Annotated in this window: 55 protein-coding genes, 1 pseudogene and 1 riboswitch; of the genes and pseudogenes, 12 read left to right on the top strand and 44 right to left on the bottom strand. The window is 37.6% G+C overall.

The features are described 5' to 3' along the window. The first annotated feature begins 632 nt into the window (after positions 1 to 632). On the top strand, positions 633 to 1,517 hold the full coding sequence (locus BT797_RS03480) for an AraC family transcriptional regulator (protein WP_075471081.1): 885 nt from the start codon (positions 633 to 635) through the stop codon (positions 1,515 to 1,517). Positions 1,518 to 1,605: 88 nt separating this feature from the next. Here the strand turns inward: BT797_RS03480 and BT797_RS24180 are convergent. After that, positions 1,606 to 2,166: pseudogene (locus tag BT797_RS24180) on the bottom strand (ISNCY family transposase); the annotation flags it as partial. A gap of 423 nt (positions 2,167 to 2,589) precedes the next feature. On the opposite strand from BT797_RS24180, the gene BT797_RS23550 reads away from it, so the two are divergent. Beyond that, positions 2,590 to 2,811: a hypothetical protein gene (locus BT797_RS23550; protein ID WP_139291629.1), complete on the top strand. Its 222-nt coding sequence runs from the start codon at positions 2,590 to 2,592 to the stop codon at positions 2,809 to 2,811. A 525-nt stretch (positions 2,812 to 3,336) separates the two neighbouring features. On the opposite strand, the gene BT797_RS03465 is transcribed toward BT797_RS23550, so the two are convergent. The 7 genes from BT797_RS03465 to BT797_RS03430 form a co-directional block, all read right to left on the bottom strand. Then, on the bottom strand, positions 3,337 to 4,632 hold the full coding sequence (locus BT797_RS03465; RefSeq protein WP_075471078.1) for a hypothetical protein: 1,296 nt from the start codon (positions 4,630 to 4,632) through the stop codon (positions 3,337 to 3,339). 291 nt (positions 4,633 to 4,923) lie between these two features. Beyond that, positions 4,924 to 5,559: a hypothetical protein gene (locus BT797_RS03455; protein WP_075471077.1), complete on the bottom strand. Its 636-nt coding sequence runs from the start codon at positions 5,557 to 5,559 to the stop codon at positions 4,924 to 4,926. A 44-nt stretch (positions 5,560 to 5,603) separates the two neighbouring features. Further along, positions 5,604 to 5,999 (bottom strand): DUF3859 domain-containing protein, encoded by a 396-nt coding sequence (locus BT797_RS03450; protein WP_045109369.1) that lies wholly within the window; start codon positions 5,997 to 5,999, stop codon positions 5,604 to 5,606. A gap of 94 nt (positions 6,000 to 6,093) precedes the next feature. Beyond that, positions 6,094 to 7,998: an ATP-binding protein gene (locus BT797_RS03445; RefSeq protein ID WP_075471076.1), complete on the bottom strand. Its 1,905-nt coding sequence runs from the start codon at positions 7,996 to 7,998 to the stop codon at positions 6,094 to 6,096. Then, the gene (locus BT797_RS03440) at positions 7,988 to 8,281 is read right to left on the bottom strand and encodes a hypothetical protein (protein ID WP_052678257.1); all 294 of its coding nucleotides are present in this window, start codon (positions 8,279 to 8,281) and stop codon (positions 7,988 to 7,990) included. Before BT797_RS03440 ends, BT797_RS03445 begins: the two co-directional genes overlap by 11 nt. Continuing rightward, positions 8,271 to 9,473, bottom strand: coding sequence for an EAL domain-containing response regulator (locus BT797_RS03435; protein ID WP_075471075.1), 1,203 nt, complete (start codon positions 9,471 to 9,473; stop codon positions 8,271 to 8,273). Before BT797_RS03435 ends, BT797_RS03440 begins: the two co-directional genes overlap by 11 nt. A 10-nt stretch (positions 9,474 to 9,483) precedes the next feature. Then, a complete protein-coding gene (locus BT797_RS03430; RefSeq protein ID WP_244534114.1) occupies positions 9,484 to 10,365 on the bottom strand; it encodes a helix-turn-helix transcriptional regulator in 882 nt (293 codons plus the stop codon). A gap of 537 nt (positions 10,366 to 10,902) precedes the next feature. On the opposite strand from BT797_RS03430, the gene BT797_RS03425 reads away from it, so the two are divergent. Next, complete coding sequence (locus BT797_RS03425; protein WP_075471074.1) at positions 10,903 to 11,421, top strand: cytochrome b; 519 nt, start codon at positions 10,903 to 10,905, stop codon at positions 11,419 to 11,421. An 89-nt stretch (positions 11,422 to 11,510) separates the two neighbouring features. Here the strand turns inward: BT797_RS03425 and BT797_RS03420 are convergent, their stop codons facing one another. The 8 genes from BT797_RS03420 to BT797_RS03385 form a co-directional block, all read right to left on the bottom strand. Continuing rightward, entirely contained in the window at positions 11,511 to 12,092 is a 582-nt protein-coding gene (locus BT797_RS03420; RefSeq protein WP_045109363.1) for an Lcl C-terminal domain-containing protein, read from the bottom strand. 2 nt (positions 12,093 to 12,094) lie between these two features. Then, positions 12,095 to 13,591 carry an Lcl domain-containing protein gene (locus tag BT797_RS03415; RefSeq protein WP_075471073.1) on the bottom strand — a complete coding sequence of 499 codons (1,497 nt, stop codon included), beginning with the start codon at positions 13,589 to 13,591 and terminating at the stop codon, positions 12,095 to 12,097. Positions 13,592 to 13,596: 5 nt separating this feature from the next. Next, positions 13,597 to 15,897, bottom strand: a complete 2,301-nt coding sequence (locus BT797_RS03410; RefSeq protein ID WP_075471072.1) for a proprotein convertase P-domain-containing protein — start codon at positions 15,895 to 15,897, stop codon at positions 13,597 to 13,599. A gap of 9 nt (positions 15,898 to 15,906) precedes the next feature. Further along, complete coding sequence (locus BT797_RS03405; protein ID WP_075471071.1) at positions 15,907 to 18,042, bottom strand: TonB-dependent hemoglobin/transferrin/lactoferrin family receptor; 2,136 nt, start codon at positions 18,040 to 18,042, stop codon at positions 15,907 to 15,909. Next, on the bottom strand, positions 18,043 to 20,058 hold the full coding sequence (locus tag BT797_RS03400) for a prolyl oligopeptidase family serine peptidase (RefSeq protein ID WP_075471070.1): 2,016 nt from the start codon (positions 20,056 to 20,058) through the stop codon (positions 18,043 to 18,045). A gap of 369 nt (positions 20,059 to 20,427) precedes the next feature. Further along, positions 20,428 to 20,751, bottom strand: coding sequence for an ArsR/SmtB family transcription factor (locus BT797_RS03395; RefSeq protein WP_045109360.1), 324 nt, complete (start codon positions 20,749 to 20,751; stop codon positions 20,428 to 20,430). Between the two features lie 95 nt (positions 20,752 to 20,846). After that, the gene (locus BT797_RS03390; protein ID WP_075471069.1) at positions 20,847 to 21,815 is read right to left on the bottom strand and encodes a VirK/YbjX family protein; all 969 of its coding nucleotides are present in this window, start codon (positions 21,813 to 21,815) and stop codon (positions 20,847 to 20,849) included. Positions 21,816 to 22,082: 267 nt separating this feature from the next. Further along, positions 22,083 to 22,460, bottom strand: coding sequence for a DUF2237 family protein (locus BT797_RS03385; protein ID WP_075471068.1), 378 nt, complete (start codon positions 22,458 to 22,460; stop codon positions 22,083 to 22,085). Positions 22,461 to 22,646: 186 nt separating this feature from the next. Between BT797_RS03385 and BT797_RS03380 the strand changes: the two genes are divergently transcribed. Next, positions 22,647 to 23,294, top strand: a complete 648-nt coding sequence (locus BT797_RS03380; RefSeq protein ID WP_075471067.1) for an alpha/beta family hydrolase — start codon at positions 22,647 to 22,649, stop codon at positions 23,292 to 23,294. Positions 23,295 to 23,307: 13 nt separating this feature from the next. Here the strand turns inward: BT797_RS03380 and BT797_RS03375 are convergent, their stop codons facing one another. Then, a complete protein-coding gene (locus BT797_RS03375; RefSeq protein WP_075471066.1) occupies positions 23,308 to 23,772 on the bottom strand; it encodes an Lrp/AsnC family transcriptional regulator in 465 nt (154 codons plus the stop codon). A gap of 132 nt (positions 23,773 to 23,904) precedes the next feature. Here BT797_RS03375 and BT797_RS03370 point away from each other — a divergent pair, with 132 nt between their 5' ends. Then, the gene (locus BT797_RS03370) at positions 23,905 to 24,846 is read left to right on the top strand and encodes a hypothetical protein (RefSeq protein WP_075471065.1); all 942 of its coding nucleotides are present in this window, start codon (positions 23,905 to 23,907) and stop codon (positions 24,844 to 24,846) included. 17 nt (positions 24,847 to 24,863) lie between these two features. Here the strand turns inward: BT797_RS03370 and BT797_RS03365 are convergent, their stop codons facing one another. Both BT797_RS03365 and BT797_RS03360 read right to left on the bottom strand, forming a co-directional pair. Further along, positions 24,864 to 25,892: a ChaN family lipoprotein gene (locus BT797_RS03365; protein WP_075471064.1), complete on the bottom strand. Its 1,029-nt coding sequence runs from the start codon at positions 25,890 to 25,892 to the stop codon at positions 24,864 to 24,866. 111 nt (positions 25,893 to 26,003) lie between these two features. Then, complete coding sequence (locus tag BT797_RS03360; RefSeq protein WP_045109354.1) at positions 26,004 to 26,699, bottom strand: pseudouridine synthase; 696 nt, start codon at positions 26,697 to 26,699, stop codon at positions 26,004 to 26,006. A gap of 372 nt (positions 26,700 to 27,071) precedes the next feature. On the opposite strand from BT797_RS03360, the gene BT797_RS03355 reads away from it, so the two are divergent. Continuing rightward, complete coding sequence (locus BT797_RS03355; RefSeq protein WP_045109353.1) at positions 27,072 to 27,893, top strand: lectin OAA family protein; 822 nt, start codon at positions 27,072 to 27,074, stop codon at positions 27,891 to 27,893. A gap of 73 nt (positions 27,894 to 27,966) precedes the next feature. On the opposite strand, the gene BT797_RS03350 is transcribed toward BT797_RS03355, so the two are convergent. After that, positions 27,967 to 28,647: an energy-coupling factor ABC transporter permease gene (locus tag BT797_RS03350; protein ID WP_045109352.1), complete on the bottom strand. Its 681-nt coding sequence runs from the start codon at positions 28,645 to 28,647 to the stop codon at positions 27,967 to 27,969. Between the two features lie 161 nt (positions 28,648 to 28,808). Next, positions 28,809 to 28,948, bottom strand: a riboswitch (cobalamin riboswitch). Between the two features lie 306 nt (positions 28,949 to 29,254). Here BT797_RS03350 and BT797_RS24680 point away from each other — a divergent pair. Then, entirely contained in the window at positions 29,255 to 29,353 is a 99-nt protein-coding gene (locus tag BT797_RS24680; RefSeq protein WP_075471091.1) for a zinc-binding dehydrogenase, read from the top strand. Here BT797_RS24680 and yqfB read toward each other — a convergent pair. From yqfB to BT797_RS24500, 3 genes are all read right to left on the bottom strand, one after another. Then, positions 29,336 to 29,674 (bottom strand): N(4)-acetylcytidine aminohydrolase, encoded by a 339-nt coding sequence (gene yqfB, locus BT797_RS03340; RefSeq protein ID WP_045109351.1) that lies wholly within the window; start codon positions 29,672 to 29,674, stop codon positions 29,336 to 29,338. The two genes, BT797_RS24680 and yqfB, sit on opposite strands and share 18 nt — an antisense overlap. Before the next feature lie 100 nt (positions 29,675 to 29,774). Then, positions 29,775 to 30,941 carry a cystathionine gamma-synthase gene (gene metB, locus BT797_RS03335; RefSeq protein ID WP_045109350.1) on the bottom strand — a complete coding sequence of 389 codons (1,167 nt, stop codon included), beginning with the start codon at positions 30,939 to 30,941 and terminating at the stop codon, positions 29,775 to 29,777. Between the two features lie 283 nt (positions 30,942 to 31,224). Beyond that, on the bottom strand, positions 31,225 to 31,347 hold the full coding sequence (locus BT797_RS24500; RefSeq protein WP_280173702.1) for a chlorhexidine efflux transporter: 123 nt from the start codon (positions 31,345 to 31,347) through the stop codon (positions 31,225 to 31,227). A gap of 306 nt (positions 31,348 to 31,653) precedes the next feature. Between BT797_RS24500 and BT797_RS03325 the strand changes: the two genes are divergently transcribed. Further along, positions 31,654 to 32,592 carry a VirK/YbjX family protein gene (locus tag BT797_RS03325; RefSeq protein ID WP_045109349.1) on the top strand — a complete coding sequence of 313 codons (939 nt, stop codon included), beginning with the start codon at positions 31,654 to 31,656 and terminating at the stop codon, positions 32,590 to 32,592. 35 nt (positions 32,593 to 32,627) lie between these two features. Here the strand turns inward: BT797_RS03325 and BT797_RS03320 are convergent, their stop codons facing one another. The 5 genes from BT797_RS03320 to BT797_RS03300 all read right to left on the bottom strand — a co-directional run bounded on the left by BT797_RS03320 (position 32,628) and on the right by BT797_RS03300 (position 36,144). Continuing rightward, positions 32,628 to 33,149, bottom strand: coding sequence for a GNAT family N-acetyltransferase (locus BT797_RS03320; RefSeq protein WP_045109348.1), 522 nt, complete (start codon positions 33,147 to 33,149; stop codon positions 32,628 to 32,630). A 98-nt stretch (positions 33,150 to 33,247) separates the two neighbouring features. Continuing rightward, on the bottom strand, positions 33,248 to 33,571 hold the full coding sequence (locus BT797_RS03315; protein ID WP_244534112.1) for an AzlD domain-containing protein: 324 nt from the start codon (positions 33,569 to 33,571) through the stop codon (positions 33,248 to 33,250). Position 33,572: 1 nt separating this feature from the next. Further along, positions 33,573 to 34,301 carry an AzlC family ABC transporter permease gene (locus BT797_RS03310; protein ID WP_075471063.1) on the bottom strand — a complete coding sequence of 243 codons (729 nt, stop codon included), beginning with the start codon at positions 34,299 to 34,301 and terminating at the stop codon, positions 33,573 to 33,575. Between the two features lie 44 nt (positions 34,302 to 34,345). Then, positions 34,346 to 35,191 (bottom strand): AraC family transcriptional regulator, encoded by an 846-nt coding sequence (locus BT797_RS03305; RefSeq protein ID WP_045109347.1) that lies wholly within the window; start codon positions 35,189 to 35,191, stop codon positions 34,346 to 34,348. Positions 35,192 to 35,265: 74 nt separating this feature from the next. After that, on the bottom strand, positions 35,266 to 36,144 hold the full coding sequence (locus BT797_RS03300; RefSeq protein WP_045109346.1) for a LysR family transcriptional regulator: 879 nt from the start codon (positions 36,142 to 36,144) through the stop codon (positions 35,266 to 35,268). A gap of 139 nt (positions 36,145 to 36,283) precedes the next feature. Here BT797_RS03300 and BT797_RS03295 point away from each other — a divergent pair, with 139 nt between their 5' ends. After that, complete coding sequence (locus BT797_RS03295) at positions 36,284 to 37,504, top strand: MFS transporter (RefSeq protein WP_075471062.1); 1,221 nt, start codon at positions 36,284 to 36,286, stop codon at positions 37,502 to 37,504. An 18-nt stretch (positions 37,505 to 37,522) separates the two neighbouring features. On the opposite strand, the gene BT797_RS03290 is transcribed toward BT797_RS03295, so the two are convergent. Beyond that, complete coding sequence (locus BT797_RS03290; RefSeq protein WP_045109344.1) at positions 37,523 to 38,131, bottom strand: LysE family translocator; 609 nt, start codon at positions 38,129 to 38,131, stop codon at positions 37,523 to 37,525. Between the two features lie 99 nt (positions 38,132 to 38,230). Beyond that, positions 38,231 to 39,184, bottom strand: a complete 954-nt coding sequence (locus BT797_RS03285; RefSeq protein WP_139291628.1) for a LysR family transcriptional regulator — start codon at positions 39,182 to 39,184, stop codon at positions 38,231 to 38,233. A gap of 193 nt (positions 39,185 to 39,377) precedes the next feature. Between BT797_RS03285 and BT797_RS03280 the strand changes: the two genes are divergently transcribed. Continuing rightward, a complete protein-coding gene (locus BT797_RS03280) occupies positions 39,378 to 39,899 on the top strand; it encodes a peptide-methionine (S)-S-oxide reductase (protein WP_045109343.1) in 522 nt (173 codons plus the stop codon). 535 nt (positions 39,900 to 40,434) lie between these two features. Next, positions 40,435 to 40,998: a YceI family protein gene (locus BT797_RS03275; RefSeq protein ID WP_045109342.1), complete on the top strand. Its 564-nt coding sequence runs from the start codon at positions 40,435 to 40,437 to the stop codon at positions 40,996 to 40,998. Between the two features lie 109 nt (positions 40,999 to 41,107). On the opposite strand, the gene BT797_RS03270 is transcribed toward BT797_RS03275, so the two are convergent. Continuing rightward, complete coding sequence (locus BT797_RS03270) at positions 41,108 to 41,794, bottom strand: AraC family transcriptional regulator (RefSeq protein ID WP_075471089.1); 687 nt, start codon at positions 41,792 to 41,794, stop codon at positions 41,108 to 41,110. Positions 41,795 to 41,985: 191 nt separating this feature from the next. Here BT797_RS03270 and BT797_RS03265 point away from each other — a divergent pair, with 191 nt between their 5' ends. After that, positions 41,986 to 43,233 (top strand): CynX/NimT family MFS transporter, encoded by a 1,248-nt coding sequence (locus BT797_RS03265; RefSeq protein WP_075471061.1) that lies wholly within the window; start codon positions 41,986 to 41,988, stop codon positions 43,231 to 43,233. A gap of 90 nt (positions 43,234 to 43,323) precedes the next feature. On the opposite strand, the gene BT797_RS03260 is transcribed toward BT797_RS03265, so the two are convergent. The 13 genes from BT797_RS03260 to BT797_RS03200 all read right to left on the bottom strand — a co-directional run. After that, positions 43,324 to 43,848 carry a type II secretion system protein gene (locus BT797_RS03260; RefSeq protein ID WP_045109340.1) on the bottom strand — a complete coding sequence of 175 codons (525 nt, stop codon included), beginning with the start codon at positions 43,846 to 43,848 and terminating at the stop codon, positions 43,324 to 43,326. Positions 43,849 to 43,924: 76 nt separating this feature from the next. Further along, positions 43,925 to 44,854 carry a permease gene (locus tag BT797_RS03255; RefSeq protein ID WP_045109339.1) on the bottom strand — a complete coding sequence of 310 codons (930 nt, stop codon included), beginning with the start codon at positions 44,852 to 44,854 and terminating at the stop codon, positions 43,925 to 43,927. Positions 44,855 to 45,051: 197 nt separating this feature from the next. Beyond that, positions 45,052 to 46,998 (bottom strand): GGDEF domain-containing protein, encoded by a 1,947-nt coding sequence (locus BT797_RS03250; RefSeq protein ID WP_075471060.1) that lies wholly within the window; start codon positions 46,996 to 46,998, stop codon positions 45,052 to 45,054. A 79-nt stretch (positions 46,999 to 47,077) separates the two neighbouring features. After that, positions 47,078 to 49,825, bottom strand: coding sequence for an EAL domain-containing protein (locus tag BT797_RS03245; protein WP_075471059.1), 2,748 nt, complete (start codon positions 49,823 to 49,825; stop codon positions 47,078 to 47,080). Between the two features lie 177 nt (positions 49,826 to 50,002). Next, positions 50,003 to 50,647, bottom strand: coding sequence for an OmpA family protein (locus BT797_RS03240; protein ID WP_075471058.1), 645 nt, complete (start codon positions 50,645 to 50,647; stop codon positions 50,003 to 50,005). A gap of 20 nt (positions 50,648 to 50,667) precedes the next feature. Then, complete coding sequence (locus tag BT797_RS03235; RefSeq protein WP_244534111.1) at positions 50,668 to 51,885, bottom strand: vWA domain-containing protein; 1,218 nt, start codon at positions 51,883 to 51,885, stop codon at positions 50,668 to 50,670. Next, positions 51,885 to 52,421, bottom strand: coding sequence for a tight adherence pilus pseudopilin TadF (tadF, locus tag BT797_RS03230; RefSeq protein ID WP_075471057.1), 537 nt, complete (start codon positions 52,419 to 52,421; stop codon positions 51,885 to 51,887). The genes BT797_RS03235 and tadF overlap by 1 nt, the downstream gene beginning before the upstream one ends. Further along, the gene (locus tag BT797_RS03225) at positions 52,405 to 52,896 is read right to left on the bottom strand and encodes a TadE family protein (RefSeq protein ID WP_075471056.1); all 492 of its coding nucleotides are present in this window, start codon (positions 52,894 to 52,896) and stop codon (positions 52,405 to 52,407) included. Before BT797_RS03225 ends, tadF begins: the two co-directional genes overlap by 17 nt. Positions 52,897 to 52,905: 9 nt before the next feature. Continuing rightward, positions 52,906 to 53,604, bottom strand: a complete 699-nt coding sequence (locus tag BT797_RS03220; RefSeq protein WP_075471087.1) for a tetratricopeptide repeat protein — start codon at positions 53,602 to 53,604, stop codon at positions 52,906 to 52,908. Positions 53,605 to 53,608: 4 nt separating this feature from the next. Continuing rightward, positions 53,609 to 54,490, bottom strand: a complete 882-nt coding sequence (locus BT797_RS03215) for a type II secretion system F family protein (protein ID WP_045109334.1) — start codon at positions 54,488 to 54,490, stop codon at positions 53,609 to 53,611. After that, positions 54,490 to 55,410, bottom strand: a complete 921-nt coding sequence (locus BT797_RS03210; protein WP_075471055.1) for a type II secretion system F family protein — start codon at positions 55,408 to 55,410, stop codon at positions 54,490 to 54,492. Before BT797_RS03210 ends, BT797_RS03215 begins: the two co-directional genes overlap by 1 nt. After that, complete coding sequence (locus BT797_RS03205; protein ID WP_045109332.1) at positions 55,407 to 56,705, bottom strand: TadA family conjugal transfer-associated ATPase; 1,299 nt, start codon at positions 56,703 to 56,705, stop codon at positions 55,407 to 55,409. The genes BT797_RS03210 and BT797_RS03205 overlap by 4 nt, the downstream gene beginning before the upstream one ends. After that, positions 56,705 to 57,671: CpaE/TadZ family protein (locus BT797_RS03200; RefSeq protein WP_075471054.1), on the bottom strand; the 967-nt coding region annotated here is incomplete at its 5' end. The genes BT797_RS03205 and BT797_RS03200, both read right to left, overlap by 1 nt.

Here is a 57,671-nt window from a genome sequence, read left to right as displayed (position 1 = left end):
GCAGGGAAATATGGAGAAAATGAGGAGATTAGGGTCAGCAAGTGTAAAGTTTGTCAGGATTTTAAAATACACCTGTCGGTATTGATTAATTTCAGCGATACCGACCAGTTGTCCTTACTTCTTAACTGTATTCACGAAAATTGTCATATCAGGCACTTTATTATTCAGCTCACACGAATACTGTTTTCACATTTAAGGCATAGAAAAATAAAAATAATAACCTACAATCACAGCTATAATGGGACATTAAAACCAGAAAGGGTGACGAAAGTAGATTTAGATACCAAAACAATACAAATTTAAAGTTAAAGAAACTGCAAGTGATTGATATTTGAAAATGTACTCATAATTAAAAATCAGCAGTACATCCAGTTACAATAAACCCAAAATAAAACACAACATACTGACGTGTACCCAAAATACCGCATTATTAATCCATAAATCATCAAATAACATGACAATAAACTACGATTTACATAAATAACACGACAATATGGTCATGTTTATAGTTTTATTTTTCCTTATGCGTTTATATGTCGCCATGTATTACGCATAACTTGTTTCGAAACATAAAATAAAAAGACAATACGTTGTCTTTTTAAATATTTGGTAAAACCGGGATAGCTATACTTATGCATAAGATTATTTCAACACAGCAGTGCCAGTTAGTCGATGAATGGAATGAGTTTTTATCTACTAATTTTAGCTTATTCAGTGCTACGAAATTGACCGATAAATTTCAGTGCACAGCTGATCTCGTTCATTATGATACAGGCGTTAAATTTACAAAAGTTACAGCGTCTCCAAGAATAATGACCACTATTAAAAGTTCTTCTAACGCGTACTTTTTTCTTATTTTGTCAAAAGGGCCAATTAAATGGATAAATGGCAGTAGATGGGGTGAATTAAAACAGGGAGGAATGGTTGTCTTCGACCTCAGCAAAACAGTTCGGTATGAGTTACGTCAGCATTGCGATGTAACTACATTATTACTACCTTACGACCACTATATAGATGATGCAACAGTTGAAAGTATTAGACATCATTGCTCACCTTTATTTAACGATGCTATTTATGAAATTCTTCAAGGGATGACGAGTAGTGACGACAATCTTTACCAAAAAATAATGGCTGTATCCAGCTTGTTACCGCTAACAATCTGTAGCAGAAAAAACGAGAAAAAAGCAGATAAAATCTTTGATCTAGCAAGAAAATATATCAGGGAAAATGCGCATGATTCCTCATTTAATTTGCATAAGCTAGCCGCAAAATTGTACATGACGGAGAGAGCCATTCAGCGCCTATTAGTTGCTAATGGGACGACTTACTCTCAATTAATTAAGGTTGCTAGAATTAGCTTACTTACAAGCAAGTTGAAAAAAAGTACAACAAAAACAATTTCTCAAATGTGCTACGAGAGTGGCTTTAACTCATATGCAAATGCGTACATGCAATTTAAATCAGTTCACGGACAGACAATAGGTGAACTTAAATTACAGCTTAAGTTACCGCTGTAAGTACATTATTCAACTGCAAAATTCTGTCACTCTGAGATTAAAAGTTTAAAGGACTTTTGTTCTGTAACTGGTCGGAGCCTGTTTTTGGCGTAAAGCGGGGATTAAAGTCCGCTATAAATTTCGGTAACCATATATGGTTTCTTCGATATTATTGGTTCCATCCAGGCGCATTTCTTTAATCAATCGGTCCTGTAATGTTTACACGCTCAACACGGCCTTTAGCTTGAGAGCTATTAGCACAGAACAACTCTATATTCAGGTCTTTCAGAGCCCGTCCAAATTGCGTTGTTTTAGCCATTTTAGCATCCCGATCATTCACTTTAAATACGCTATGCTTGTCTGAATGAAACGCGGTTGTATTACCATATTACATGATATATTCACGCGTTATGGCCATATAATCGAGCGTTGTTTCTGCATTAGTAAATCTTAAACTCATAATCTGACTGGTAGCATCATAGGTAGAAATGATCAGGCAACATTTATCGCTGCGACCTTCAAACCAGTCATGATGAGAGCCATCAATTTGTATGAGTTCACCGAAGCAATCACGACGATAGCGAGGCTGATATACCTTAGGTTTACGCTTGGCGTGTGGTCGCCAAAGACCGTCGGAAATCATCCATTGACGCAGTGTTTCAACGCCCACAGTCATAGTGAATAACATCAGTAGATCCAGAGCGTAGAATTGATGCTCAGAAGATAGTTCAACATGACATTTATAGCGGTGACAAACCTGACATCTCTAACTGGGACTTACAAACGGCTGTTATGGCAAGTTTAAAATGTCACCTGTATATTTACAACCTTGTGTGCTGTTCAAAAAAACATCTCGTAGAATATATTAACCACATTACTATGATATAACTCACACCTTTACCCCCAAAAAAATAAGAATACAAAATTTTAATTAATAATAAGTCTCATTATCAAAAACGAAGTTTAAACATGAGGAATTTATTATTAATATTTATAATTTTAAATTCTTTTAATACAGCTCAAGCATCCAGTTCACTTTTCAAGGGGTTGGAAAGACAGCAAAAACCTTATAGAAGCAGGGTATGAGTACTGCTTGAAATCTACATTCGGTATAAAAGTTATTAACCTCACTCAAGATACAATTTTTATTTCAAATAAAAGAGGCAAGATATTTGAAGTTGATCCGGAGAGTTTTTTTAACCGTTTTCCAAGCACAGAGAAAAGTGTGTGGGGTGTAATAATAATTGGTGTGTCATCAAAGACAGGTACAAGTAGTTATTGCGGAGAGAGTTCGGGTGGAAATAATCATTTTTAACATTATATTAGCATTTACAATCAGCTTGTTACAATTTTTTTATATAAAATCAAATAAGTTAATAAATAGTCCGTTTGTAGCTCATGGATATATATTTATAATATTTACTTCAATGTTATTTATTGAAACAATCCCTTTATTTAAAATATTATTTTTGGTTATTTTATGGCTTCTTACTGAATATAAACCTCTAATTTATATCTTCAATATTGATAAATCGGCACGGTTTTTTCTCGTTGTTTTTTCTACACTGACTATATTAATAAATGCTCTTATTTAAATAACAAGACCGTTCATAAATGACACTTAGAGTAGTAAAATGGTTTTGTTCGAAATCTGGACCTACAAATGACTCTGTACATAATCATCTTTATGTTCACTACCCGTACAGGGACGATTTTAGCCCTAGATCTAAAAAGCCTCCAATTAGGAGGCTAATTTCAATGAACCACTACAGTTTTCAACCAAAATTTAATCTGACAGACAGCGCATAAAAAATGGATAACGGTCAGATTTGTCCTGAAATTAGTGTTTAAAATCTGCCTGTGCAGAACCTAACCACGCAATTTTCCCCGGCTTGTAACTTAATTGGTGTGCTAACACCTGTTGGGCGGATGAATCGCTTACTTCAAGTATTAACTGATTAATCGTATCGGTAACAAATATGTTTCCATTACGTTTGTCTTTAATTATTTGTACGGGGAGGTCATCCCCAGTAATTTCACCGAATTCAGGAACGGATTTCCACAGATCTATGCTGTAGCTTAATTCAAAATTATTACTAGCATCAAAAATTCGCATTTTACCCTGAGATGTCACGACAATAAGCCCGTCTTCTGTTGCAGTGAAACCTAATATATTATCATCTGAATTTTCTTTCCAAGGTAACTCAACAAGTTCGTTATCTTTTAAAAAAAACATCTGATAATCATCTGTTATTGCTAATATTGTATTGGCGAGTTTTAATCCAATAAGATGCTTAATCCTCGAATCTACCCCAAATTCAGCTGGGTAATTTAACTTGCGGCTGCTAAAATTGCTCTGTTCAATAGCCACGATACCATCACTGCACGCAAAAAATACTTGACTTTCTATTTGAGCGCTGCTGTTCAAATCAGGACACGTTTCATCAACAGCACCGTGGGGATGAAAATGATTGCCATGACGTTCCATCAATAAAACGCTATCAGGAAGGTTACCTTCTACCTGATCCCAAACAAAACTAGTTAAGAGCATATCTCCTAATATTTGAGAAGTTCCATGCATCGAAAAACCAAATTTCTGTCGTGCAATAATGTCTCCGGTACCAATGGAAGCTTCATTTAAAATTCGAAACTCGGCTCCTTCCCCACTGGCTCCATTTCCGTCAAAAAATACGGATACCTCCCCATTAGACAAATCATAATTAGCAGGCTTAATACCGCTATACTGGACTGACAAGAGATTAGGATCTTCAGTCGTTATATGCACATGATCCCCATGGGTTTCTGAAATTACACCACTGTCGATTATTTCAATTAGATTTTCCTCTCTTTGAAAAGCAAGTACATATCGACCTAACGGGCTGGTTTTTAGCGCCGATGGCACATTTTGTAAAGCCATTTGACCAATTGGGTCCATATTTTCTGCATTGACGATATAGACCATATTCTTTTCGGCCTCTTGTATCGCTAAACGAGAAAAATCACTAATAGATAATTCTGCTTTGGTTGTAGAGGTTTTTGTTGCAGATGAATTTTCGTTGTTACATCCAGATAAAATGAGAGTAGACATTATGATAGAGAGCATTGTTAGTTTCACTGTCATCGAAGAAGATTGCATTCGTGTTCCTTGTGTTTGTAAGATGATTTTACTTATCTACATAACACATTTTATTACCTAAATAGATTGAATCTTTACCTATAACGAGGATACGTTCGCTAAATCATCGGTCTAAGGGACACATCCTAAGATAATTGTATTTTCAATTGCGGGTGAACAAGAGTTCGCAGATAAAAAAGGGGCCGTACATCCCCGTGTATCGGTTGATTTTGGCAAAGAGTTCAACTGCTTATTACGCGTTTATTTAACTCAGTTACCAACATAATACACCGTGATTTTTAAACATGAGATTTAACAGTAAAGCGCATCCAGCTCGCCGTTTTTAATACGCATATTCACACGTAATAGAGCATGTTGAGCAATATTTAGTACGTCTTTCATGCTCTCATAACAATCCTGTTCATTCTTGCCGTAAGCAAAAAAGTTTAGCGTCACTTGATGACCCATACCACCAGTATCTGGTTTATCTCCGAGTGCTAAATAACATGTTGGTGATTGCGATAAACCAATCGCGCCAGTGTTAAAGCTCGGTTTCATCGACGATGCCATTGATTGAATATTATTCATTAACCAATTAATGCTTTTTTCCTGACAGTTTTCGGGAATATCTCGAAATAAGATCATTAACCGAGCACTACACTTTTTAGCATACGGATATTGTTGATCAATATTATCCTCTACCGCATTAAACACACAATCGTTACTTTCCAATAGCGAGCTTGAACCATTTACCCACTCAATTAAGCTATAAAACTGTTCAACAAAGTCCCATGTATTAAATGGCAGCAGATCTTCTAATGTACTACGGATCAACTTAGGCTGTCGTTTAAAGTCCATGTATACACTCGACTCATCCGATACCATATTCGTCCACGGATGAGATCTTAACGCTGAGTCATCAATTTTTTTGGAAATAAAAACGTCCACAGTTACTGCCTTTGTTGATTATACATAATAATGAAGGTTGAATTTTAACAGTGTTCCAGCGATATATTAAAAGTTTTATCAGCTAAAATTTTCATATCGAGTTCAATCGTCATCCGCCAGTCACCACATTTATCTGCAATCGGTTGCCACACAGTATCACCTAAATAAAAATTCCAATCGTTATTTGTCACATGAACCTCCCCAGTAAATGGCGCACGCTCATTGCCCTCTGCATCTAAAATACCTGGATGGTCAATACAAAAACGGATCTTGGCTCCACGGGCTTTTTTAATATTAACGATAAAGCCAAACTCAATATCAATTTCGGCTGGAATATTTGTCGTAAACTGCTGAATACTCGGTAAGTCTTTTGATTTACTCAGCCATTGAGAATGAATGCCATATGTTTGCATTTTAGTGACGGGTTTATATTTAGCCATTATTTCACCTCGGTGACGATCATAAATGAATGCTATCAATAATACCGATGACGAGCGCTTGTGGGAAGGTGTAAACACCTACCACAAGGACGAACTAGTTATTTTGTCCCAAGCAACTTAAGAATATAGCGGTATTAAACGGTTTTTTCATAAAGTAAATATCGGGATGACATGCACTATCAACTATCTCATTTTTATCATTAGCCGATAAAATAAAATATTGGGTTTGCGCATTCCCTTGAATACATTTCATTTTGGCAATTAATTCCAATCCATTCACCTCACCTAACTGATAATCAACAATCACAACATCTGGTTCTGCATTCACAAATTGAGTTAACGCAACTTTAGAGTTATTCGCGCAAACAGTATTAAACTGTTTTTCTGCCAGCATCGCCTCACATACTTCCAGATTAAAGCTGTTATCGTCTACAATTAAAATATGTACATCACTGTAATTTATCGGATTTAATCGTTGTGATAATCTTGATGAATCCAACTGACATGGAAAGTGCAGCATGATTTTAGTACCCTCATTTTTAACACTGTGCAGCCTTAGCTTGCCGCCGACCTGAGCTAATAATTGGTTACAAGTATAAAGCCCCAACCCAATACTCGAGACATGTTTTAGTTTTGATTCAGTATCCACTGTGAAAGGATTAATAAGTAACTCTTTGGTTGATTTTGACATGCCAAGTCCAGAATCTTGGATCAAAATACGCACATAATAACCACGAATTATTGACTCCTCGTTAAAACCTACACGCTGACAAATATCAATATGACAACGTACAGCCTTACCCGTACTATATTTCAATGCATTATTAATCATGTTGGTGATAACTTGAAATAATTTAGAACTATCAACACTGATTACTGCAGGTAACTTCTCACTGACATGAAAACATAATGTTTTACCTGCTGGAATACTCAGCTTGTTATAATAATCTTGGATATTACCTATGCATTGCATGGTATTGACCGGAACATTGTTTAATACTAAAGCCCCTAAAGTTGACTTGCTGTAATTCAAGGTGCTTTCAGCCACTGAAGACAGTAAATTAGCCGACCACTGTACCTTTTCAATAAGAGCACTATGTTCATCACTGATTTCAGGCATATCCCTTAGCATCTGGCTATAACCTAATAACGCATTAATCGGCGTTCGAATTTCATGATTAATACTTGATACCATCGCGACATTTAGTTTATTTTCCCTCGTAATACGTTTAAATAAACGCTTATTCTCTAATTTAAAATACAGCAACACAAAAATAAGCGAACAAATAAATATTAAGGATAATAGTACACAAACAAACTCAATGATCATTGATGGTGACGCCCGCGAGCCGATACTTAGCGTATAATCAAAGTTATACTCTGGGAGGCTAATTTTCAGTTTGGTATTATGACTAAAAAACTCAGGTATGATGCTTGTTGATCGCATCATACAATTTTTATTTTTAACTGATAGTTGTGATGAAGAATATTGAAAACAAGTATTTTTCAATTTATTGATGTTAAATAACAGGCGTTTTATTGGTGTAGCATAAAATAAATATGGCATATGAGGATCATTTATATCAACACCGATCAACTCATAGTTATCAAGTTTCCCCCTAAGATTGCCATGTTCATCTAAAATGGTTTTTAACTGTTCCAATTTAGGTGCAAACTTTTCATCCGAAATATAACCTAGCCTCATTTCAGGTGTTAAGGTAAAAATTAGCGCTTCTCTTGCCCCCAACAACTCTCGGGTAAAAGTAGAAAACTCATTTTCATTTACCTTTACTGAAGATTTAAAAAAAGATTTAATCGCATTAATAATAAGTTTATGTTGTAAATTCTTTTCTTGACTAAACGCCATTAGCGTTGCCACTTTGTTATCGTGGTTATTTTTAGATTCATCTAAACTATAACTGACAAATGAAGTAACAAGGACGGCCGTAAATAAAACACAAACACAAATATAACTGTGAATATTAAATTTATAATTCATCTTCAATCGCTGCAACTTGCCCGTAAATGTTATCAGTAAGACAATGTAACTGCCCAAGAGTAGCCATCATATTTATCTGTTCATCAAGAGCAAGAGATAGATAGCGGCATATTCCCTTAAGCTGATGCTTTAGAGCATTCAGCTTTTCATCATTATCAACTAACGCAGTTTGCTGGTGAATATTAACTAACTCTTCGACCAATGCTCGGTATAAAGGCAAGCGTCTTTCTTCACTATACCTCCCAAAAAAGTGACGTAGACTGTCACTAATATCAATGTTCATTAATAGCAGCATCCTTATGCACGTAACGATTAACCCAAGCTTTTAAGTAACGCCCTTCAATTGGTGGGCTATATAGATAGCCTTGTCCAATATCACAACCAAGCTCATCTAAAATATTAAATACACTTTCAGTTTCAATGCCTTCAGCAACAACGCTAACAGACATTTTTTTAGCCAAGGCGATCGTGGACTCAACAATAAGAAGATGCTGTTTGTTGGTATCAATATCACACACAAAAGAGCGATCAATTTTAATTTCATTAAAAGGGATGATATCTAAACGTTCATAAGTAGAATAACTTTTACCAAAATCATCTAATGAAATACCGATATCATTAATAATCAATCGCGCGATAGAGTTTAATACGCAGGCTTGATTAATCACTTTTTGTGATTCAGTAAGCTCTAAGATTAAGTTAATGTGAGAGTGAGTTTTCTTATAACTAATGATGTAATCAATCAAGCTATCACAAATCAAATCTTCAGCAGTGACATTAATCGATAACCTATAGTTAGTAAAGTTCGTTTCACTCTCCCAGTATTTGAATGCTGTAGCGATAATCATCTTCGAAAATTCGACATTAAGCCCAGCCTTATCAATCAAAGGTAAAAACGTATCGGGATAAATATAACCATTCTCATCGTACATTCTGGCTAACACTTCAAATCCTATAATACATTTACTTTTCATATCCACTTGAGGTTGAAAACAAAGTAATATTTGTTCATCCTCAAGCAGCTTATCTATATCATAATCAGATGCACTCTCGGGTGATTTCACTCGGATTTCATTATCATACTGGCTTTGTAAGCGTGTCGCTTGCGCTAAAATAAAGCCCACATTAATCGGTTTTTCAAAAACTCCAACTAAATTCAATTTCAAGCTGCTAACAATACTACCGACTAACCCAAGAGTCCGTTTATCCGAAGAGCTAATAACCGCAAGTGGTATGTTTGAATAACATGGGTGCACAGATAAGAAGTTAATCACCTCCATTCCGTCGCTGTTATTCATTTTTAAATCCAAGATCAGTAAATCAATATTGCCTTCGGTAGCAACAATAGTTTCAATACCTTGATTTGCATCTTCAGCTTCAAACATCTGAAAATCATGCTCGAAACGAGTCTCGACAAGATCGGATTTAATCGCTTCTCGGACAAATTTTTGGTCATCGACAATCAAAATATTCATAATTACTCCGCTATATACCGACGTTCGTAGGTTGTATTTTTCGTGTTGGTATAACTGAAAGCATCAGCATATTTCGGTTTGCCATAACTTCAGAACGACTCATAATAAACGAATAATTCTGAATGATTTTAGATTTGTGTTCAATTGGTTTGACTTTAAACATGGGGATTTTCATCTGCATTAATTTTTGTTTCAATTTGCTATCACAAGTACTAAAACTTAAATATTCCATCGTTTTATCTGTCGCTAGCTGATTAAGGTAGACAGACATCATATGATTATCAATTTGTGGGGATACACCAAAAGAAGAGAGTACGACCAATACATTCGCTCGGTCTTGTTTCTCAATATTCAGTAATTCCAAAATACCTATGCTGCTATTCATAAATTCAAATAATGCTTTCGTGGTTACCTTGCAAAATAAGCAATGTCCAACGAGTTGGTTCAAACTACAAAAAGCAGATACTAAAGTGAGTGGTTTTAGCGACTCTGTAGTCGTAATTTTTTGACGTGTTGGAAATAAACGGGGATTCCCCTCATACATCAAACAAAGCTCTAACATCGATTCAAAATTAGCATCATCAGGTAGCATTGATTGAGTATAGTATTGCTCATTTTTATAATAAGGGTGAGTAACTTTATCATTCTTGACGCAAGACGAAAGTTGAATAAAAGATAAACTTTCTTCTACAAAATCAGCATTTGAACTATAGATATTAAACAGATCATCACCAAAAATTTCCGCTATTTCGGACTGTTTGGTTAAAGACGGTGTGTTAATACCACGTTCCCAACGGCTGATCGAGATTGTATCTAAGCTATTAAAAGAATGGCTCCTCTCATTTAATAAAGCGCGTAAGTCCTCTTGAGAAAGGTCATGTTCTGTGCGCATTTTTCTTAAAAAACTTGAAAACACCCTCATTATTACAGTTTTTTGATAAGAGTATATTTTATATACCATCTTCACTTCCAATTATATCGAATGCCGTTATAACAAACCTAATTACTTTCATTATCCAACGTCACCAAGTAAAAAATAAAAATGCCACCAAACAATAGATTTATAAATATATGCTTATGCATGCATTAATTCCACAGTAATAATTTTAATTTTATTTTAATAAATGCCTACATGCGAAGCATGCATAAACATTGACATCTCAACTAGGCATATGTTTATACATATATGTAAAATATTACTCTGGTGGTAGATATAACGGCTCGTTATGCTACATCACGCAACAAATTCTCTATACCTGATACACAGTATTCAGGCTGGTATTAGTCGTTCTGTGTGCATAGCACCACGTTAACCCTTGTGAATAAGTCCTCATACACAAGTTGTTAAAACATGTCCTTTAAAAAAGATAAACTTGAAAAACAGCACAAATCATATTCCGCTTTTTTTTGTGTCAAAAAAGGAAAGTAAATGAGTAAATTCATCCAGAAATTTGATATAATCGCGAAATATCTTCATTGGATCTCCGCTCTCGTTATCTTGTGGGCAAGTATATCCGGGTTATACATCGCTTTTTTCGAGCTAGAAACGCAGATCAAATCCCAAATTTTAAGTTTCAACGTATCGATAACAACGGTATTTATTCCACTATTCTGCTGGCGTATTTACCACCAAATAAAACAAGGTACACCCCAAGCACATCCCGCGATGTCTACATTAGAAGTCAAACTCGCCCACCTCGGACATACCTTGCTCTACATACTCGTTTCATTGGTGCTAATCAGTGGGGTATTGATGATGGATCATGATGTGACTATATTTCAGCTATTTACTATTCCACAACTACTGCAACAGCAAAGCGGTATTCATTTTTTTGAAACCATGCATTTGTATACCTGTCGATTATTAGTTGTATTAGTCGTGTGTCATTTAGCTGCATTAATAAAACATGAAGTGATGGGCAGACGTATTTTGAAAAGAATGATTTAGCGATTAATAAAAACGGTGAGATAAACACCGCTTTTTGCTCTTTATTCTTAAAAGGAAATCATTTAATTTCCTTTATTTACTTATTTTCCTTACTCCCCAACTAATAAAACACCAAACTCATACCTCCCTGGTAATCGAGGGTAAATTTCGCCATTCATAGTTGAATAAGTCATTATTTTTTTACCATCAGCAGAGTCACTAGGATCTACTGTATTACCTGCAGGTGTATTACTCCATAGATCTGCAGACAGATCCCCAACTTCCTGTTTGAAAGAACTAGCAAACGTTTTTGTATTCATTGCTGGTCCATAGCAGGCAACCTCTGTTAATGAATCTAATTCTTTAATATTAGGTAAACGCCACTGCTTTATACCAGAAAACTGATGCAGTGCATGGTTACCATTAGGATCATTAATAGTTTCAACAGTAGTCAGCGCACTTTGCCAGTAAAAACCCTGTGGTGTGCCATCACATGTTTTATCAACCCTATTCCAAGTTTGTCCAAGTCGACAGCGCATCCAAGTTAAACCTGTTAGCTGGTCTTTTACAGAACCTTCATTGTTAAGGACAAAGCGTGTATCAGGCGCTGAACGAGAAATATTAATAGAGCATTCCTGTGCGATAACAGAGGTAGAAGCAAGAACAAGTAGAGAAATAATAAAGTGTTTCATGGTTATTTACCTCCAGTAGAAACTAAACGAGCAGGGAATAGGTATGAATAAGAAATATAAGGATTATCAGGATTATCAGGATCTACGCGATCAGTATAAATCTCCAAGAAACTAGCCTCACCTCTACTATTACCAAGCGTGCCTATTGTTCTAATACTGATTGCGCCTTTAATATTCTGAGCATCAGTGTTTGGGTAACTCACAGTCTGAGTCCAAATACTACCGGCAGAAGTATCACTCCCCCCCTTGCTTTGATTTGGGAAATATTTAACGGCAAGTCCATAAATACTGTTATCTTCATTCACCTTAGTTTCACCAAAGTCGATTAAATTATAAAATTCATACCCCATTGGTAATCGCCAATCACTTTTACCACATAATTGTATTTTATTTAAATACTCAGCATAATCTTGTGTCGAACAGATTTTATCTCCGCTTGTTTGACAGGTAGCTTCCGCTAAATCCTCCACGTAAGGAGTGACTTGACCCGGGATCTCAACTGCAAACAAACGATCTTTGTCTTGAATCGAAGAATCAGAATCTTTTTTTGACTCCCAAATAAGGCCACTACGTTTATCTGTAATACACACCCATTCATCTGCGTCATCACTCAGCTCTACACCCTTAGCATCTAGCTTAACGAATTTAAATCCTTTGCCAGAATTGTTATCGCGATCCACTTTATCAAAACCAAAATCTGCATCTTGACCAGGATAGTCTTTCTGTGGTGACGTCGAACTTTGAGTCTCATCTGTATCTGAGTAATAGAGCGTTGCACCAGTATCATTTAGCCCTATTTTATTTGCAGCTACTTTTTCTAACGTAAGAATAAGTGCTGTAGACTGCTGGTCTGTTAATACATCAGATAGTAGGTTACTTGCATCATATTGCAGACGTGAACTCATAAGAGCCACGAAATTCATTCGTTTTTTATCATTGACTTGTTTCATCAGTAAAACGATATTTTGATCTAGAACAGCCAGTGATGAATCATCAAGGTGATCAATCAAGCTACCCTTGATATCCACACCTTGCTTAGAAATTTGTTGCTCCAAGTACGCTAACGCGCCTACATCAGTCATGCCATCAGCCATTAGCCCTGCAACAAGTGAACTTACGCCATTAATGACATTACCTGAAGTTTTTTTCAGCCCAGGAGCAATGAGATAATATTTTGGTTCTGAAGCTGAAGCTGAAAGTAATTTTTGCTCTGAATCTAAAGATGCAAGTAAAGGTCTATTTAGAATATCCTTACTGGTATGTGTGATTGTAAATTCACCATTCTTATTTGCCTGTACTACTGGTTCACTACTATCACACGTGAAGTTTTGGTTTAAGTCTGAACATACTTTGCCATCCAATGCAATATTTTGCGCCGAAATAGTACCTGATACTGAGTATGTAGGGGCTGATGTATCTGTATCTGTATTTGCATCCCCAGAACCGTTACATCCAGCAAGTGCCAATGATATAGCAAGAATTGTTAATTTAGGTTTCATTAGTATTATTTTCTCAAAGTTGTGAATAACGTTTTTCGCACAGTCGATAGGCGACCAGCTAATAACGTCAAGAGTAAAGCCAATAATGATAGCGATGTACTACCACCTGAGCTCTGGTTATTGTTATTGTTATTGTTATTGTTATTGTTATTGTTATTTTCTTCTGCGCACAAATAACTATCTATAGGTCCTATAGCCCATGATTTTAATCTCCCACTGTTTTCAGTTGCATAATCGATGATTTCCAGACGCCAAGTTCCCCAGCTAAGTTGACTTTTAAATACCGACATGACGTCATCGTGTTCGGTGGTAAAGTAACCCGTAAACCCAGATGTGCTTGATCTTTTATGCTCGAGTAAATTCACCTTAGTGCCATGTGGAGAAGTAAGAGAGACTTTAAGGTCAGATAGCTTGTCATGTTCAATATCAAGGAAGACGGCAAATTGTTCACCAACCTTTGCATTACGATCTGCGAGTGTGAAGTTAAATGTTTTAACTCCAGCATTACCACCTTTTGCATCGGGAATAATGCTATCGACATATTTAATATCTGTGCTCAACTTAGGCGTGCCATATACCAAAGTTTGACTATTATTCCATTCTTGAGTTGCTAAATTTTCTTCAAATTTATAGGCTAAATTTGTGTCCAATTGCATCGATTTACCGCATATTTGACTTTGTGGAAGAGGAAGTGATACTTCTAGTGCTGTAAACTTATTATGTTGGAATGCATGTTTTTTCATCCCAGATAAAATCATCTCACCTTGGATCGAAGCTTGACGACCTGTCGGTGATAGCTTCATTATGAGTGCTTTATTAGGATCTACGTATTTTGATGAGGTCTCTATATTAAATGCTGATTTTAGTAATCCGTGCTCGTTGAAGTTACGCTGTAAAATATCTGCATAAGCTTTCCCTGGATACATGACTTTAGCTACATACACCATATTTTGTGCCATATCGTGCATTTTAAGACCTCGGCCTAAACCATACATAGATTCTAATACCAAGGCATCAAATTCAGTGAACGCTTCGGCTTGATATAAGCTCACTGAATCTTTTAAAGATTGGAATAATGGCGTTGACCAAAGCTCATCCCCTAATTCGCCGGCAACATACTCATGCGCTCGATATTCAGCATTTTCAAAATAGCGTGCATCTTGATTCGCCAGACTTCGGGTGCCTTTTTTATGACCAAAATAACCATCCCAATTAAAAACAGTGTCAATTTCAAAGGCTTGACCAGAAGAAGTTGCTTCTTCAAATTGGGTGCGATAGCTATAACTTCCAGCCCAGTAATCACCAAACCCTTCACCTATAGCACCGGTATGCCCATAGGCCCAATCTGGGACTATTTGATAATGAATACCATGTCCGAGTTCATGCAGTACAATATCTGCATCCAACGCATCTGCAGAACCACCTCCAATACCAAATATCGCAGCTTTAGAGCCGTAATAATATGTAGAGTTATTAGCTGACAGCCCACGCGCATCGAAATCAATAGGATGATTAAAAATATTAAACCCTAAGGACTCGATATAACGAAGAGATAAATCAAGGTGATAAAATGCCATTAGTTGAGCAAAGGAATCATCGGTGTAAGATAATTGCCTAAGGTCTTCTTCTGAAGAGAAAGACATCAATTCATTTTCAGATAAAAACATACTGTTATCAGCAGTTTTCTTACCTGTAACAGGATCGACACTAACCAGCGCCTTTGCATCAACTTGAGTCACCCGTGAATTCGAGAGGTAATATTTCCCTCCCGATTTAAGTACCTCAGTATTTTTTAAAAGGTACTGAGGTACATTCGGATACTCAGTAATATCTGCCCACGGTGAATCAGGTGCTGGTTGGCGATCCATCGTTCTTAAATCAGGAGTAAATAAACGGGCTGAAACAGATTCAACCTGCCCCTTAGATAGCACAGGCGGTCTTATTGCTTCAAGCTCCCTTGGCGCCTCTAATTCAGCAGCAACGGTTGGCTGACCGTTTCTAACAACCGTATTTTCTAAACTCTTAAAAACTCGACTAACAAAGAAGTCTTTATTGGTACTAACGACAATAGCTTTCTGTGGTTGATATTCACCATTAATCAAAACATTAAAGTTGTAGTGATGCCCAAGCTTAGATTCGGTTTGATAACGTAATTGGTAGTCTCCAAATTCTGGATACGCTTGCTGTAGAAACGTCAGCGCTTCCTCTGCACTGCTGACTGTACTTTGAACATTCGGGTAATCCCACTCCCCAGCAATCACTGATGCGGAACAAACCATAAGCCCAATACATAATAATTTTTTCATACTTATGTCCTAAAAAATGTATTTTGCATTAAGAGTGAAATAACGGCCTGGTTCAGTTGAATATTTAGTCGCATTGCTGCTGATACCAGCAACACCTTGGTAGCGAATATATTTACGATCGAATAAATTAACCACATTCGCACTAATTTCTAACCCTGAGCTAAAGTAATAACTCGCGCCCATATCCACTACGCCCCAACCAGATGTCGTTGCACAGTCAGTTTTTAAACCAATATCAGTGGCACAAGAAGGGATTCGATTCATACTGTCAGCCCAGTCAAATACGCTATATACAGTTAAGTTTTCTAACTCATAAGTTAACTGAACATTACCTTCCCACGGCGTAATACTGCGGACATAATCACCATCTTTATCCTTACCATCGACATAACCCGCTTTAAAACCAGTCGACCAATTTTCATCAAGACGATGTGCAACGCTAAGCTCCATACCATAGGTTTCAACACCATCTACATTTTGATATTGTTTAAGGTAGTTACCTGTCGATGAGTCATAACCAATTTGTTTTACATCGATAAAATTTTGGAATTTTTGATAGAAGATCGCACCATATATTTTCGTTCTACCGTTATCATATTTACTACCTAGTTCGAATGAATCACTTGTTTCTGCTTCAAGATCCATATTAGGAATAATGACAAATGGGGTAAGGGGAATGAAGTCATGTGATACATAGCCATAAGCTTTATCGTAGCTAGGAGCACGATAACCGTGGTTATAAGACAAGTAAGTAGTCAATTCATCAGTAAATTGATACGCAAGTGATAAACTCGGCGAGAATTCACTACTATCTATATCTTTAACTGGGAAACCACCAATATCACTCCCTGAATCAGGTGTTAATCGATGCATATCAAAGCGCGCCCCCCCCGTGATAGTCCAATCATCTATTTCAATAACATCACGGATATAAGCACCAACGTTATACGATGCTGCAGGCGCAAAAGGTTTATCAGCTTCAACTTTATGACCATTCCAATCAAGCGTGGTTTTATTTTTTAGGCGTTCATAGCTATTTACAGTCATGCTTAAGCCGTAAGCAACTTGATGATTAAGACTGCCGCTATCCAGCGTTGAAACAAAATCACTTCCGATACCAATCAATTCATCATTAAATAGCTGTTTTTTAATTTCACGGCGACGTTCTTCGATACCGTTATGTTTACGCTTCATTAAACGATTTGTATTACTGTTATTTTCTGTTTTTCGCCAATATATTTTCGTGTCCATCTCATCAAACCACGAATCATATGGTGTAATTACCATTCCGACATTAACGCCAAAGCCATCCATCGTTGTCTGTTCATTAAAGGATGCAATCTTCATAATTCCGTCTTTTTGGGTTGATGCAATCCCCTCTAAACGACTTAAGTTATCGGTAAAATAGTCAACCTTAGCATTGAACATGACGCTTTCATTCACAAAGTGATTAACACTATAGGCCATGCTATAACCATCAACATCACGGTTATAAAGGTCTTGATTGAAATTACGTGTTTCCTCGCCAACCCAATAAGCCATATTAATTAAACTTTCAGTATCTCCTGTACGAAAGGCAAGATTACTAGCAACTTTATATTTATTACTGATCCCAGTGTAAGTACCAGAGACATCGAGATATAAATCGTCATATTTAAGATAATCTGATGCATCTTTAGTAGTAATAATGACAGCACCACCAATAGCACCTGAACCATGAATAGACGAACTGGCTCCTTTTACCACCTCAATAGATTTCACATTAGATAAGTCAAAAGAGTTCATACCGACCTTATCATTGAGATCTAAAGCACCATAACCATCGGATGTTTTAATACCATCTTTAGTGATTGCAATACGATTTCCTGACATACCACGGATCGTAATACTCTGTGGTCGCCCAGCACCTCCAGAAACACTCACACCAGGTTCATTATTTAGTGCATCATAAAGTTCTGTTACCCCCTTCTTTTCGATTTCATCGCCACCTAATACAGAAATAGAACCAGCCACTTTAGAAAGAGGTTGTTCAATGATATTCGCCGTTACAATTGTTTCTCCATACGGGGTCGACTCCGAGTTAGCAAGTGCAGCATTATTAATTAATACACTCAATACAGCTGTTGAGAGGATAGAAAACTTCATTTATGGTTCCGCTTTAGTTAATTTGTCTAAGGTAAGTAAAAAACTATATTCTCTCGCCTGGTTAGCAAGTGACTGTCTTCTATCACTGGCATGTCCCGCTTTAAAATCGGTATAGAGTAAATAAGGTCCTGAGCTTTGACTCATTTGTGATAACTTGGCAATGTACTTAGCCCCTTCCCAATAAGGAACCCGGCGATCTTGTAACCCAACCCTTGTTAATACTGGCGGGTAATCTTGTATTTTTAAGTTTCGGATCGGGTCATAAGCACGCATAATTGATAATTGACTAGTTAAATGAGGGTTTCCCCATTCATCATATTGTTGTGCAGTAAGGGGTAAACTGGTGTCAGACATACTTGCAACGACATCGACAAAAGGTACTTGTAATACCGCACCTGAAAATAGATCGGGGCGTTTATTTAATGACGCAGAAACTAAGGTCCCCCCCGCACTACCGCCGATAGCAAAGATTGGGTGCAGACCATTTTTATACCCTTTCATGGACTCTGCAACTTGAGTGAAGTCTGATATAGAAACAGCTTTATTGATGCCCGCACCAGCATGATGCCACTCTTCACCTTTATAGCCGCCGCCACGAACATGAGCGATGGCATAAACGATCCCACGATCCATTAAGCTTGTTATTTGTGGCATAAAATAAGGCTTCATCGTCATGCCGTAAGCGCCGTAGCCATACAAGAATATGGCGGATTCTGAGTTAAACTTATCTTTGCGATAGGCAAGCGTCACAGGAATTTTTTCAGTACCTGATTGAATATAAACTTGCTCTGTATGATATAAAGCAGAGTCAAAGGTCGGATAATTATCTTGAGATAACAATGTACGCTGTAATGTTCTAGTATTTAAACGGTCCCATTTAGGTGGGGTAATCATAGACATAGTACGTATATGTAATTGATTACTGTTGTAATCCCCGCTACGGCTTAACCATTCAACACTACCTTTAGTGCCAAGTTCAGTACTGAAGCGAACACGTCCACTTTTTGATAACACATTGATTTTTTTAATCTGATCCGCTTGCGTAATGACGACAGGGCCGGCACTAAACAAATAGAAATTATTTATCTGAGCACCTAACTTTGGTTGATAGAAAATAGACCACTTTGAAGGTTCGCTTAATGAACTGCGATAAAGTTTAAATGCACCATCGAGGTTACTATTTAAATACAGCGTCTCTTCATCCACATCAGCATAGTATTCAACATCCGTTTTACGTGGACGTATTGGTACGCTCAAGTTACCCGACTTTAATGACAAAAATCTTTGCTCACTACTCGACTCATTATTTGATTGAACCAATGCATAATCTTTATTTCCGCTCGAATAGAAAGACAGCAACCAATCCTTAGACGTTTCTTCTAATAGAAACTCAGCTGGTTTAGAGTTAGCCACATAAAATCGATGAAGTGTATTGGGTCTTTGTGTGTTTTTTTCTAATCCAATTAAGTAAAGTGACTTACTATCTTGACCCCAAATAATATTAGCGGCATAGCCTTCTGCAATGACAACTTCTTTTTGAGTGAATAAATCGACGACTGTGATCGTATATTGCTCTGATCCATCATAATCTTCGGCGAGTGCAACATAATGAAGATCTGAGCTTATAGTCCAAGCTCCTAACTCATAATAATCCGACTTCTCTTGTCGAAGGCTGATATCAACGAGCACCTTAATATTTTGACCCGTTAACTCACGTGTTAGCAGAGAGCGCCTACCATTATGATTTTCAATGTTATATTCGGCGTTCCCGATTAATAACCAGGGTTGTTCGCCACGCTGTGGACGATTATTGCTCCATTCAGCTAATAGCTCTTTTTGAAGCGGGACAGTCGGCTTAAGCCAAGCTTCAGTTTGTTGGTTTTGCTGCTGTAAATAATTTACAACTTTATCGTTCTCACGAGAATCATCACGCAACCAATCAAATTCATTCGCCTGGATGTTTATACCAGCAAACATAAGAATGATAATTAACACATTAATTGAATTAAATTTCATACCTTTATTTATCCGTCACTGAAAAGACGAAAGATATTAAACACGAATGAGAATGAGATCGATTATCATTTACGTGAGTTGGTAAATTGCGTGATATGTATCACATTTAAATTGAAATAATAAATATAAAAGGATTACGAGATGTGGTTATTGGCTGTTTTATGCACTAAAATATGCGGCTAAAAATGATATATTAGTTATATTGAATTGATAATAGCTACATTATCAATGTTATATGTGGCTGGTGTATATTGAAAAAATACTGACTTTAACTAACCAATAAAATGGAAAAATAAATAGTATAAAGCCACCAAGAACAGGTGGCGAAATAGATAATTACCGAGCTATAACGACGAAATGTGGCCAGTATTAGGGAGTATTCCCAGACTCAACAGAGTCGGGAATAATTTCATCAATACAACATTCATCTTGTAAAAAACCAATCACAGATTGTAATTTTTCATATTCTGCCACACAGTATAAAGTGCGTCCTTCACGGCGCTGCGAAAGTAATCCTGCTGACGCTAAACTAGAGATGTGATGTGATAATGTCGATCCTGGGATTGATAGTTGCGCTTGTAATCCACCGACAGCAATACCTTGATAACCTGCGCGAATGATACTTTTAAAAATAGCTAATCGTGTTGGGTGCCCAAGTTCTTTCAGTGCTTTCGCAATAATATCAATATCCATGTTTATATCTCCACGTAACCTTCTAATAACATATATTTCGATATTAGCAGAAACATATTCACAGCGCCAATAGATACCGTATAACAACAGACAAGTTAATTAGGGCAATTATTGATATTTGTATTATCAGTTGCTCTAAGAGCTAGTTTTATACTGATCTCTTGCTTTAATTCATCAAGCCATTCATAGCGTTTACGATACATTGCACGTTTACTACGTTTAATATCTTCCGGTAATTTTCTCACTTCAAGCAAGTCGAGTTGATACACATTTTTGTTGTATCGAACCGCACCTAACGACTCCCAATGTTTGTTATAATTTGTTTTAATTTTATCATTATTACTATTATAACGTTTTGAACTGTACATATGCGCTTCGTTAGTCACAAGTTGAAGCAACTTTACATCCCAAACATTAGCTATAATAGTCAGTATTTTAACCATTAGATCTTTAGGTCTCTGACCAAAATGCTGCTTAGTAAAATATTTGATTTTATCGTTAATTTCAGGCGTACTTTTCGGACCTTGAATACCACCAACCGTAATAGTTCGACCAACAGTAGGATCATCATAAACGCTAAAAGTGATAGAATAAAAAAGATTACCATTCGGCTCCCATAACTTCATGCACAAATCACCTTCTTTATGATTTGGTGCATAATAGCTAAGCGTCACACGATATTCTTCATCCCCAACAATAAATTTGGATACTTCAATTCCCTTCTCTGTATCGTAAATAGCAAGTCCAGTATTTACAGGTAAACATTGGCTAATAAAACGATAATGCCCAATAACTAATTTAGTGCGAGTCGAAATACCATTACCAAGATGAAGATAAGGACGAAATATTTTCCCCAAAAAACGTACATCTTGCTTTAATAATAACTCGAGATAATGGCTATCAATACCCTGTTGAAACTGACGGAAATACGGATAATAAATCCTTGCCCGCAATACAAATTTAGAACGATAGCTTTTCGGTTTCTTTTTCACATTAGACAACTGATTTTCGCTCAAATCTGGGTAGGCTAGCCAACTTAACTCTCGGATACTTTTGCTATGCATTCTTGATACCTTAATTATGGACACTACTCATAAAATATTTCAGCCCCATCACACCAACTACGGTTTTTAGTTTCGCGATAAAATTTAATTACAATATAAATTAGGCACACGACGCAGAGGAAGAAATGACTTTACTATTCTGAATTAGTGGTCATATATATACCCAGAATACCTAATAGTAAATGAAAATACTGTAAGCGTATGTCAATACGCTTACAGTCTCAAAGGCATTTGCAGTGAAAATACTAAGGTAATATCCTGAACTGGTTAACTCAAATCCATTGCATAGGGTTTAAGTAATACCATTGGCACTATGTCTAATGCGCGTATATGGGTTCTTTTCAAATAAACTCTCGGCGCCATATTATCTTCTAACGCCTGTAACCAACGCTCGGCACACAAACACCAACGGTCGCCAGCCCGTAATCCTTTAAAATCCGAACCTGGTACAGGTGTTGATAAATCATTACCTTTAAAACGAGAATATTCTAAAAATTCGGCCGAAGCTTCAATGCATACCGTATGTGAACCAACATCTTGACTGCAGGTATTGCAGGCACCATCACGATAAAAACCAGTGACAGGCTTTTCACCACACAATTCTAATTGTTCACCAAATACATTGACTGAATCATACATTTCCATTCCGAACGCCTTTTATGATTAGAGTTAGGTTTAAAGTTAAAGCCTAAAATAATAACACTAGCACTTATTATTTTAGCCGTCTATTGCGCTAATCCGATGATCTAATAACGCTTCTATAAGCAATCGCGTATAATGGGCTTTTAATGCGTTATCACGTATAGATATCATTCACTGCATAGGAAGATCATGGAACTCATTTATAACGGCCCTGTTGATGGCCCATTATTTGTATTCGCTCACGGTGCTGGCGCGCCTGCCACTTCTGACTTTATGGAAGCAATAACCAAAGGATTAGCCTTACACGGTATTCGCGTTGCTCGTTTCAACTTTCCTTATATGCAACAACGCGTTGATAACGGTACTCGCCGACCACCAGAGCGCGCACCTAAATTAATAGCCCAGTACCAACAGCTTATAGCCAGCATTGACCAACCTATGGTTATCGGTGGTAAATCTATGGGTGGGCGCATGGCAAGTTTAGTCGCATCCGATCCGACGACAGATGCATTTACCGTAAATTCGAAAGTCAAAGGCATCGCTTGTTTAGGTTTTCCTTTTCACCCAGCGAATAAACCTGAGTCACTACGTACCGAGCATTTTCCATTAATCCAGCAACCAGTGTTTATAACCCAAGGTGAGCGAGACAAGCTAGGCACAAAAGAAGAAGTGGCGAGTTATGGCTTACCAAATAATATTGAGTGGTTATGGTTAGAAGATGGCGATCATGACTTAAAACCAAGAATTAAAAGTGGTTTTACTCATCAAGCACACCTGCAGAAAACCATTGATGGTATGGCAAGGTTTATTAAAAAAGTATTAGCGCAAATGCCTTAATATTCTTAAGTTGTTAATCAGGAATTACAGCGCAGGTATCATATTTGACCCTGTTCATTGATATTTGCGTTTTAAAATTCTTCATATTCGGCTCGCTGTACAAGTGACGTTGGCAAAAGTTCTCATATTGCTGCATATTTTCGACCGCCACCAATAATACAAAATCAATTTCGCCAGTAACTTGATAACACTCTCTGACTTCGGGAGCGGTACGGATATTTTTAATAAAACCATCATTCAGGTCTAATCTATCTCGCTCCATCTCCACATTCACAATCATATGCAAACATACACCGAGTTTATCTTGGTCTAGTAATACAACTTGGCTGGCAATAATGCCTTCGCTTTTTAATTTCTTCACTCGTTTAAAACAAGCCGGTGGTGATAGACCAATCAGAGACGCTAATTGTAAATTACTCACGGAAGCATCTTGCTGTAACTGCCGTAAAATGGCTTTATCAATACGATCGAGAAACATAATTAACTAAATTCCAGTAAATAAGAAATATATACCAATATTTGTACCTGATTATTAAAATTATTTCTAGCGGCTTGAATATAATACACTGCATAAAACACTTATTCATTTCGCAACCATGGAAACGGTCACATGCTAACAACCTTAAAATCATTATTGCTCGATGTCTGGCGTGTGTATCTAACATTGCTCAAAGTCATGATTCCTGCGCTTATTATCGTCAAGGTACTCGATTTGATTGGTGGTACTCAATGGTTAGGTAAACTACTCGCGCCGTTGATGAGTTTGGTTGGCTTGCCAGAAGAAATGGGCTTAGTATGGGCAACCGCAATGCTCACCAATATTTATACAGGCATGGCGGTGTTTTTTGATTTCGCTGGCGACAGTTCACTCACCGTCGCCCAAGTATCAGTCCTTGGTATTATGATGCTACTGGCACATGCATTACCTATTGAAGGTGCGGTCGCTAAATTATCGGGAATATCTTGGCGCGTAACCCTACCACTCCGTATTGGCGGTGGCTTTATACTAGGTATGCTCACCAATCAAGTTTATCTATTAGGTAACTGGCAGCAACAACCTGCGGTCATCGTTTGGCAACCCACCCCTGCATCCTCCAGTATACCAGATTGGGCGATTGCCCAATTAACCATGCTCGCCTCTATTTTTTTTATTATTGCTGCACTGATGATATTACTACGCTTATTAAAATGGTGTGGTATTGAAAAACTAATTCAGACCTTGTTATCACCCTTTTTGAAAGTACTAACGATAGGTAAAGAGACCACTAATGTCTGTGTGATTGGCTTAGTATTAGGCTTGAGTTTTGGTGCCGGATTATTAATTGATGAAGCGCGTACAGGCAAGATCAGTAAGCGTGATATATTTTTGGCAGTCTGCTTTTTAGGATTAACTCACAGCATTATTGAAGATACCATTTTGATCTTATTATTAGGTGCCGATCTGATATCTATTTTATGGGGACGCTTGCTGTTTGGTTTTATTGTCATTGCTATTTTAGCACGTTTTATCGAGCAGGAATCACCGTCCTGCTCGTTCACTAAAACCAGATAAAAAGACTTCTAATGCATTTATTCAATACACGTTAACTTATTATTACGCTTAGATAAGCCTTTGAATGACGCCATCATGTTCGCTTCTTTCACGAATTGTTTTGGTGGCGTAATAATCTGCAGGCGATAGTCACCTGTCGCTTGCTCTGTGAGGTTAGACTCAGTATTAACATCAACTGGGGTAACAATAACTACTTTTAATTCAGGTGCGCGTGCAAGAATACTCGCAGCTGTTCCCAGACCATTCTCGGTATGGAATTTACCCGCGATGTGCATCACTTGCTTATTCGGATTACGCGCCAAATAGTTAACAATACTCTCTGCCATGGTTTCATCCCACGTCACTTGTGAGGCAAACTTGTTCTCATTTTGACTTTCATCACCATGGTGCATCGACGCCATAAAATGGGTTTTGTACGGCGAATCTTGAATATTGATACTTTCTGCTAGCCATAAACGCTCATCCGTAGGTAATTTATCAACATAATTGATGCCTTCTTTGGCGATACAACGAATAATATTTTTAGGTGCATTTGCCGCGATAATATCAATTTTATTGGTCTTTGCTAATTCCACTAACGGGCGATAATCACTGGTATAATTTGGCCATGCATTACCTTGTTTTATTAATGTGTTCTCCCCTATTTCCCCCGCTAAATAAGCATTAACAATTGCTTGTTTATCACGAGTAAATTGCTCCATCGACAAAGTTACATTGTCATTATCCGCAATCATGCTTTGTAATAATTCAGTTTGAAAACGATGAATACCAGTATGATTATGCCATTCACCCACCAGCACAACATCAGCATCTTGAATTTCAGCAACAAAGCGTTTCAAGTTAATATCCTGGCCAGAAGGAGACTGTAAGCCATAATCAAAATAAGTCGTCACCCCAGATGAAAGATTGGTCTCATCCACCTTTTTCAAGGATGGTGAAATTGCACAACCCGCAAGTGCGGAAATAAGCACTACACTCATAAAACTGCGTTTATAATTTTTAAATACACGTGCTGATGGAGAGCATAACTGAGGAAAAATAAGCATATAACACCCTAATAATAATGATCACCAATGGTAATGCATCTCATTTGCAATAACAAGTAACATATTATATTGCTCTTTAAATCGTCAACAAATACGAGCCTCTATATCATCTTATGCTTCACTGCTAAACGAATTCACTTCATCATCCGTTAAATAACGCCACAGCCCTACTTCAACATCCAACTGTATGGAGCCAATTTTTTCACGGTGTAAACTAACCACCCTATTACCCACCGCCGAAAACATGCGTTTTACTTGATGAAATTTGCCTTCGGTAATAGTCAGTAATACTTCTTTCGGTGATACAACCTTTAAGATTGCCGGACGCGTTAATTGCAGCTCACCTTGTAATAGTACGCCATGGGCAAACTTAACCGTAACATCATCGCTAATTGGACGAGATAAGCCAACACGATAGACCTTTTGACAATGCTTTGCTGGGGTGATGATATTAAATGACCAACGCCCATCATCAGTAACCAATACTAGCCCCGTCGTATCAGCATCTAAGCGCCCTGCAACATGTAATTCTGATGCATTAGCGACATCGATATAATTAAATAATGACGGATAAACTTCATCTATATTAGAGCAAATAGTATCAGCTGGTTTATGCATGAGGATATAACGGGATGCTCTTGCTATCAGTGTCTTACCATTTAAACTGATATGATTGTTTTCATGCACCTGCGTTGCCACATCACAAACGACTGCGTTATTAACCGCAACACAACCACCACTTATCATAGCGGTAGCTGCAGCTCGGTTTAATTCAGTACTTTTACAAACAAATTTATCAAGACGCATTAAACGAGATTCTATATCAGATAAAGAGCGTTATTATCCTTATTCAACAGTAATAATCAACGCGATTTTAAGTATCAATAGATAATATCTTGGCGCTAAAACAAGTAAGTAAAGCATGTATTTGTTAACAGTATGAATAATCAAATTAGTGTAAACAGTCACAATTCGTACGAAGTAACATTACACCACAATGATTCTGGTACAACTCGATATAATTGAATACTCCTTACTTTATTATTCTGCTCTTCATTGCGCAAATACGAGTTGAGGCATACGCTTAAATCACCTCTTAAGAGGTCTATAATGCGGTTAATAAAATACTCAATTTATATTTAAATCAGCGTGTAAATTCATCATTAAAAGGAATTTAATATGTCGGCATATCAAGTACAAAACCAATGGGGTGGTACTTCAGCACCTTGGCAGCAAGGTTCAACATGGGTTCTAGGTGGTCGTGACAATCAGGTTGTAGTTAGCATCGACATCGAATCTAATGATAACGGTGAAACGTTTACCGGTGTAATCAATTACAAGAACGAAGGTCCTATTGATTTTAGAGCCACAGCTGAATACGGTAATGCTTATCGTGCCCAAGTACGATGGGGTGGCGCTTCAGGTGATTGGCATGAAGATGGCGTCTGGGTCATTGGCGGCCGAGATAACCAAAAATGCATCAAGCTTAACGTAGACGCGAATAACAATACCGGAGATCTTGCTGGTGCTATGGTTTATAACGGAGAAGGTCCTATTGGCTTTAAAGGCAATTTAACCTCCGCTTATACGGTTAAAAACCAATGGGGTGGTAATTCAGCGCCTTGGCACGAAGGTGGCACTTGGGTATTAAGCAGCCGTGATAATCAAAATGTTGTCTCTATGGATATCAGCTCTTCCGATAATGGAAAAACATTCGAAGGCAGGATGGTGTACGAAGGTGAAGGTGCTATTGGATTTAAAGCTACACACATAATTGGCAATACGTTTGAAGTATACAATCAATGGGGTGGCACTTCAGCCCCTTGGCATCGTGGTGGTGACATGATCATCGGAGGCAGAAATAATCAGCTCGTAATTCAGTTAAAATTCACATCAAACAATGAAGGAAAACAATTAGTTGGTGAAATGACTTATAGTGGAGAGGGTGCAATTGGTTTTAAAGCCGAAATAGAGTTTAGCCCTGTACTTGTGACAGAGTAAAAATAATGAGTCAGCTTGCCCTCTCACATGCGCAGGAGGGCAAGTTATATTCACCACAACAAGATTGTTACATTTAGCTTGCAGCGCTAAACACACGGTTTGAAACAAATGGTGTGTTTTTAAGTTTAGGGAACTGCTTGGCAATCGCTAAAACAGCTAAATCAACGAATGGTTCTACAATGATAACTGTCATGTATGCTAATCCAAAAGAAGAGATCGATGCGATATTTTCAACGCCAAAACCTTGTCCATAGAACGCCCAAAAGCCAACCCAAGCAACGATACCACCTTGGTAAGCAGTAGACAGTTTAAACGCTTGTGAATAAGACAGGTCTTTATACGCAGTTTTAGGATCAATGATCTTTTTAGCCAGATAAGACATCGCAACTAACGGCATAATTAACGTCGTTACATTCATGCCAAACTGAGGTAAGTCAAACGGTGCGAAAAATACCCCCTGAATTAATAACCCCATGATTAAACCAATCGCCGCAGGCGCAAGTCCAAAAACAAGTAACAGCGTCGACCCCATAATTAGATGTACTTCCGATACTCCAACAGCCTCGTGTGGCAGCACTTCAAAAGAGAGAAATACACAAATAATAGCGAGTAGTGATTTAAATAATAAAGACGTCATCCCTTGGTCTTTAATGTGTTCCCATGTAAATTTAGTACTTAATCCAATCGCAGCACCAGCCGAAATATAAGACAGCCCAATTTTACTTGCGTCAACCATTCCAGGTTCAATATGCATAACTTTTCCTCGTAATTTAAAATAGCCCCAAGTTACTTAAAAATGCTTGGGTATGAAATACGAAAGAACTACGACAGAGGTCAAATATAACTAGAATATGAAAAATATAACTAGAATATGTAGTTAATAACCGCTTGCCCAAGCCCTCCGCTTGTTCATGTTATTCTTAAATTCTTAAGGTCGGTCTCCGGACTTATGAATAATAAAACATTCAATTACCGTTGCGGGGGCAGCGTTGGATTTGCACCAACTTCCCTGCTAAATTTAAACAAAACTCAGCACCAGAAGAACAAGCGAGGAAGCTACACATTTTTTTCATTGCCGTCAATTTAAAGGCGAGAACATACAACACAGTCAAATCAGAATAACAATTCACTATAACGATAAAATTCAGAGCTATAATTTAACTTAAAGTTACTGTTTAGAATAAATAAAACAAAAAATGAAAATATAAAGCTCATTATAATAAGCATAAAAAATTAATTCAGTTAAAGATCCTTACAACACAGATTCTAATCGAGGATGTAAGTGCGTCTGCAATACTTGTAATACCAGTGATCTTAACCATAGCAACGCTGGATCACGATCATTACGTAAGTGCCAAGACATAGATAAGATATTTCCACTCGAAGATGTTAAGCAAGCACATGCACTCAGTGAATCACAACGCGTGCGCGGTAAGATCGTGTTACAAATTATCGATTAAGGCCTCACCAACAAGTGCATAAGACACAACATATAGCTGCTTAATACCGGGATAAATATCTTGGATCACACCTTTAAGCACTGCTAATGTCATGTTTTCTTGCTCAGCATGGAAATCAGATAACTCAGAAAATAAAATAGGTTCTACGGAGAGAATCGATAGCTGACAAAATTCACGTCCACTTTCTAACGTAGAAACCGTCACTATCGAACCCGGGACATAGTTACTTTCAGATGCATCACGAATGGTAATGGTTTTTTTACCGCTAAGAATGTCGGTTTCAAAGCGTTCAAAGAAGGTCATGGTGGTTGGTTGTGTCATACGGGCTTCTATTATAAAGATAAAGGATAGGCATTATATCCTATTTCCTATCCAGCACGACCCCATTAGAATAGTGTGATTGCTATCACCCTATTATCTACTATTGTTGACTCTTAGCTAAACCATTTTCTAAGTCAGCTAAAATATCATTTATATCTTCAATACCAACAGAAATTCTTACTAGCGAATTTGTAATACCAGCTGCGAGGCGATCACTTTCTTCCATGCCAGCATGAGTCATGGTTGCAGGATGAGAGATAAGACTTTCTACGCCACCTAATGACTGCGCTAACGTAAACAACTCTAGATTAGCAAATAATTTTTTCACTTCCGCTTCGCCACCTTTAACATCAAAACTTAACATTGCGCCAAAACCCGCCTGCTGCTTTTTAGCGATATCATGGCCAGGATGATCTTCAAAACCAGGAAAATACACGGTATCAATAGCATGGTTAGATTTTAAAAATTTCGCCACTTTCAAAGCATTTTCTTGGTGTTGCTTCATCCGAATAGGTAACGTTTTTAGGCCCCGTAACGCTAAAAAGCTATCAAAAGCACTACCTGTAATACCAATGCAGTTTGCCCACCAAGCTAGCTTTTCACCAAGGGCTTGCTCTTTAGTCACTAAAACACCACCAACCACATCACTGTGGCCATTAATGTATTTAGTCGTAGAATGAAAAACAATATCAGCACCGAGCCCTAACGGTTGTTGCAATGCAGGGGAAAGGAAAGTGTTATCTACCGCAACTAAGGCACCAACCTCGTGACACGCTTTAGTAACCACCTCAATATCAACTAAGCGTAGCAATGGGTTACTTGGGCTTTCAAGTAGCACTAATTTAGGTTTTTCAGCTAACGCTTTAGCCAATGCGACGTGGTCATTTTGATTAACAACAATTAATTTGAATTGACCACGTTTAGCTAAATGGGTAAATAAACGGAAACTACCGCCATAACAATCATGAGGAATAACCACTAGATCGTCAGTGGACAACAATTGACATAGAAGATGCACAGCTGACATACCGGTACTGGTAACAATGCCTACGCTACCTTGCTCTAAATCAGCAACGGCTTGTGCAAACGTTGCTCTCGTTGGGTTTCCCGTACGAGAGTAGTCAAACGAACGTTTATCATTAAAACCTTTTAATGAATAAGTGCTTGATAAATGAATGGGAGCAACGACAGCACCATGATGCTCATCGGTATTTATTCCTGCTCTCACTGCCGCTGTAGTGATATTTTTTATCTTGGCATTTGACATACTTTTCCCTCGTATTCGACAACAGTGGTCATAATTATACCCAACAACCACGAAGATGGCTAGACAGCTAAACCTCTAGACAGCCATAACACTAAGCCTTCTACATATTTTGGTCAAGATGTTTTTAACATAAGTGAAATAACCATCATTCACATCAGGTTTGAAATGTACTTTAGTGGGAACTCTTGAGAAGCACTGCTCACAATAAATAATAGGAGCAATTTTGCCCGCCACTCCGTAGTTGATAGAATGGCGAGTGTTTTACACTTATTTTAAGAAATTTTTAGCTCGTCGGCACTGAAAATAGCTTGTCGAACACTAAGTTATAGCCATAAGCGTAAAATAAATAGAACACTACCATATCAAGCACAAACGCATCCCATAAACTTAGGTCTAAAAACCACAACTAAAAGTTAGTTTCCATCTGATTTCCTGATACATATATAATATCGCAACTACTCCTTTAAGGAATTCTTACAAACTCTTACAAATTCTCTCTTAATGAAAAATGCCATCTTTAGTATAATTTTATTCATAAAGATATTTTATTGGTTAATACGACTATATATTTACATCAACTCAGCATATACACCGTTAACCACTCTCGATGATTTCGTTATAACAAAGCGATACCCATCGAATAAAAATATATTCTTAAACTTAAAATATAAATCATCCTATATGTGTTGGTTTTACTAGGAATAAAAAATCGATGTCTACAACTAACATCTTTGACTTCGCCGATCTGATTTACCCTAATGCAAAAGGGATAAGAAAAATACAAAAAAAAGGGCGATTCTATTTTTGGGCCGTAACAAACAGCAAAGCTGTCAATGCGATGGCGATTCTTTTTTCCCGTGAAAACTTAAAAGCAATATTAAAATCCACCCCCGAGATAATAGAAAAACCGCTAAAACCTTATCTTTGTGTTAATTGGTCAAGTACGGATCGTATTGAACACTTAACTCAGCATTACCAGTTTATTGATGATACTTTTGGAAAACACGCGAGTGCAGTTATTTCGGGTGAAGGTGTTACAATCTTAAAGTTCAAAAGCTTAAGCGAACAAACATATCGAATTCAGTTGCATAAAGGCACAAGTCGAGAAGGTGGAATCGGCATCCGTTTAGTTAACGATAAAAACCAAAGTATCTACGCTTTATCCTGTAATATTTCTGGCACACATACTAAAACAATGCATATTGGTATGTTGCAAGGTCCTCGTGATTTAGTAGAAGATCGCCATACGCTGATTAAAGAGTTAACCAAATCATTACATGGGTTACGCACTAAATCATTATTGGTTGAAATAGCATTAATGCTGTCCCGTATTTTAGGGATCAGTGAAGTAAAAGCGATTTCCAATAAAGGTCATATCTACCAAGCAATACGCTATATAGGCTCTAAACGAAACTCGGTAACCTTTGATTATGATGGTTTGTGGGAGGAGTTTGAAGCAAAAAAACTAGACCCATACATGTTTGGCTTGTCAGTGTTTACCCCACGAAAAGATCCACTGACATTGAAAAAAAATAAACGTAAAATGTACACTAAGCGATACCAATGGCTCGATGACACAGAAATAGAAATGACGAAAAATTTAGCGCCTTGGCTAGTGAATCCAATAACACAAGGCGATCAAGCTGCCTAAGTACATAATCAACAGCTAAATACAGGCTCACAACATTAAGCGTGTGAACCTGTATTCAGTTTATAAATTCGGTCCGCATACAATATCCCACCTATATTATACGCTTGTGGTATCACTTCGTTAAGCTGAAAACCGCACTTCACCAATAGCCTTTCTGAAATACTATTACCTTCAGTGACAATACCTTGAAAGACTGAGATAAGGTGCACGCGCATTGCCCAAGCGATAACCCCAAGCAATGACTCAGTAGCATAACCCAGACCAAAGTATTCCGGTAATAACAGATAACCGACTTCTGCAGATCGGCCATCATAATCAAAACCCGTGATACCAACCGCCGTATTGGTTTCAACATCAGTGATCACCAAACATAACCAAGCACCAGAAGTAACAGACCAATTAGGTAAACGTGATTCAAATTTAACACGAATATCATCGTCACTTAGTTGATCAAAACATTTTTCAATCACACGCGATTCTGTATGTAAACGTAAAAATAACGGCCAATCTTGTTCCGTTATTTGACGCATACTTAAACGTTGAGTCGTGATCTGCATATTACTCCCTTTACCACATAATGCGATTTAACAGCCTAACTAGGCCAATATCATATATTCCAGATGATACTTTTACAAAGTAAACCTAATTACATATTTTATAAAGTAAATCTAAATATCATAAAAGCACACATACCTATAAAAACCACAGCTAACGTATTCTTTATCTTTAAACTTAATAACACGGTCAACAGACCCGCATATAAAAAGGCACTATTAAAAAATGCCATCTCACTGCTTTGATGGCCTAGAAATACAATCGGCACCCACATTGCGGTTAATACAGCGGGGGCTGTAAAGCTTAGTGCACGCTTTATTCTTCGGCTTAATTCAAATGAAACACTGCGAGATAAAAACAAATACCGACATGAAAATGTAATACATGCCATCCCACCTAACACTAGCCCAAAATGATCCATCATGTTACTCCTTAATTGAGGTGAAATAGCCCGCTAACATGCCACAAATAGTTGCAATAATAAGTGCTGAATCAGGTATATAAATGGATAATACTAAGGCACTAAAGCCACTCACAATGACAGCAATAAGTATTGATGAATCTTTAATTGACGGGATAACGATGGCAATAAAGGTCGCGGCGATCGCAAACTCTAACCCTAAATTTTCTAGGTTCGGAATGTATTGCCCCGCAACAATACCTGCGAACGTAGAGGCATTCCAAACAACATAAAACGTAATACCAGCACTTACCGCATATAGTGCAGAAAAGGTCTTATGTTTTTCGATATAAGCACAAGTCACTGCAAACATTTCATCCGTGAGAAAAAAGGCAATACAACTTCGTGATAAAAAAGAACGCTGCCGAACATGCTCTCTAAACACGGCTGAATACAAAAGGTGACGAGAACTGATCACAAAAGTAGATGAGAAAATAGATGAGATGGCTCCCCCTGCCCCCATAATAGTAATACTGGCGAGTTGTGCAGCGCCAGCAAAAACCAGTAACGACATTAACTGAGTTTGGATAGCCGTCAGTCCAATTTTAATCGCTAGCGAACCACATAAAATCCCCCAAGGTACAGTTGCCAGTGCCAGCGGCATAATATCTATCACCGCTCGATTAATTGTTTTCACATCGCTTGTTATCGGTCTTGTTACAAGGTTACAGGCGACATCAGTTTCATTTAGCATAAGTAAACTCCTTCAATATTTAGAAGTAGCTTAAAATTAAAATGCTAAAGCATCTTGTACAAAACTGCTTGTTTTTGAAATTTACTCGGCGACGTACCCATTGCTTTTTTAAAGTGTCGATTGAGATGGCTCTGATCGTGAAAGCCACAATCAGCCGCCACTTGCACGGGCTTCACACCAAGTATTAACAAAGCCTTAGCCTTCTTCAAACGAACCTGAATCTGGTAACCATGAGGGGCAATATGAAACATTTTTTTGAATTGTCGAATGAAATGAAACTGACTTAATCCAGCCATAGTGGCAAGCGTTAGTAATGATACATCCTCTTCAGGATGCGCATCAAGATATTCTTTTACTAACAATAATCTCTGCTTACTACCCGATATATCTCCAAGTGTATTTTTCATCGATGAATGACGAAGAGTCATATTCATCATGGTGCTATATAAAATTGTTTCAATGAGTAATTTTGAGGCATTACTGTCTATTTGAGCAAAGAGTAGTCTTAATTGCGCTGATAACTGTGGGTCTTTAACCACGGCATGATTAAAATAAGGCGCGTTAAACAGACCATCATAAAGATCATTCGTCATACTCTCAAAATGTGACGGATGAGGATACATAGCCCGGTACCGCCAACCTTCCTGAGTCGCAGACTCCCCCGTATGAACATCATCGGCATTCACAAAAATAATCGAGTTTTCATCCGCTATATGTGTGTTCCCACTGCGGTCAAATCGTTGCGCACCTTTATCTATGACACCTATCGTATAACCTTCATGTACGTGTTTGGAAAATGTCTGTTCTTGATAATCAGCATCCACAACTTCCAACCCGTTAAGGGCATCTACAATTTTAAATTCAGCTTTTTCCTTGCTGATTTGAGACATCTTATTACTCATCCTATTGGTGTATTATTTTATAGTACAATATTGCTCATATTTTTGAAGTTATCGTTAATTTTCTACTCACTCACCTGCGCAAGAGTAAATTCAACAAAGCGTCGATTAGCCAAAGACAAATATCCATCTTTACGCCACGCAAGTGCGAGATCCAAATAAATCGGTGGATCAAACGGTATACCTTTAACGTCCTCTTCTTGATCTGTGACTAACTCCAGTAATGCCGTAATAGCAAATTCATTTTTAACAATATTAAGGATCATGGTGATCAGGTTTGTTTCAAAAGAGTAATTGGCGGTCATATTATTCGCTTTACACAGACCATCAATCACTTCTCGATGAAAATAACCCGCCTTAAACATAACTAATTCATGGGTAAAAAAATCGGCATAGGTTACCGACCTAGCATCTGCCAAGGCATGATTTTTTCCTACAGCAGCCACCATTTGTGGACGAATCAAATACTGAACGTGCAAACTTTCAGGCACATGGTCATCGACAATAACTCCCAAATCTAATTCACCAGAGAGTAACTTTTCTTTAATCGTTTGCGTACCCGCTTCGACAATGCTTAAGTTTAAATGAGGGTACTTAAACTTGAAGGCCATTAAGATTTCGGGAAAGAAATACGAGCCCATCATCCCCGGAATACCAATACTCACCTCACCTTGATCCAAACCCCGCAAATCATTTAATGCAGTTTCAGCATCTGTAATACGAGTAAGAATATCTTTACTGTGGACAAGTAAGACTTCCCCTTCTTTAGTCACAACCACGCCTTTGCTGCTGCGAATTAATAATGGCATACCTATTTGGTCTTCAAATTTACGCATGGCAATACTCAACGCCGACTGCGCAATACCAAGATGCTCAGCCGCTTTGGTATAACTGCCCTGTGCAACAATAGTGGCAAAATAATGTAGTATTTTAGAATTAAGCATAACTAAAATAGATACCTCCCATGATATTTATATATTTTTCATATTAGCATTAGATCGCTAATCTATAAGCATTGTTAGTACTGCATGACTCTAATAAAGCAGAACATGCCATTACCTTCGCTATTTCCAGGACAGATCAATGATTGCACTGCACTCTCAAGATTATAAAAAAGTAACCCTAGGGCTTGGACTAGGTTCATTTTTGGTGTTTTGCAATTTGTACTATTTTCAGCCTCTACTGCCGTATTTCATGGTTAAGTTTAATGCCACCGAATTACAAGTTAACTGGTTATTTTCGAGCACTTCCTTAGCTATCGCCTTATCACTGCTGCCTTGGGCAATCTTATCTGAAATTATTGGTCGCAGACCAATCATGCGTTGCAGTTTAATACTGATCCCCTGTATTAATTTTTTAATGTTTATTAGCGCAGATCTACACACATTAATATTACTGCGTGCAGCACTTGGCATTGCTCTGGCAGGATTTATTGCCGTGGCAGTGGCCTATATGGCAGAAGAGTTAGAGCCACCAGCAATGTTGATCGCAATTGGCGGTTACATCAGTGCCAATACTTTAGGCGGTATTATTGGTCGTATATACGGCGGCGTCATGACCGATATAATCGGCTTACAGTGGACGACACTTACGATGTCGATACTCAGTGGCATAGCACTGCTCATTATATTCCCACTAATATTAAAACAACGCCACTTTATCGCCCGACAAGGTAGATTACAACATCATGTAATACAAATAGTCAGGCATATTAAAAACCCGAATCTGATTTTTGCTATGTTGATTGGAGGACTCAATTTTTCGGTATTCATTAATATTTTTTCAGTGATGGGATTTAAATTATCTGCCGCGCCTATCTCCTTACCCGCCAGTTTATTATCACTGATGTTCCTGTGTTATCTCAGCGGCACATTATCAGCAAGATTAAGTGGACGTTGGATGCATAACAACTCCTTATTCAGCGGGCTATTACTCGGGATCGGCATTAGCTTGGTCGGACTCATCATCCTATCGCTGCAAACGATGCTGACAATCATTATCGGTTTATTAGTATTAAGCGCTGGCGCATTCTTTATTCATGCTCTTGCTTATAGCCATATCGGGCGCAGCGCAACTCAGGGGAAATCAACAGCGACCGCACTATATCTTGTCATGTACTATTCTGGCGGTAGTGTCGGTGGCTTTATTCTTATTTACTGTTGGCAAATAGAGGGATGGTGGGCGGTACTTGCTGCAACAAGTATCATTTATACCATGATGCTAAGCTTGGTCTTTGCACTTAAATGGGTTTCCCGCAATCCAATCATAGCCACGAATAACGAACTTGAGTCTTGTCAGGCGTGATTATCGATTTCAGTAAAACTAGATTGCAACTCGTGCTGCTACTGCCAGTAAGACCACACCAGTTACCTTATCAATTTTGTGTACATTATTTTTTAATTTAGCAAGCAATGACGACTGCGATAATACAATCGCAATGATGCAATACCACAAGGTATCAATACTAAATACTGTACCCACCATGATCAGATTTTGTAACCACCCCGCATCCGCTTCGACAAATTGACCAAATAAGGCTAAAAAGAAAATCGCTAATTTTGGATTCAGAAACGCGATCATAAAACCCTGTACGATACTCCCTTTTAAAGTCACCGTTTCCTCTTGCTGCTCCACATCATCCAATGCAGGTTTTGAGGTTAACGCCTTGTAAGCCAAACGCAGTAGCATAGCAACGCCCGCATATTTGATCACATTAAATAACCAAGGCGTTTGTTGGATCACGATAGCTAAGCCAATCACAGTTAACGTGGCATACACACCAACACCCACACCATGAGCAATACTGGCGGCAACACCATTAACACGACCACCCGAGATAGTATGCTTTAACACCACCGCCAGACTCGGACCCGGCGTCATAGCCCCCATCACACAAATCAGCGCTAAAGACATCCACGCAGTTAATTCCATTCCAACTCCTCGTTTATTACACTGTTATATAAGGTTAATCAGTTGCCCTTATTTACACTCATATTAATACAACCAAAGCATGAGTTAAAATTGCATTTATTACTTACTATCATGAATTAATTTCATTCCTAGGGTTTTAGTACGTTCAAGGTGATTTTTTAAAAAGGGAAAACATAATTCCCTGAACCAAGTATGCTCTGGATCTTGATGGTGTTTCGCATGCCATAACAGGTAATATTGCTGCGGTTTAAGCGCGATGGGAAGTCGCATGATCCGAAGATCGTATGTTTGTGCAAAATCAGCCGCAATGTGTAGTGGCGTCGTCAATAAGGTATCAGTTTTTAATAACAGCTCAATCGCCGATTGAAAGAAGGGTACCGATGCAAAAACCTGACGCTGCTCACCCAGTACCGATAAGGCCAAATCAACGGGGCTGTCTTTATCGCCACCACCACTGATCAATACATGCTTCGCATTGATATACTCAGTCACCGATAAGTCATCACTCAAACACAAAGGGTACTGACGGCGACATACAATCACCAACTGATCTTCGCCAATACTTTTCCCATGTAAGTTCTCAGGCACAAGCTCCGTAATAGTACTAACCAGATCCAGCGGCATGTCAGCCAACTCGGTTAACTTGTCTTTATGCCACAATTGATATTCAACACTAGTACTAGCGGCATTGACTGCAAGCTCACAACATATTGACGGTAAGATCGCTTGCGCAACATAATCACTCGAAGCTAAGGTAAATTTACGTTGGCATCGGCTTGGATCCATCTCACTCGGTAAATACAAATTATCTAACGTCTGCATCAATACGGGTAATTGCACTTTTAACGCTTCGCCCTTACGCGTCAATACAAACTGATTGCCCTCTCTGATCACGATCTTGTCATGAAACGCCGCGCGAATTTGCATTAAGGTTTTGCTCATTGCCGATTGAGTGACATTGAGCTGTCGTGCAGACTCGGTCAGGTTACGCGTTTGTAATATCGCAATTAACGCCGGTAATAATTTGTAGTTATTCAAAAGAGCACTCGCCATATAAGATCCTCAACTAACCATCATAACGTAGATTTTATTTTTCAGACAATACCATCAAAATTATAAAAAATAATTTAGTGAAACCTTATTCCGTCACATTTATATAGTCCATAATTAAATAGGTTTAAACCTTGCTTCGTATTCAATTAACCACAAGGTTTGTTATATAGACAAGATTAAACAAGGAAGGATAATGGATAATACAATTAAAAAAATCGGCCTAACAGGCACATGTTATTGGTGTACAGAGGCTATCTTTTTATCTTTGCGCGGAGTGACAAAAGTAGAACAAGGTTGGCTGTCTTCCATTGGTGAACACGACTGGTTTTCAGAAGGTATTATTGTTACTTACATGCCAGAAGTCATCAGCTTAAAAAATCTAATTGCCATTCACTTACATACCCACAGTAGTACCAAAAACCATTCGATGCGAGATAAATACCGGAGTGCTGTATATGCGATGGAACCCTACCAAATGACCGAAATAAAGCACAACCTCGCATTACTCCAAAATGAATTTGACATGCCTTTAATCACTCGTGCTTATACATTTAACCAATTCAAACTGTCTGACGAATCCATTCAAAACTATTACTACAGCGACCCCAAACGAGCATTCTGCAAAAATATCATCACTCCAAAATTAAAGAAATTACTCGATAGTCATGCAAATTTAATAAATAAAGATAAATTACCAATATCTATATGGGGATGATTTATCTGGCTGGCTGAACATATGCACTTTTATTCACAAAAAGTTCGCCAGCATCTCGCTACCACTTGATAAGTTGAGATTAAATAAAATGCCCACTAATTGTAAATAGCACACATCCGACACCAATTAAAATATGCTCACAACTCTCATCGTTACACCTATTATCAAGTTAAACCAACCTTTAAGTATCATATAATGTCAAGAAGTGAGAAAAACGTGATAAATACGTGATAAATATACGGGCTTAAATAAAATACAATTTATAAAGCAATACATTCATTGGGTTATAGATATTTTCCAAAATCAAAATCCAACTATGCCAAGCTTATAAAGATGTACTACCATGAGAAGGTCAGTGGAAAATCAACGCCAATAGACACTTTTCCAATTTTGGTAGTAGATGGAATTGCTACAAGATAATCAAAGGTGAGAATCATAGCTCCGATGATTTTATGGCGGGTAACTTTAAAGTCCTCTTTAATTTTGCAACCTAGATCGCACTTTGAGTTTTAATAACATTAATTAAGGAAAAAACATGAAAAATAAAATATTTTTATCCCTCGTATTACTTTCATTTCAATCATTTGCCGCAGAAAAATTTAATGTCGTGAGCGACTTATCATCGGTAAGCTTTGCCACAATTAAAAAACAATTTGTGGTTGAACCAGCAACCATCAACGGGCTAACAGGCAGCTTGGATGAACGTGGTAGATTTGAAGTTAAAGTGCCAGTAGTAAATGTAGAGACTGGTATATCAATCCGTAATGATCGCCTTAATTCACTATTCTTTAACTCTGCCATAAATCCAACCATTGCGATTAGCGGACAATTTGAATTAGCTACTTTTAAGCAAGATATCGGAAAAGCGATGGTACCTGCCGCAGTTTCTTTCTACGGTAAGACAAAGACATTTAACTTTCCAGTCATCATAACTAAAACCAAAAATGCCATCACAGTTAATTCATATGCACCCGTTATCGTAAGAGCCAGTGACTTTAACATCCCAACAGAAAACTTAACCAAGCTTTCAGCTACCGTTGGTGGTCTTGCCCTTTCTGATATTATCCCATTAAATATTAATCTGGTATTTAAAAAATAATCATCAATAACAAAAATTTGAATAAGATTAAGGCTTGTTGGAATAAGCCTTAATCATTAAAGCTAAACAGTGACAACGATAGTTGTTTGCCCTTTCCAGTCCTTCATATTTAAACTGACTGTCTCATATATTGTTTCGGTGGTCTGCCTAGCGTCTTCTTAAAAAAGGTAATAAAGGCACTGACCGACTCATAGCCTAAATCTTCAGATATCCGTTGCACCGATTCATTTGATGATAATTTTTGCAATGCCATGACTAGGTGAAGTTGCCCACGCCAACGCCCAAATGTCATCCCGACCTCTTGCTTCACCAATCGAGAAAATGTTCTTTCACTCATTGCAAATATAGACGCCCACTCCCCGACTGTTTTACGATCTCCGGGATTAGCCAATAACAGATGAGCGATTTTATTAAGTCTCGGTTCTGCAGGAATAGGAAAATCAAAGTGCTCTTTCGGCATACGGATCAGCTCATCAATCAATACTTGCGCGAGTCTCACCGTCGCATCATCGGATGAATAATCCTGCTTTTTACTTGCCAAGCTAATAATGAGTTCACGTAATAACGGAGAGATCGATAGTGTGCAACTTTTATCAGGTATGCCGAGAATATCAGGATCAACAAATAACATACAAACATCTGAACTTAACGAAATATGATTACTGTGTGACACTTGGCTTGGGATCCATACAGCGCAATTTGCAGGAACCATCCATATAGCATCCGCAATTGAGCAACGAACAAAGCCTGTCAACGGCATCACTAACTGACACTTCACGTGTCGATGAACGGGTATTTCCTGGCCACGTTCAAAACTTGAAGTACGTAATGCATTGACACTTTCTATGAATCTGTCCGAATCAAAATCTAAAGCAATATTAGGTAATGTCATCCACTGTCCGAATTTAGCAATAAAATGTCAATATACATAAATTCAGTATCCTTGAATATAGATAATATAGTGGCATAGCTTCAGAGGACAGAAATATGTCACATAAAAATACACGTAATATTATTCATCCCGTACTGGTTATTATCGGAATTTTACTGATTGCCAGTAACCTACGAGGCCCAATAACGGGCATTGGACCAATTTTAGCATTCATCTCAGACGATCTTACTTTATCAGCCACACAAGCCGGTATGCTAACCACATTACCCTTACTCGCCTTTGCTATTTTTTCACCTATTTCATCGGGACTAGCACGTAAGATAGGCCTTGAACCATCACTCATGTTAGCACTGCTTGCTATCACTAGCGGTATTGTTATTCGCTCTGTAGGCTCAACACCAACCCTGTACTTAGGTACTTGTATCATCGGTATCGGTATTGCTATAGGGAATGTACTCTTACCCAGCTTGCTAAAACGTGACTTTCCGAGCAAAGTACCTACATTGACCGCTATTTATGTATTAATGATGGGGGTTGGCGCAACTATCAGTTCAAGTACTACAATCCCTATGCTTAATCTGGCTAATACGCTTCATATTACGGTGGTCCCAAATTGGGCATTCGCATTAGCAACCACACTCATCCTGCCTGTTATTACTATGCTAATTTGGCTACCACAAACAAGTCATCACACAAAACCGGCTACGGACACAGCCGAAATTGATAGCCATAGTTATGTATGGCGATCTGCGGCCGCTTGGCAAGTTTCAGGATTCTTGGCTTTGAACTCATTTATTATGTACGCCTTTATCGCCTGGTTACCGAGTATTTTAGTTGATAATGGCTATTCAGAACACCAAGCGGGTTATATCCATGGTATTCTGCAACTCGCCTCAGCTGCACCAGCTATCGTATTAATTCCGCTCATGGCAAAGATAAAAGATAAACGCGTACTTAGCTTAATGATGACACTGCTAGCATTCATTGGAATAACAGGCTTACTCCTGCTCCCCCAATACGCAGTTATCTGGGTGATGATGCTCGGTTTTAGCTGTGGGGGTGGTTTTATTCTCGGCTTATCCTTTGTCGGCCTGCGAACTCATAATGCACATCAAGCCGCAGCATTGTCGGGGATGGCACAATGCATAGGTTATCTATTTGCAGCAACGGGGCCGATTATTTTTGGTTCACTGCATGAAACAACAAGTAGCTGGAACATACCGCTAATCATCGCTGCTGGTATGAGTATTATCTGGGCAAGCTTAGCTGTGCAGGCTGGTAAATCAACGATTATAACGCCGTCGCTCACCCCATCAGATAATAAAAGGGCCAGTCTTAGGTAGCCGTTTAACTTAGTGATGTAGGAAGCAATCGGTGGTGTGATCGTGAATCATCCCGATTGTTTGCATAACTGACCCTTGGTAGCAGAGAGATCAGCAACCATCCGTTTCAATGCTAAAATCCTGTATTGAACTCGTTAGATGGTATTCTGCATAGCACGAACCATCCACTAAATTACCAGTCCCATAACCGATACGTGAAAAACCATTGTCTTCATATACGCTGATGTCAGCATAAGTCGCTGTTCTTGTATAATTATTTTGAATAACGTTATCAGGAGTACCCAACTCTAAAAAAGTTTCAATAAAGTAGAGTCTTGGCGTTGTCGCTTCACTTCGTGTTTCAGGGTATCCACGATAAAACTGATAATCGCCATAGTCTGTTACTATTGTGACATCCTTGCCCAACTTATTCCTAATTTGAGCTTTCATATGCAGTAACTTTACAGTTTCTAAAAGGCTACCGTAAAAATTTTCAACCGTTGCTTTTTTCGCATCGCCACGTAAATCGATAAAACGTGGGATCGCTGTTGCAGCAAGTACGCCGAGTACAATAATCGTAATAACTAATTCAATGAGCGTAAAACCGCGATTCCTTTGTGAACGAGTAAATCCCATTTTTTGTCCCTGCTAAAATTTTTCAACAGTATGCACTATAATATACTTAGTACCACCCACTTTATTAAAATACAGGTTAGAAAATTAATTGGTAAAGGAAACCCGCACCAACTGCCATCCCTAAAACCACAAATAAGAACGCTGCGATCATCTGATTTTTAAAGATAGATTTGAGTAAAATAACCTCTGTTAAACTCGCACCAGCACTGCCGATGATTAACGCCATTACCGCACCTAGACTCATGCCTTTTGCTGCTAATGCCGCACTTAATGGAATAACGGCTGATGCACTAATATACAGTGGGATACCAATCACTGCCGCAACGGGGATCGCAAACGGATTATCTTCACTGGCCAGACTCACCACAATTTCTGCTGGCATGAAGCCATAAATCATTGATCCCAGCGTAATACCACCAATTAAATAAGGTAACACTTTTTTAAAGTCAACCCAGGTACTGCGCCAAATTTTCTTCCACTTGTTTACCAGTACTTGTTTACCGCCACACGCAGACGCACAGCCTTGCGACTTTGCTGCAAGTACAGGTTCAATATACGCTTGTGGTTTGACATATTTTTCAAAACCCAACTTCTCTAATGTATAACCGGCAAGAACCGACACAGCCATTGCGATAGTAAAATAAAACACTGCCACTTTAATACCAAAGGTGACTGCAAACAGGCCGATAATAATAGGGCTTAATAGCGGGCTTGCAAACAAGAATACCATCATAGTACCGAACCCAGCTTTAGCGCGTAACAAACCTTTCAAAAAAGGAATTGTTGAACATGAGCAGAACGGCGTGAGAGCCCCTAACAAACCAGCAATGATATAACCCTTACCATGTTTACCACTCAAGATTCGTTGGATCTTGGCTGGCTGAATATATTCTTGCAACACGCCGACAGCATAACTAATCAATAAATAAAGTACCGTTAACTCTGCGGCCAAGAAACCAAACATACCTAAGGTATCCATCACCATTGCTTGTGTAATATTAAACATACTTAAACCTCCACATTTCCAGTATATTCGAAATATAAGCTTTGATATGAGTGATGTCAATTATATTTCCATAAAAATCGAAATAAATAGACCTAAAAATAACTGACCCCTTAAACGAAGGCTATAGGTTAATAATGTGGATTGTTTTATATTATAAGGAGACGTTCGTTCAATCGGACGAGCTATTATAGATATGTTTAACGCTGATTCGCCGTTTTATCGTGATACATCTTATTATCTATATCACGTAATAAATCCTGAAGTGATGTCGTTTTCAAACGCTTTAATGAAATGCCAGCAGACACTGATACATCAAGTGTTTCCCTCGTTTCTTTAATATTAAAACTGAATCGCTGTAAACTCTTGAATAAGTCTGATACTTCTGGCTCGATTTTATTAAGGGTAAGTACAAACTCGTCCCCACCAATACGATATGCTTTTCCAGGCCAATTACGTTGAATATGTTGAGCAAGTGCTACGAGCACCAGATCACCTACATGATGACCGTAATTATCATTAATCTGTTTGAAATGGTTAATATCTAAATAAACAAAAACACACTCACTTTTAACGCCCGACTTGAATCTACGAGTAAGTGCTCGTCGGTTGCCTAGTTTAGACAATAAATCTGTAGTCGCTTGAATATATAGATAATAGGTGAATAAAAGTAAGAATATAACAACGCAAGCAAAAGATAATTGAGTCAATCGAATGTATTTTTTCTCAGCTAACAAAGCAGACTTCCAATCAGGTTGCAGCCCATGAAAGTTGACTACGCTCTTTACATTGACGAGAGGAAGAGCTTCGGAAAACAGCATCGCGTAATCTTTCCCCAACGCTGTACGTTGAAAGGCCATAGACACACCCGTGTAGATTTCGGTAGATATAGATTTAGCCTGAGATACAGGCAGTATTCTACGCTCTGTTGTCATTAATTTATTGAAATTACCTTCACCTATTGGTATGTAATCTACATCTCCATTAAGTAAAGCTTCAATCATCTTATCTTGGCTTGAAAATCTATAGATTGGTTTTTTAGGTAAGCGTTGTGTAATAAAACCTTCAAAGTAATCCCCTTCTACAACACCTATCCGCTCTCCAACTAATTCAGATACTTTATGATATTGATTTATTTTGTAACCTGCACGACTGATCAATAGTAAATGAGGCTTATAATAGGGTTCACTAAAATAGAATTTATCTTTACGAGAATCAGTGATGACCATCGCCCCTAACATATCAATTGATTTTTTATCTAAGTCGTTATAAATATCTAGCCAAGTTTCATCAACACCATTCACTAATTGGCACTTAAGCCCTAGTATAAAACAAACTCTCTTAACAAGAGAAAAACTCAATCCATTGATAGGTGCGCTGCCATCTTGTTGTAAATCTTCAACTTTAAATTGGATGACATGGTTGATATTCACACTACTACTCGCGAGATTTTGTCTCAGCGACTTTAGTCTAACATCGTACTCATTTTTATTAATAATATTCGCGACCTGATGCTGTAACTCATTTTCACTGAGCAGACGGTTAATCTCATCAAGTAGATTGGCATTTTTTCCATGTTTAGTCGCAATCGAAACGGGGGGGATATCAAACACACTTGATACTTTCTCTGCTTTAAGACCTTTTTTAAGTGCAACCTCAAGCACCCCAGTATTGCCAATAACAGCGTCTACATCGTCATTTTGAAGGTAATCAAATGCAGTATCAATATCATGATAAGCATCAAAAGACTTGTCATAAAACTGTAATTTTAGAAAATCATAATATGTTGACCCAACAGGTGTTAAAAATTTATTAACCGTTGATTTATTAAATTTATTTTTTGTGAAAACGTACGATAAATCGGTATGCACAGGGGCTGTAAAATCCAGAAAAGACGATCTTTCAGATGTATATGTGATATCAGCAGTAAAATCTAAATACTCTGTATTTAACAAATACAATATATCATCGTAGTTTTCATAATAATGAAAATTAAAGTTGATCAATAATTCATCTGCGATTTTTTGAAAAATGAACTCACTAATCTTGTCACTTCTAATTATGCCTACATCATATATTTTATTTTTGGCAAAGACCAAATCAATACTTAGTAAAAAAATAAAATATAAAATAGCAAAACTTTTCATAGTATACACAATCGAAATTTAGCATTATTAATAAAGGTGATATTTTCAATTTTCTTTAGCTGTATTAAACTCATTTTAATCAATACACCTTATTTTTTAAATTATAACCGTAATTACGCCCACTATTAATTAGCGTCATAAAACCTCTCGGACTTATAGGTTTTGAATACTTCCACCCCTGTACTTTACTGACACCAAGTTCAAGGACAAGAGACTCATCATTCTCATTTTCTATACCTTCAAAAACAATATCATCACTAAAACTTCTGATTTCATTAATTAGAACTTTAATCGAATTTTTAAACTCTTGATTATTGTGCATAGCATTGAATAAGCTTCGATCTAATTTTATACAGTCAAATCTAAATTCACTGAGTATTATCAATGACGAATTTCCCGTAGTGAAATCATCTAAAGAAAATTTAATACCAAAATCATGTCTTATTTCTGTTATAAAATCGATCACTTCACTTTTATGTTCCGGATGTATTGACTCCGTAATTTCGAATTCTAAGTTGTCTAGCATTTTATTTTTAGTCAACAGGTTCCTGATTTTTTTCTTAAACGTTTTACACATAATACTTTCTGAGCTTACGTTAATAGAAAAAACAATATCATAAATGCTATTAATCCTTATAAAGTCGATGGATTTCTCTAATATAATATAATCTAACTCTGGTATTCGTCCACATTGCTCTAAATATTCTACAAATACCTGGGGAGAATAATGCTGTCCATCAACACAAAGACGAGCTAAAGCTTCAGCTCCATATATACACCCGATATTCAAGTCAAACTTAGGCTGAAAGTTAACATCAAAACTATTATTTTTTAGTGAGTTACTAATAATATCTTTAATTATATTTCTATCAATATAATCTTGTACTTCTTTGGAATTTTCGTAAGAATAAAACAGGAAACTCTCATCGAGAGAGTTGGCATACATAGCTTCAGCACTCGCTATCAGATCTATTTTTATATCACTCGTCATTTTTTTAATGCCGCAATTAAATATAATCCTTTGCTCATCTGAATTTCGTTTCAATATTTCCAACCTATATTTCAATATCTCAACTGAACTACTCTTTGAAAAAACAACAAAATGATCACCGTAAATTCTAAAAAATTTATCACTCGACGAAAAACTATTTACAAGAAGACTTGAAAAAACCTTGATTACCTTGTTAGCATGTTCGACACCATCTAATTTTTTAATACTTTCTAAGTTTGATATACTAATGTACGTTATATGGTCATATTTATTTTTATTGTGATATTTCTTCATCAAACTTGAATTCAATAATTTTGTTAACGGGTCAATAGTCACTTTTTTATACAAATAGTAAATATAAATAACAAATAGTATCGATAATACAATATAAGAATAAAAGTCCCTTAATCTCAACTCTTTTTTACCATCAATGACAGACTGTAAAATCAGATCACGAGCATGCTGATCCACTGCAACATAGCCTGTGTTATTGGATATATCGATTAATGAATTTAAGATTGACAGTAAGGCTTTACTTTCTGGGTGCTCTTTAGGAACTAAAAATACAACCGATTTAAAACTCAGTTGTTCTTCAGTGACATTTAATCCAGGATTTTGCGCGAGTAATAGCTTTCCGTCTAAATTTGTCGAAATAAATGCATCAACCAGACCTTCCATAAAGAATTCGACCATTTCTTCTTGATGCAAAAACTCTATATATTTTTTTGCCGGAGAACGCAGGTCCATTGGCATCTCTTTCATTATACCAATTCGTTTTACATCATTAATTTCAGTGTTTTTAAAAAGTACAATACGCACTAAACCTAAACTTTTAGTTGACCTGTTACCGTTCAATTTTTCCTTGTCATATATGGCCATTTTTACGTCATTACCATATGATTTAAAGCAACTCATATCATGACAATCTCGATCAACAAGATTTATTCCATATATCTCATCGGCAAGATTTTTATACTTATTGAATATCAATAGGTTGTTATACTTGTCGCCATAAAAAGGGAACAAGTGAAAATCCATAAGTATATTTATATACTTATCATTCTGTAATTTTTCATTCGACAATGATAAATACTGATTATTAAAATCAGTAATTTTATTCTCCAATTGAGTTCTATCGATACTTTCGATAATGCCATTTATTATGGGGACTAATGTTTCACTTTTACTTTTTATAACCGCGATATGGCTGCCAATAATTTTTGATATCGGCATTTTAAAACCGTGGTAGTTTGTGATATGAGAACTACCCGAAACAAATAATGGTTCTTTATTTAAATCTGAAATAGACTCCACTAATTTGATATCATTTTTAAATCCAATCGACTCTAAAAAATTTTGGGTAAGTTCAACCCAGGCAGAACCTTTAAGTGTCGCTATTGACTGGCCCGATTTCAGGTTATTCATTAACGAATTACTACTTACTATATAAGGAGTTTCATCACTGAGGTTTATTGAATAGTCTAGATATTGATTTCTCTCTTTAGTCTTAGCAAGATCAAAAATCAAATCTACTTTCCCACTTCTGGCCAATGCGAGTAATTCAGCTAGGGGCTTTTGAATAATAAGAGTCTTAGCTCCTAAGCAATCTCTTAAAGGCTCTGCAATTATTTCATAAGCAAAGTCGCCATTCGCAACTTTTCTTGTATATAGGCTATCGCTAACAACACCCATTTTGATTGATTCATTCTGATAAGGAAGCATACCTGTTACAGTATTATTGATACTACAACCGGCATAAGAGGGAGTTATAAAGATAAGAAATAATAGTGGGTACAAGTAATGTAGCTTGGATATAAAAGAAATTGACTTCGTCATAAGGGTTTCACTCTCCATTACTCTTAACTTACTAGACCAAGTTTATGAGTATATCGAGATTAACCCTTTCAAACTTTAAGTAAACTTAAGCTAATGTAAGTAAACTCAAGCCTATGAAGTGTCAATAGAGATAAAACTGAGTTGCGTCAATACAAGCACAACTCTTGTTAAGCGCAGTTAGAGTTCTGTTAACTCAATATCTACGCGCCTATTTTTTTCACGCCCCTCTGAAGTATCATTGTTAAATTCAGGCTTTTTTTCACCTTTTGAATCTAGCAATATGCCCTGAGAATTAACACTATTTTCGATCAGGTATGTCTTCACGCTTTCAGAACGTTGTATACCGAGTTCATAGTTATAGATGTCCCTACCGATAGAGTCGGTATGACCGGTCAATTGTAAACCTGTATTTGAGTCTTTCAGGCTACTCGCTAACTCATTTAAAATGTGTCGACTTTCGCCTGTTAACTTGTCGTCATCAAAAGAAAAGTTAACTCGAGCAAAAATATCGCCACTACCCTCAATAAAATTAAGACCACTATTTCTATATAAATATTCAGCGCACGCTTCTTTTAAGCCCGAATCACGGAAGCTCTCTTTCATGCGTGTCAACACATAGTCAGTCTCGCCGCTAGTCTTAACTAACATCATTTTACCTTGCTTTTCGTGGACCGTATTTACCTCGCCTATGTGAACACCTAGTTGATATTCTAGCTGCTCACTAGAGCAGTAAGAGATAAATTCGCTTTGTTTCATTGCCTTTGCATAGGCACTTGTACAAGCTGATAATATTAATAACGACAACACTATTTTAGATTTCATATATTCCCATTCATTCACTGTTACTTTAGATGACCGATTTCTTCAGATATTAGCTCTAGGATCCTATCTAATATGTCTTGTTCATTTTCGGCTTTATAAACATTATCAACGCCAACACACCTCGCTAGCTCTATATTATTTTCTAGATCATAACCAAAACCAATAACAGCCAACTTAGCCGTATAATTTTCTCCTTTCTTGTTTTTTCCTTTCGAAAGCCCCTGTTTTATTATTTGGCAATATTCCCCATCATTTAAATCCTTATGTCGGTCGCGACTAGTATCAGCTCCATCTGAAAGGACTATAAGTAATCGTCTTGCATTTTTACCCTCGTTTAACATCTGAGCACCACGAATTATGCCTTCATAAGATGAAGTGCCACCATATGCTCTGAACTGATTAAACCGAGTAATAAAATTTTTGTAATCGTTGGTTAAGGGAATTTCATAAAAATACGGATTACCTTGACCTTGATAAGTACCTAGCTGCCAAATCTGATTTATGGTCTGATATGCATTTTGAGTATAATTTTCGACTTGATTTCCATGAAAGTCCGCAGTGTAATAATTAAATGGCACAATACCAACTTTATTATTTCCGTCAGTAATCTCATCAAACTTTTCTACTTCCTCTACAATATTTTTCATGGCGTTTTTAAGCGCATCAACCTTTTTTATGCCATTATTACCTTCCCAATCCCAGTCCATTGAACCTGAAAAATCGGCAACGAACACCACATCAACGGTTTTATTCACATACTTTCGCGCTTTTGCTGCATGCCCAACTGTAAACGTATCACCAAAGCCGACAATAGATTCATTACCAGGAAACCATGTATTGAGTTTCGTTCTAGCCTCGATGCAGTACTCGTTAAAACGGTTCTCCCCTCTTTCTAATCCTGCAAGACATTCGGGTATATCACTACATGCTAATTTACTAATTTTTAGGTCTTGGGGTAATATCGTATCCTGATTATAAAAATAGTTTGAAATAACACGAGTAGCGATATCCCTATTTATTCTTGAACCAGCACCATCAAAATCTACATCAGTGTTATCAGCATTTTTTGCTGCGATTGTTAAAATAGCAACTTCCGCGGCATCTCCTAACCTTGCTTTACTCTGTAAAGCACGCACCCCGTCAGTCGCCAGAGCAAAAATACCAAACAAAACAGGAACTATCATTACAAACAGTAATGCTGCATGCCCTTGTTGGCGCTTATAATATGCTTTCATCATTATCGGCCTATCATTATTGCGCTAGATGATACGGTATTAAACTCTTCACCTATCAACGCCCCAAACCAGTTTTCAGTTCTGTAAACCATGGTAACCCGGTATATGCTCGCTCTGCGTCCCCAACTCGTCATCACAGCCAAGTTTCTCAGAGAATCCATGCCGATACTCGGCGTAATTGGTTGAGTTCCTTCAGGAAATGAAACAACAACCGACTCATCCCTACTGTTAAATTGCAACGCTTCTATATGCATACCCCATCGCTTGCCATCAAAATTCTGTGAGGTTCTGCGCATACTTTGCTTTGCAATCGTATTTAGAGTACTGGTTTCAGCCTCTGATAGTGTGTAACTGTCGTTGTAGAACTGGGTACGCTCTTTAAGAATGTTGGCCACAGAATAACTTAATCGATCAAGCTTTCCCTTCAGCGATAATTTAACGATCACATCAGCACTAAATATAATAAGGAAGGAAAAAGCGACACCAACAATTGCAAATTCAACGGTGAAATTACCTTTTTGTTTATAATTTAAATTCATCGCGCTCATATTCCTGTATCACAATTGATTCTCGAACTAAGAGTTGATCATCACTTAAAAAATAGTTAAACATCGGGTTATAGTTATATTCGACTCGGTATATTGCAATGGCACTATTCACCTCGATACCACATTCTTTAAATTCATCTTCACCTGGTTCGCAAACCGACTTGATATTCTTAAGATCTTTCAAACTAGCAATATAGTGAACAGACACTTTAAACTTACTCGTGTCTAGAAATTGCGACCAGAGGGTGTTATTGCTTTTTATACTTTGCCGAAACTGATTCATATAGCTATCTTCATCTTTCTTCACCGACCGAGAAGATTCAGCCAATGCTAAGTCGGTTAATCCAGATATATAAGACACGTAGCTCATTTCAACCCAAACACAAACTAATAACCAAAATGGAAATAGCCCGAGAGCAAACTCTATGGTCGCTACGCCATTCTGGGTCCTTAATGCTTTATTCATATAGAGGTCTCACGATAGGGGTTTCAGTTCGATTAATGCGGTGACGATGTCGTCTATTTCATCTTGCGAATAACTTGAAGTTAAAATACTTCTAACAGCATTCACATCATTAATTTGAGAGAAAGCAATGATCAAGTTAGCCTTTATTTTAATATCACTTGGATCTTTAGTATAAAGTGGCATTAAACGTGTGATTGAAGCCTGTGGATTTCCTTCAAGTAAATCTAAAACAGCTAAGTTGTTTTGAATAATAATATCGTCATGAAAATGTGCTCTCGCACGATTAAAATAGTGTCTTGCTTGTTCATAGTTATTATTCTCGGCATAAATCAGCCCCATTAAGTTTTCAATTTCAGGGTTTACGTCGACTTTCTCTATTATTTCTTCACATGTACGTAATGCATTATCAAAATTTTCACTTATATATAATGCTTTTGCCTTTATCTCTAATATATCGATAGAGACTTCACCTTGTTTTAATAAAGGCGCTAACGTGAACAAGCTTGATTCATAGTCATCAATCGATAAGTAAGCATTCGCCAACTTTGTTCTGACCATGTCATTCTCTTCCGCTTTTAACTCGGCCTTATATAGCTCAATCATTTTGTGATTATTTTGAGTTTGTTCATAAAAATCGAGTGAATTGGAGATCGAATCATTGTTATTAGCGGCACAACCTGAAACGAGCAGTATCAATATAAAAGTCAAATATCTATACACTTTGCGTTAACCTCATAATACCAGGGGCCGCGATTAAGATAACAATCGGAACCATAATAAATAAAATCAATGGGATTGACATTTTTGCAGCCAACTTACCAATCTTCTCTTCCATACCTAACATTTGCAGTTCACGTATGTCTTTCGCCAGCGTCGTTAAAATACTGTATATAGACGTACCATATCTAAGACTCTGTTTAAGGGTGACGACAAAGCTGCGCATTTCATTGCTTGGTACTAACTCATACAGCTCATCTAATGCTTTTTCTAAACTTACAATCTTTGAACGATCATTTGTTTTATCAAGGAAATAGCTTATATCTCTGTCAAATGAAGCCATCTCCTTAGATAAATAGCGCATCGAAGACTCAATAGTCATACCTGTTTGTATACAAACAGCCATGAGGTCTAATAAGTAAGGTAACTTGTTTGCAATTTTATTACGTAGTTGTTTCGTTCGATAATCAATGTATATATCGGGAATAACCACACATATCAGCACCCATACAGCAATAAATAGCACATGTTGAGTCATCTCTATCGACTGGTTTAATGATAAGAAGTAATACCCGCACAAGCCAATAACAAGCAAAGCATACTTGATCTTAAGATAATGCTCAGCCCAAGAAATATGATAAAAACCTGCAGCCTCAAATGCATTTTTAGTGGTTTTTTTACGATCATTAAGTGCTTTCTGAATCTGAACTTCGGCCTTTTTAATATAGGGTACGTCCCCTTCACCTGATTTAGCAAAGTTAAGCTTCGACAGCTTGCTCCTACGCTTCCACAAAACAAACGTATAAAAACCAAGTAAGCCCGCGCCAGACGTGATTAATATCAGTAATAAGAACAACTCATTTTGGCTACTAAGCATTACTTCACCCCTTTCATTAATGACCAAATGATGGACATACCGATAAGTTCGCTCACCAATACGTAATAAAGAATTGGTTTACCTGAGTCACTAAACATCACAAACTCAAAGTTTTCAGGGCTTAAATATTGCAAGATAAACAGGAATATGAATGGAATAGCGCCGACAATTTTAGCGGAAGCTCTCGCCTCCGATGTCATTGCATATTTCTTTTTTTCTATCGCGTTCGAATCAAAAATCAAACGATTAAGTCGCGTTATAATCTCTTTAAGTTGACCACCACGCTGCATATTTGCACGCAATGTAATGACAAAAAACTGGAACGTTGGATATGGATAGCGCACACAAGACTTTTGGAAAACCTTATCAGGTGTTTCACCCAGCTGGAGTCGCTCCCCCATCAATTTAAACTCTCGACCGACATCATTGTCTAGCGATTGGCCAACAAAAATAATCGCGTGCATAATACTTTCACCAGCACTCACAGCACTTGCTAGCATATTGAGCGCATCGGGAAAAGAAGCCTCAAAGTTTTTCTTAGCCCGATTTGCAAGCCATGAATAACCAACAACAACAGAGACTATTAACATAGGTACAGAAACAAATAACCAGTGCACTCGGAAAAAACCTTTGTTCACAAACAGTGATAAAGCGATAATACTAATCATAAACAAAGCTGCTTTTAGAGGTGCAGCTTGTCCAAGATAACGCTTTAGGTTATTCACGAGCCTTACTGTCTTTTGTTTCCAATCCAGTGCTGTCAGGGAGCTAAAATTTAATGCTTGTTGATTTTCGTCCATAGAGCTAACCAGCACAGAACGATTTATATGCGCTAGGTATTTTTGTTTATTTTTCTGATTAGGTTTCAATGCTACTAGCACTAAAATACCACCTAAACAAAGACATAAACTGGCTATCATGCCGTTTCCCCTGCTCTAAATACGGGGTCTCCGACTCTAAATGCAGCTGATAATTTATCCTCTAGACCAAAAAATCGCGCCTTTTCCATCAACACAGATCGCTGCATCAAACCAGCAGTAATAAAATTACCACTCACCTTTCCGCCCAGCCCCTGCGAAGCTTGAGGTTGAAAACGAAATATTTCTTCGAGCACCACATTACTACCTTCTAAACCGACAACTTCGGTAATACTCATTACTTTTCGGCTACCGTCATGCAAACGGCTAATTTGAATAACCAAATCAACAGCGCTCACAATCGTTCTTCTAATTGCTTCAAGTGGTAAATTATTGGTCGCCATCATAACCATGGCTTCTACACGTGCAAGTGCGTCTCTTGGCGTATTCGCATGTAGTGTCGACATTGAACCGTCATGTCCCGTATTCATCGCTTGCAGCATTTCAAACGCTTCGCTACCACGACATTCACCGACAATGATCCGGTCAGGCCTCATACGCAGTGAGTTAATCACGAGGTCACGCTGTGTAATCGCACCATTGCCTTCAATACCAGCGGTTCTTGTTTCAAGTCTTACAACATGAGGTTGCTGAAGCTTAAGCTCGGCTGCATCTTCAATTGTCACTATTCGTTCATTTTCAGAAATAAACTGAGAAAGTGCATTCAGCATGGTTGTTTTACCCGAGCCCGTACCACCTGAAATCAGAATATTCAAACGACAGTGTGCCGCGATCATCAGTAATTGCGCCATTTCTGGTGACATGGCACCAAATTCGGCTAGTTTTTCTAAACCAATACTGCTTTTTTTAAATTTACGAATTGATATAGATGTACCATCAATCGCCACAGGGGGAATAACAATATTCACACGGCTGCCATCAGCTAAACGCGCATCGCAAGTTGGCTGTGATTCATCAACACGTCTTCCCACCCTGCTGGCAATGCGTTTTGCGATTTGAAGTAACTGTGCCTCGTCAATAAATGACGCTGCAGAACGCTCAACTAAGCCATTACGTTCAATATAAACCTGGTTCGCACCATTGATCATAATGTCACTGATACTCTCGTCATCCATCAGAGATTGCAAAGGACCCAAGCCATGAATCTCATCGATTAAATTTTTAACAAATTCAGCTCGAATCAATACAGTTATTGCTAATCCTTGTCGATCAGCCAGTAAATCAATAGCACCCGACAACTGCTTTGCTAGTTGCTCTTTAGTAAGGCTATTAACCGCTTCAACTTCAAGCGCATCGAAAATTTGTAACCTCAAACGGGCATAAACAGACATTTCCATTACGTTCGCCCCTTAAATAACTGCTTAATTGAAAAGGGTTTAGTGACACGACTCTCTTGACCAAGGATCAATCCAGTTAATTTATGGATATTACTAGACAAGGCGCTGTTGAGTTGATAAATATGCTTACCTTCAATAATGTCCTTCGCTGCACTTTTATCAAAACCACATACAATATCAATTTTTTGGCCTAAACACTTCTCGACCTCCGCTCTGCTGATACAGGCTGATATTTCAGGTCGGGCGTAATTCATCACTAAAATACATCGCAGTGGCGAACCAATTCTGTCTAATTCAGAAATAAGACGGCAGGCCTCTCTAACACTCGCCACGCTTGGTTCAATAACTAAAACGAAGATGTCACATTCCTGAGATACATAAAGCAGATCCTTTTTACTATTAACTGAACGTGAAAGATCTTCTAGAATAAAGTTGTTCTGTTTTGCTAATTCGGTTGCAAAGATACGAATATATTCTTTCAACTCAAGTTCATTCAGCTCGGCGGATTCAATAGATAATACCGACAGCATATCGTTAACTTTTCTCGTCATGCTTGTTGCATAACTAAAGTCCATTCCAGCCGTCATCCCCCCTTTCTGAACCATTCTTTTTTCAAAGTCAGGAATACCTAAAAATATATCAATATCACCACCAGAAAAATTATGATCGACGATCACGCATGAACTATTTTTTAAGTCACTTAGGATTAAACCAATTTCACTGGTCAACAAGGTCGTCCCTAAACCACCTTTAGAGCCCCAAACTGCCACTTTTTTAGCGATTCTATTCTTGCCAAGCCCAGCTTGTTTTTTACGATTTTCATAAACATGTTTTACAAAGTCGACAAGCTCAACTTTCGTAATTGGCCAAAATAAATAATAAAACCCCATCTGCTTTAGATTTCGGATTGTCGATATCGCATCCTCACTACCAATTACAATAACAGTGATGTGGTTTAATTCTACC

The sequence above is a fragment of the Moritella viscosa genome (assembly GCF_900120065.1).
GTDB lineage: Bacteria > Pseudomonadota > Gammaproteobacteria > Enterobacterales > Moritellaceae > Moritella > Moritella viscosa.
The sequence above is the reverse complement of the archived record's forward strand: the minus strand, read 5'-3'. Positions and strand labels throughout refer to the sequence as shown.

Coding starts and splice junctions, on each gene's coding strand:
- BT797_RS03480 (WP_075471081.1), top strand. CDS start 633: ATGCATAAGATTATTTCAACACAGCAGTGCCAGTTAGTCGATGAATGG.
- BT797_RS03465 (WP_075471078.1), bottom strand. CDS start 4,632: ATGCAATCTTCTTCGATGACAGTGAAACTAACAATGCTCTCTATCATA.
- BT797_RS03450 (WP_045109369.1), bottom strand. CDS start 5,999: ATGGCTAAATATAAACCCGTCACTAAAATGCAAACATATGGCATTCAT.
- BT797_RS03445 (WP_075471076.1), bottom strand. CDS start 7,998: ATGAATTATAAATTTAATATTCACAGTTATATTTGTGTTTGTGTTTTA.
- BT797_RS03440 (WP_052678257.1), bottom strand. CDS start 8,281: ATGAACATTGATATTAGTGACAGTCTACGTCACTTTTTTGGGAGGTAT.
- BT797_RS03435 (WP_075471075.1), bottom strand. CDS start 9,473: ATGAATATTTTGATTGTCGATGACCAAAAATTTGTCCGAGAAGCGATT.
- BT797_RS03430 (WP_244534114.1), bottom strand. CDS start 10,365: ATGCGCACAGAACATGACCTTTCTCAAGAGGACTTACGCGCTTTATTA.
- BT797_RS03425 (WP_075471074.1), top strand. CDS start 10,903: ATGAGTAAATTCATCCAGAAATTTGATATAATCGCGAAATATCTTCAT.
- BT797_RS03420 (WP_045109363.1), bottom strand. CDS start 12,092: ATGAAACACTTTATTATTTCTCTACTTGTTCTTGCTTCTACCTCTGTT.
- BT797_RS03415 (WP_075471073.1), bottom strand. CDS start 13,591: ATGAAACCTAAATTAACAATTCTTGCTATATCATTGGCACTTGCTGGA.
- BT797_RS03410 (WP_075471072.1), bottom strand. CDS start 15,897: ATGAAAAAATTATTATGTATTGGGCTTATGGTTTGTTCCGCATCAGTG.
- BT797_RS03405 (WP_075471071.1), bottom strand. CDS start 18,042: ATGAAGTTTTCTATCCTCTCAACAGCTGTATTGAGTGTATTAATTAAT.
- BT797_RS03400 (WP_075471070.1), bottom strand. CDS start 20,058: ATGAAATTTAATTCAATTAATGTGTTAATTATCATTCTTATGTTTGCT.
- BT797_RS03395 (WP_045109360.1), bottom strand. CDS start 20,751: ATGGATATTGATATTATTGCGAAAGCACTGAAAGAACTTGGGCACCCA.
- BT797_RS03390 (WP_075471069.1), bottom strand. CDS start 21,815: ATGCATAGCAAAAGTATCCGAGAGTTAAGTTGGCTAGCCTACCCAGAT.
- BT797_RS03385 (WP_075471068.1), bottom strand. CDS start 22,460: ATGGAAATGTATGATTCAGTCAATGTATTTGGTGAACAATTAGAATTG.
- BT797_RS03380 (WP_075471067.1), top strand. CDS start 22,647: ATGGAACTCATTTATAACGGCCCTGTTGATGGCCCATTATTTGTATTC.
- BT797_RS03375 (WP_075471066.1), bottom strand. CDS start 23,772: ATGTTTCTCGATCGTATTGATAAAGCCATTTTACGGCAGTTACAGCAA.
- BT797_RS03370 (WP_075471065.1), top strand. CDS start 23,905: ATGCTAACAACCTTAAAATCATTATTGCTCGATGTCTGGCGTGTGTAT.
- BT797_RS03365 (WP_075471064.1), bottom strand. CDS start 25,892: ATGCTTATTTTTCCTCAGTTATGCTCTCCATCAGCACGTGTATTTAAA.
- BT797_RS03360 (WP_045109354.1), bottom strand. CDS start 26,699: ATGCGTCTTGATAAATTTGTTTGTAAAAGTACTGAATTAAACCGAGCT.
- BT797_RS03355 (WP_045109353.1), top strand. CDS start 27,072: ATGTCGGCATATCAAGTACAAAACCAATGGGGTGGTACTTCAGCACCT.
- BT797_RS03350 (WP_045109352.1), bottom strand. CDS start 28,647: ATGCATATTGAACCTGGAATGGTTGACGCAAGTAAAATTGGGCTGTCT.
- yqfB (WP_045109351.1), bottom strand. CDS start 29,674: ATGACACAACCAACCACCATGACCTTCTTTGAACGCTTTGAAACCGAC.
- metB (WP_045109350.1), bottom strand. CDS start 30,941: ATGTCAAATGCCAAGATAAAAAATATCACTACAGCGGCAGTGAGAGCA.
- BT797_RS03325 (WP_045109349.1), top strand. CDS start 31,654: ATGTCTACAACTAACATCTTTGACTTCGCCGATCTGATTTACCCTAAT.
- BT797_RS03320 (WP_045109348.1), bottom strand. CDS start 33,149: ATGCAGATCACGACTCAACGTTTAAGTATGCGTCAAATAACGGAACAA.
- BT797_RS03315 (WP_244534112.1), bottom strand. CDS start 33,571: ATGATGGATCATTTTGGGCTAGTGTTAGGTGGGATGGCATGTATTACA.
- BT797_RS03310 (WP_075471063.1), bottom strand. CDS start 34,301: ATGCTAAATGAAACTGATGTCGCCTGTAACCTTGTAACAAGACCGATA.
- BT797_RS03305 (WP_045109347.1), bottom strand. CDS start 35,191: ATGTCTCAAATCAGCAAGGAAAAAGCTGAATTTAAAATTGTAGATGCC.
- BT797_RS03300 (WP_045109346.1), bottom strand. CDS start 36,144: ATGCTTAATTCTAAAATACTACATTATTTTGCCACTATTGTTGCACAG.
- BT797_RS03295 (WP_075471062.1), top strand. CDS start 36,284: ATGATTGCACTGCACTCTCAAGATTATAAAAAAGTAACCCTAGGGCTT.
- BT797_RS03290 (WP_045109344.1), bottom strand. CDS start 38,131: ATGGAATTAACTGCGTGGATGTCTTTAGCGCTGATTTGTGTGATGGGG.
- BT797_RS03285 (WP_139291628.1), bottom strand. CDS start 39,184: ATGGCGAGTGCTCTTTTGAATAACTACAAATTATTACCGGCGTTAATT.
- BT797_RS03280 (WP_045109343.1), top strand. CDS start 39,378: ATGGATAATACAATTAAAAAAATCGGCCTAACAGGCACATGTTATTGG.
- BT797_RS03275 (WP_045109342.1), top strand. CDS start 40,435: ATGAAAAATAAAATATTTTTATCCCTCGTATTACTTTCATTTCAATCA.
- BT797_RS03265 (WP_075471061.1), top strand. CDS start 41,986: ATGTCACATAAAAATACACGTAATATTATTCATCCCGTACTGGTTATT.
- BT797_RS03260 (WP_045109340.1), bottom strand. CDS start 43,848: ATGGGATTTACTCGTTCACAAAGGAATCGCGGTTTTACGCTCATTGAA.
- BT797_RS03255 (WP_045109339.1), bottom strand. CDS start 44,854: ATGTTTAATATTACACAAGCAATGGTGATGGATACCTTAGGTATGTTT.
- BT797_RS03250 (WP_075471060.1), bottom strand. CDS start 46,998: ATGAAAAGTTTTGCTATTTTATATTTTATTTTTTTACTAAGTATTGAT.
- BT797_RS03245 (WP_075471059.1), bottom strand. CDS start 49,825: ATGACGAAGTCAATTTCTTTTATATCCAAGCTACATTACTTGTACCCA.
- BT797_RS03240 (WP_075471058.1), bottom strand. CDS start 50,647: ATGAAATCTAAAATAGTGTTGTCGTTATTAATATTATCAGCTTGTACA.
- BT797_RS03235 (WP_244534111.1), bottom strand. CDS start 51,885: ATGATGAAAGCATATTATAAGCGCCAACAAGGGCATGCAGCATTACTG.
- tadF (WP_075471057.1), bottom strand. CDS start 52,421: ATGAATTTAAATTATAAACAAAAAGGTAATTTCACCGTTGAATTTGCA.
- BT797_RS03225 (WP_075471056.1), bottom strand. CDS start 52,896: ATGAATAAAGCATTAAGGACCCAGAATGGCGTAGCGACCATAGAGTTT.
- BT797_RS03215 (WP_045109334.1), bottom strand. CDS start 54,490: ATGCTTAGTAGCCAAAATGAGTTGTTCTTATTACTGATATTAATCACG.
- BT797_RS03210 (WP_075471055.1), bottom strand. CDS start 55,410: ATGATAGCCAGTTTATGTCTTTGTTTAGGTGGTATTTTAGTGCTAGTA.
- BT797_RS03205 (WP_045109332.1), bottom strand. CDS start 56,705: ATGGAAATGTCTGTTTATGCCCGTTTGAGGTTACAAATTTTCGATGCG.